This is a genomic window from Bacteroidota bacterium (assembly GCA_039111535.1).
Taxonomy (GTDB): Bacteria; Bacteroidota; Rhodothermia; order Rhodothermales; family JAHQVL01; genus JBCCIM01.
In genome coordinates, this window is the sequence record JBCCIM010000016.1 from 1 (window position 1) to 57,671 (window position 57,671).

Sequence of the window (57,671 nt, forward strand, 5' to 3'; positions counted from 1 at the left end):
CGGGGATGGACAAGTAGTGAAGTACTGAAGTCTTAACTTCTCAAGCATATTTTTATTGACCACCCACCTTGCGCAAAAATATGTGAAAAAATTAGGATTCATACAGGTGTCTGTGCATATTTTGTCTGAACATCGTATCCAGTCAAAGCCCCGGCCCCGGCAAATGGCTGGCCCCGGCCCGATCGGGAGAAATCAACACAGGAATACTGCTATTGAGCTGCTTTACCGCCAGTCGATCGAGTGATAGGGCGGGAGACGACAAAATGCTGCGAGATGGCTTTACCCATTCGATATTGGATAATTTGATCCGCCACTTGAACCGGCCTGACTGGATAAACAGCGTGTCAGCGGATACCGTGTATCTTGTATTGACATAGATGTCTATAATCAGCCATGCCACCCCTCCCATCAACAGGCTAAAGAGCGCCTTTAAGGAGATTGCAGTTTCAGGGTCCAGCCACAACGCGCCAATTGCAATTGCCATAAGACCCAGGCAAATCCAATGTATGGCAACGTACCACTTGTCAATTTTGGTTTTGAACTGCGTCATTGCTGCGTATAGAATCAGTGCTACAACAGCTGAACACACTAGAAAACGAACGTGGCGCCAAGCTGAGGTAATACAAGATCTGTACGCGACCTTGTAATGTCAAAGGAAAGCTCACCATTCTCCCGTCCTGTAGAGCCCCGCTCCAGGTATTCTGCACTCCCACCCAGCAAATAGCGCGCACCAAGGTTTACCATAATGCTGAAGGGCCTGCTGTTGTCGTTGACGCCTTGAAAAACCCGAATATCAAGACCGCCCCCAAAACCATAACTGGACGCAAAGTCGTCAAAGTTTACAGATGCAGCAATAGATTCGCTGGACTGCCGATTTTCTACGGACGTGCGCGTAAAGAGATATTTGAAACCAAAGAGGGCTTCTGCATACGGCTGGAAGGCGCCGGTCTGTGGTTGAAACCGGAGAAACAAGTGACCAAAAGCAATGCTGTTTGTTGTTTCTACGTCCACAGTCACATCGGGAATTGTGGTACTGAAAGGCTCGGACCTACGCTCGTACCCATAAATCAGATACCCGAGATCAACGCCAATCATTACGGGTGCCGGTGAAAGGCCAATACCGCCATTAAGCGCAATGCCAAAACCAAGATTATCGACGTTATCCGCAAACTCTCCAACAGGAACCCCCATCATCAGATTAACGCTTGCTCGCGGGGTCACCTGGGCAGCTGCCGGTAGCGCCATAACCATAATAAGCATCACAAGCGCCATACAGGCAATCCTGGTCGATATACTGTTTTGCATACAACGCATGGCAAAGAGAGGTACAGGTTATGTGAATTACAGCTTCGGCTAACATACAGGAGCGTCATCAGGTCAGCCGGTCAAATGTAAACAGGTTGTGGTTGGCCTGCTCCTCGGGGTCATCGTTAAGCGTGCCGGCAATCGTTTTACCAAACCTGAAGCCATATCCCATGCCATGCCCGTTAAACCCTGCAGCCCAGGATACCCCTGGGAAAGGATTGTCATGTGCAAACAAGGGTAAGCTATCCTGTGTAAAGCCCATGACACCGCTCCAGGAAAAGGCGGTACGCACAGCAGCAATATGTGGGAAATACTGCAACAAATACGATTGCAACGCGGCCTGAAGCTGTGGTGTGGTATAATCGTCATACCCCAGCTCTTCCTCTACAAAAAGATGTCGCCCCCCCCCGAGCAACACCTCACCAGAGGCAAGCTGACGGATATAATAATATCCTTCATGGGAGTATACAGGGTACGGAAGCCAGTCCGGGCAAGATGCAGTTGCCAGCATCTGCGCACGTACAGGTTTAATAAACGCGCTGATCTCAGGCATAAGCTGGGGCAGGTAAGCATTTGTACAGCATACAACGCGCGCTGCCTTAACTTCACGGTTTCGGCAGGCTACACCTATGTGATCCCCCTTGGGTGTAATCTCGTATACAGGATGATGCTCTAGCAAGATAGCACCACTGCGGCCGGCTATTTCTCGCACCAGTTTTTGAGAGTCGACACGTGCCCCGGATTCAATGAGGAGTCCACCGGCAAACCCTTTTCCCTGAATCTGTGCACTGATCTCTGCTTCTGACCAATAATGCACGCTTTCCCCTATTTCGTGAAGCAAGGCATACGATGCCACAAGCCGCTCTTTCTCCTCCAAACTACCAGCCAGTATCAAACTCCCGCTCGCTTCAAACCCTGTTTTTTCTGGATCCAGCTCCGTCGCCAACAAATCCCTGTTCTCTTTTGTAAAAGCCCAGAGCTGAGCCGCTTTTTCCGACCCATACTTTACGATATCCGTGGCGTAATCAACCGCTGCGCCTTGAAGCAGAAAGCCGGCATTGCGGCCGGTAGCTCCGGCCCCTACCGTCGCAGCGTCAATGAGCACAACACGCGAGGAGGGATTGTATTTTTTCAGCCAGTATGCGGTTGATGTACCAACAATCCCGGCTCCAACTACTGCAATATCACAATGCAGGGTAGCCCCCGACTCTCCGCGTTGCCAGTATGAAAGGGTCATGGTGGTTTATCGGTTCAAATCTACAACAATACGGCCCTTGATATTACTGTCCATCATTCTTTTGCTTATCGCAAGCACCTCGGCCAGAGAGACAACTTCTGCAATCGCTTCGACTTGTGCGGCAGGCACTTCACCCAGGCGGGCCCAGACCTCACACCGGCGCTCGTATGCACACGTAGAGGTATCGATGCCCAGCAGGTTTACACCGCGCAGAATAAACGGAAAAACCGTGGTATCTAGGGCATGGCTGTTCGCAAGTCCACATGCCGCAACACTTCCATGACGCTTCATTTGGCTGATGATGGCAGAAAGCGCCGGCCCGCCGACACTATCAATTGCGCCAGCCCATTTGCCTTTATCCAGCGGCCGCGATGGCCCATCCCCCAAAACAGACCGATCAATGATGCGTGAAGCACCAATAGACTTCAGGTAATCATGGGCATGCTTTTTCCCGGAAGAGGCAACCGCTTCAAAACCGAGTTGTGATAACAGCATCAGGCTGAAGCTCCCAACACCTCCTGTAGCACCCGTAACGACAACCTCGCCCCGTTCAGGAGTGAGGCCGTGCAACTCGAGGGAAATAACAGACAACATAGCAGTGAATCCTGCAGTCCCAAAGACCATTGCCTGCTTGCTCGTCATCCCTGCCGGCATAGGTACCAGCGATTTTGACTTTACGCGCATACGTTGTGCGTATCCTCCCCAGTGTGCCTCTCCAAGTCCCCAGCCATTACCGATAACCTTGTCGCCCTCTTTAAACGCGGGATCCCGGGACGCAACCACTTCGCCGGCCAAATCAATACCGGGCACAAAGGGGAAGTCTCCTCTCACTATTTTGCCGGTGCCCGTCACAGCCAGGGCATCTTTATAATTGATACTGGAGTAATCGACAGCCACCAGCACCTCATCATCCGGCAAATCTGTATCCGACAATTGCTGGATTTTCACGTCTGGTTCTTTATCAGTCTCGTGTAACACAAGGGCATTAAACATTGCAAATTTGACCGGCTGGTAATTTATTTAGTTATTGTTAAGACATCAGGGCAACCTGAGCACAAATCAACCGTCTTCTTAGAGACAAGCAGGCAAAGTATACAGGTTCTATGAATCAGAATCGAGACACCGAAAACTTTTGGGCACGCATCCATCGTCAGGGGTTACGCCCTGCTGATTCAGATCTACTTGGATCATCAGCAATTAGAACATCTCTTGGCTGGGTGCTCTCCCTGGCAATCCTGGTACTCGTTGCCAACCTCCCGATATATCCACGGCAACTCTCCATTGGTTGGTTACAAACCTGGCCAGAGCGTCAAATTGAATTGGTACCAGCTCCTTCAGATCGGGGTGACGATAATGCGTCGAGCTCTCCCGTCACAGCGTTTACGCAACCGGCCAAAATTGAATACCCGTTGCCTGATGTAAAAGAAAAAAAGAAGGCCGTTGAACTGCCTCCAGCAGAAGAAATCATCCGTCCACAAAAACTGGCAAAGATCGACCGAGGCCCTATCCTGGAATACGTCGATGAAAGTCCGGCCATTGTAGGTGGTTTGAGCACTCTGTATCTCAGCATCGACTATCCCAAAATAGCCCGCGATCAAGGTATTCAGGGGCTAACCGTGCTCATGTTTGTAGTTGAAAAAGATGGCTCAACGCGCGACGTTGAAGTATTCAAGCCCCTGCATCCTGCGCTTGATTCTGCTGCTGTAGCAGCTGTGAGAAAGACCCTGTTTAAGCCGGGCCGACAAGATGGGAAAATTGTACGCGTAAAAATGCGGCTACCTATTCGCTTCAAGTTGATCAAACAGGAAGATGCTGCAAAAATAGATACGCTCGAATTGCCTGTTCAAAACCCGTAAAAGTGGCTAGCGAGAACTCTCAGGTGGCCCTGATCCTTCTGGCCTGTAGTTCCTGTCTTTGGTCAGGATAATACGGTCGATATAAAAGCCATCTTCCCGCATCCAAACGTTGAGTTCCTTCATGCCGGCTGAAGGGACGTCGATTCGCGCGGCGTCATCGCTATCCTGCCGCTGCTGGGTCCATACCCACGTGCGGTATGTATCTGTACCAATGTAAGAGCTCGATCGATTTGCAGCCCCATTGATGCCCAGATGTACCGAGTTGCTGTTGTTATTGTCAGCCCATACCCGCATCCAGATATAATATCGGCCAGGGTCTTCGAAATAAACCGGATAGGTAACTTCAGGACTTCTTTTATTGTATCGAGATCTAATTCTGACACCCCTGTCTGGCGAGACAACAATAGCTCCTTGCCCGGTATATCCAGAGCGGTCGCGCTGCACCGTCCAGCGCTGGTTGTTATACGATCGCTCACCATCAAAATGCTCCGCTTCGATTACAACCCGGCCTTTTTGCGCGTCGAATGCGCCCCTTCCGGCCGGCAACGAGGCAACAGCGACTTCACCTTGCGGCATGAGGTCCATCACATCACCGTTAACCCGTGAATTCCAGCGTTGGCGGGCGCGCTTGTTGCCATCAACATATTGGAAGGTAGCTTCTTCTCCAGACTCGGAGACTTCAAGTATCCCTTTGATACTATATGTACTTCTGTTAAACAGTGCCCCTTTCCATTCAACTTCCATGTCAACCGTGTATGCCTTTTCGAAGGTATTGTAGGCCCACGAATCGATGTATACGGTATTCCTCTTGCGTCGTAGAAACGGACTGAGTCGATCGACCAGCTTATCAGCAGCTTGCTCAACGAAGAGCGCAATGTCCTGCTTATGCTCATCTTCGGTTTTTACAAGGATCTCTTTTGCCGTTGTGGCAACAGCGTCAGTAAATCCTTCGAGGTCTACGTATACATCAAAGATTACATTGGCCGACTTATCATCAAGTAATGCTGAATCAAGGTAGAATTTAAAATCTTTGTAATTCTGCTTGTATGCCAGGTTAAATCCACCTCTAGATTTGGAAAAGGGCAATTGAATAGCTGTCTCTTTTCTACCCTGCACGTAAGCTTCCAGATAACCATGGAGCGCTCCTGAAGGGTTAATTTTTTGCCAGGATGTATCTTGTCCCAGTCGTTCAACTATAAAAGGCAATTTATAGGCGCCTTCAAACACCTTTTTCCGGAGCGGGTAAGTAATATCGGGTTCGAGTGATACGCGTTTGGGGGAGGCCGCAACAATTGCTTGTTCGCAAACACGCAACAGTTTAACATCACCGCAGACTTCAACCAGCACCTGCTCTTCATTTCCCAGATCAATGTCGGGAATTCCAAAGACCGTCTCTTCGCCGGCGTAGAGGGTATCGTAGGAGGCATTGAATGCGACAATCCATTTGTTTGTCTCATCTACTGGCTGTATACCGCCTAGCACGGTTTGGCTTGCAAAGTCAACATTAACCACCAGCGTATCCCACCCACGGTGCATGAGTGTGAGATCAGAGACAACAATTTCTTCCCGCGCTGTGCAGCTAGCTAGCAACAGGAAACTGACAATGGCTAACGTTCTCATTGGGTGGTTTGTAGTTGTGGCAGCCATCCTTTTTGGCTGGCCCATAACAACGCAGTAAGGTGTATCCCGTGCACAAAATCTCCAGCATTTATCGTTTTGCCGAGCATTTCAGGGGAAAGCACCCGCACTGCAATATCTTCTTCTACGTCAAGTGCCTGTTTTTGTTGAACATACGCACCTTCAGCAAGATACAGGTAGGCATAGTTTGCATTATTACTTGGATCCGTAGCACACCGGCCGATTGCACGCCATCGGGGTGCTGCGTACCCGGTTTCTTCCAGCAATTCGCGCTTGGCGCCAAGGAGGGGGTCTTCTTCGGGTTCAATAACCCCTGCCGGCAGTTCCATACTAGAACGTCCGATACCGTGTCGGTATTGTTCGACGAGTACAAAGTTGCCGGCTGTATCAACGCAGACGGTAGCAGCCCAGTTGGGGTATTCAACCACATGGAATTCTTCCATCTCTGCCCCACCAGGTAGCACCACATGGTCCTCCCGAAGGCGTATCCATGGCCGCTCCAGTAAGTATCGACGTCGCTTTACCTGCCAGGGTTGCATATTCAGGTCAATTCAGTTGAAAAAAGCAGATACGCTGAGCGATGAGAACTGATTCCTGCGTTAATAGGCACAAGATATGAGCGTGGTTTTATAAAACGCAAAAAGGCCTCCTGCGTATGCAGGAGGCCTTTGCGTGTGTCTTCCGGAACGATGGTTACAGTTTCACAGAAGCTGTGATATACTGTACATCAGAGAAGAAGTCAGTCGTCTGGTAAGCGTAGTCAACCATGAGCTGAGTACCATTCAGGTCAAGCTTGAGGCCAGCACCAAAAGAAGGGCCAGTAAAGAAAGTCTGGTCCATGTCTTCTGTTGCAGAGTAGCCACCGCGTACATAAACGATGTCCATTACACCGAGCTCGAGGCCGCCGGCAAACTGGTCCTGCTCAAAAGAGTTTGAGCGGAAGTTACCGAGCACACGAACGAGTGCGTTGGCACCAACGTCTCTCGTGTAAGAGAGACCTACGTTAAGAAGCGTAGGCAGCTGAACACCTTCAGACTCGAGTACGAGCGTGTTGTTGTTGGCTGATGGCTCCTGTCCAGGAATACGTACCTGACGGGCAAAACCAACACCAGAGAAGGTCAGTTCGTTACCGATGTTCTTCAGTGCAACACCAAGACGCAGACCTGATCCAGTAATGTCATAGGTCATACCAGCGTCAAACGCTACTGCGTTGGCGCTCACGTCATCGATGCTCTCACTAACGAGCTTCAACGTAGCACCCGCTGCGATACGGTCTGTCAACTGACGAGAGTAAGACAGGCCTGCAGTCAGGTAGTTAATGTTAAAGGTTACTTCAGAGATTTCAGGAGCAATTTCAGTTTGCTCTGCGATATCTCCAAAGTCCCAGGATGTAATTGTGAACGCGATGTTGTTGTAGCCGAAGCTCTGCGCAACACCGAGGTAGTTGATACCAATGTCAGCTACGTATTCAACGCGGCTAAACATGGCAGCAGTACCATCATTCACAGACAGACCAGCTGGGTTAGCAAACAATGCTTCCAAACCGTTCATGTCTTCGATTCCACTGGTGGTAGCACCACCGAGGGCGACATACCGGGCAGTTAGTGGCACTAGCAGTTCCTGCGCACCGGCAGTACCTGCACGGCTTCCAGACTCTCCAGTTGATCCAGAATTGCCCTGTGCCCTAACCTCTACGGCCCCCATGCTCGTCATGCAAACCGCGAGCAAGAATAACCATAGCATGTTGGTTATGTTTGTTTTGGCTTTCATATCTATAAACTTGTATTTGTATGAGAAAAAGGTGAGTTCACATAAGTGAGGGTTCGCTATGCTAGAAAGTGTTCAGTCTGAACGTTCTCATAGCAGCAGCAAACTTAATCACCTTTGTACCCATGTCCGTTTCTACGTGAACCAGGTAAACACCACTGGCAATCGGCAGATCATTTTCTGTCGTCAGGTCCCAGACAAGTGTTCTATCCACGCTGTTTTTCTCGAAGGTCTTGATCAAAGAACCACTCAAGGTAAATACGCGGATGGTTGCCGTATTTGGCAGGTTCGTGAAACGAACTTCAGGGATCAACTGGCTACGCTCATACTCAGAAGCACCTTTGTAAGGGTTTGGTGTGATACCAATGCTTTCAAGTGCAGCTTCAGATTCAGCCAGGTTCATTGCGCGTGTACCCAGACCAGCTGTGCTGACTGAGATAACATCACCTGGCTGGTTTGGCTTCAGCGTAAAGACTCTGAAGTTTGTACCAGCTTCAGGAAGTTCAGCGTCGTAGCGACCGCTTCCAACTTCTAGCATTGTAGAGTCAGGAGGCGTTGCACCACCGTTCCAGTTTACAATTACGGTACGAGCAAAAATCTCACTACCTGTGCCTGCAGCGCCAAAGAAGAAGTTGTTGTAACCATCTTCCCCAGGAGTAGCACCTTCGTCTTCTGGATTGTACCAGTAGACCCAGTCTGTATATGGATCATTTTCGCCACCAGATACAGCGTGGTCAGTCAGACCAAGGTCGTAAGAAGCATCGTTGGTACCACCACCACAGAGGCCCTCACACATGATTGGAATCATGCGGAAGTCGTCACTCTCGTCAGGCGATGTGCCACGGTTCCATAGCTCAAAAGGTACTTCAAATACGAACTCTGCTCCATTAAGGAACGCGTGGAAGCCAAGGCAATCACCAGGCTGAATGTCGCCATCGATAGCGTCGGCGCATTCTTGCGAGAATACCATGTCATAATCGTCAGAACCTACGATATCCAATCCATTACGGAGAGAACGGGCAACGAAGCTATTGGAAGAGCCATCGTCCCACTCAGAGCGGCCGCCACCACCGGTGTGCATACCCCATGCTGAGTTGTTCGTAGACTGCTGATAACCACGCTGCGGGCGGTCAGGAAATGACGTTCCCGGGATGGGTACATCATCGACGACGCCGTTAGCTAGCAGCTGTGGGAATCCGTTGGAGTTGAACGCAAAGGCACCCATATCGAATGGATCGAGCGGACCAGAAGCGTTGGCGGTTACACCAAAGCCTTTGATACCTGGAGGAGGACCTTCAACACTCCACTGGAGACCGTCAATTACAACTACATTTGAACGCTGTGGCGCAGGAGCACCAGCTGCCGTTCCATCAAATACAACGGTACCACCGCGCTTGATGTCATAGGTAATACCAGTTGCTGCTGAGGCAGACTTATCGCTGATTTCACCGTTACGGGCAACCAGGACTTCGTCAACTTCTTTTTCGCCATCATCTTCAAGAGAGATAGGCTCGAAAGAAGCTTTCTCAGCAAACTCTGCTTCATAGAACTCAACGGTATATACTTCGCCGGTTACACGAGCAGGGTTAACAATGTCTACAGCTACAAAACCTTCACCTACACCAGCGTTCTCGACAACGATGTCGGGTACGCTGCTTACCTGTGCAGCTTCGATAGCCTCATCAGAAAGCACGTCTTCACTACGCGTTGGGATAACTTCAACACGTGTGATTGGGCTTGGGAATACTTTCGGGAAAGAAGGCTCATTGTAAGCATAAGCCTGTACACCGAAGTAGTATGTTCTGTAGTTGGTCAGGTTATTGATGGCATGGAAAGTCTGAACGCCAGCATCCGTACCGGAAGCAACAACTTCAGTAGGCTCACCAGGGACACCATCGATAATGCGGGTTACGCCGTTAGGAACGTCGTAAGTCGCTACAACCTGTCCTACCTGGTCAGAAGCGTCAGCATACTGGATAACACGATATCCTTCGAAATCGTAGTTTTTGTTATCGTCAGGTGCAAACGGATCTGATTCTGAGTAAGTCTCAAGGAAGTTGTTAGAACGTGGAGAGTTCTGCCATTCGAGAATGATCTGGCCATCCAGCTCTGTGACAGAAACTTCAGGAGACACTGGCGGAGAAGGCAGTTCGAAGTTTACATCGAACGCAGCCTGCGCAAGTGCATCAGCCTGACGCAGTCTCGTAATTGAATCGAGGTTGTCAGTACCACGTGCCCAAACGAGACCAAACACGATTTCCTGCACGTCACCAGGGTTAATGGTAAACGGACCTGTAGCCATAACGAAACGACGGTCAGCAGGGTCAATAGGACCAAGCGTACCACCAACCGGGTCAGGGTTAACTTCTGACCAACCGTTTCCAGTTACAGGGTCACCAGGGAAGATAAACCGGGTAGGCTCTGTAGAGAAGTCACGACCGGTACCACCTACACTAAATGCCTGACCGTCTTTCCAGTTACCACGCATGTAGTTGTAGTAGTCAGTACCCGTAACAGGGTCACCGGTAACACCACCACCGTTGTTATAGAACGCAAACGTGGTCATTTTCAGGTTTCTGAAGTCTGGAATCCATTCGCCATCTACCAAGGCGGAGTCGCCTGCGGAAGGTACAATTGGTCCCTGGAAGAAGTCATAACCTGCTGCTGGAGGTGACTGACCGTACCCTTCACCACCTTCATCATCGTTGTCTGCGTTGTAGACATAACCCATACCGAGGCTTGTGTCAGCACCAACGTAGTCATCGTCAAAGTTACCAAGGTCAGGATCAGAGAAAATACCCAAGAATGCATTCTCAAGTGGCACGTCTCCTTTGTAGAAGAGGTTGTACTTGTAGAATGTCGTATTTCCAATGTCGCCAGCGGTGTTGAACGCAAACGCAGTACCGTGTACTTCGAGGCCGATAGGCGCCGCATCGGTAGCTTCGTGGATGTTACCACGGTCGTTCATTACCCACCACAGGGTCATGTCACCAAGAATTGCTGGACGCTCGCCACCGGCAAGGTCAACAACACGGTTTACGCGGTCTGCAAGAGGAACAGTAACATCAAACTCAATCATGTCACCGTTTGCATCCAGCGTAGGCGCGCCAAGGCCAGTTGGCCAGTCGCGAAGGTCTGGAGTAGCAGTCCCCGAAACGTCATAAGTTTCAACGTCGGCTTTGCTTACTTTGAATACTTTATCAAAGATAGAGCAATCAGCCGGCGCGTTGCCGTTTTCGTCAAGAGGACCAGCCCAGAATTCCCACGGGCCGTAACGTGAAGCCGCTGCACGAAGCTGTCCACCAACCTCACCAGCAAGCCAGATACCTGAAGCAAAGATCGCGTTTGAACCGCCACCTTTAGGTACTTCATAAACGTGGGGTGAACCGCGCCAAAAGAGACCGCCATTATTGAGGATCCTTGCGCGCACATTGTTCACATCCAGAAATGCCTCACCGAGGGCACCCTGACAGTTACTTGTCGCCTGCGCATTTGCATCAACAAGTCCCAAGCCGAGCACTAGAGGCAGCAAAAGTAATATTCTGCTCAAAAGTCGCATGGTAGTAATTTATAAAAGTTGAGAGAATCGCTTCTCTAAATCAGATCAAAAGGTCTTCATCCCCCACCCCGCCGGAGCGGGGGATGAAGCAATACTGGAGATCTGCTATCTAGAAGTCCACACGGAGACCGATACGCGTCAAACGCGGAATACCGACCCAGTTTAGGACTCTGTTGTCATGTTCGTATGCAGCATTTGCAAACGGTACAGAGTCACCAAGGAAACGCTGTCCGGCAGCTGTTGACAGGAAGCCATCGTTATCAGGCAGGCCTGTGAAGCGCCATACATCGTTGGTGTTGTTGTTTCCGAACAGGTTCTGTACCCAGAGGAATGCTGTTACACTTGCACGGTTCGTTACGTCGAAGCGACGGTCAACACGGATGTCAACACGGTTGCTCCAAGGCATACGAGCGCTGTTGATACCACCAGACGGAGACGCGGCGCGTGCACCACCTGCTGCGTTGAATGGCTCAACAACCGGCGTGTAAGGGAATCCACTTCCAGCTTTGGCAAGCACGTTAACACCGAAGTTTTCGAAGATGTTAATGCCACCAATTTCAGGACCTTCACCTTTGCCCAGACGATAGTCGAGAGACAGGTTCAGGTTATGACGCTGGTCGAAATCGAGCGGGCTGATGAAGTTCGGAGGCGTCTCATCAATCCAAACGATTGTAGAAGTCGTACGGTCACCAGAACCAGTACCGTCAGCAAATGACAGCGTGTAGTTCAGGTTTGCAAGGAAACCGTTTGTACGGCGAAGGTCGAAAGCAAACTCAAGACCTTTAACTGTACCGAAGTCTACGTTTTCGTAGCTGCTGTATGCGTTTGGTGTAGCACCACGGATATCGCGCAGCTGGATCAAGTTTTCGATCTGGTTAAAGAAACCAGAGATCGTGAGCGCAGAGCGGTCACCAAGACGCTGGCGGAAGCCGAGCTCATACTTGGTTGTTTTCTCTGGCTGCAGGTTGGTGTTGTTGATTGTACCAGTTCCTTCGATGGCACCCAGCGTAGCAAAGGTGCGAGAAGAAGGACGCTGTGCAACAATACCGTAGCTCGCGAAGAATACCGCCTGGTCAGTAACAGGGAAGCTGATACCGATACGAGGCATGATATTCAACACAGGATCGTAGTCGCCAAACTGATCTTCAGTGATCAGGTTGCTGGTCTGACGAGCCTGGCCATTTAGACGGATATCACCAGCAGTAGACTCGTCACCTGTAGAGCTGAAGAAGTTACCTTCGGTGTCACGGTATCCAACGATATCGCTACCGCTATAGAATACTGTGTGATCGTCTTCGATACCTGCAGGAACGCTACCAGAGCCACAATCAACACCGTTAACTGTAGAGCCAACATCTCCAGCGCGACATACAGGACGACGCGCGAAGCGGTCGTTGAATACGCGGGTGTTGTTGTCAAATACGTCAGCACGGATACCAACGTTCAGTACGATGTCATTGAACTCGATTTTGTCCTGAACATAACCGCCGTAGTAAATTGGCTCGTATGGTTTCAGGTTGTATGCATCGAGTGGCTTGCTTGTATCCTGGTTCAGGAACGCGCCGAAGTCTTCTGAATCAACTTCGTTCTGGCCACGCAGATCGTATCCGTAGTAGCTAACAGCCGTATCAAGCAGCTGCAGCGGGATAGAATCGTAGGTAGAGTAACCAGCAGGATTCAGGTTCGGGTTGTTAGGATCGATCTGCTCAGGGTTGCCATCCGCTACGAAGCGAGACAAGTTAGCAGCACCGATGCTCCAGAAACGGTTCGTGTCTTTTTCGAACTCACCACCAAACTCAATCTGATGGATGCCATACTGTCCAGTGAATGAACCAGAAACACGGAACTGCTCGCTTTTGAACTTGCTGTATCCGTTGAAACGGCCACCAGGAATCTGCACGAGGCTAGCTACAACTTCATCAGAGGTAGCTGGGCCAGCGCCGTCAGCATAGGTGTTTGAGAACGTAGGAATACGAACGGTGAACTCGGTATCGTCAGATGGATCATCTGGCGTGCCATGCTCATCAATCCGAATTTCGTTTGTAAAGCCGAGGTCTTTGTATCCGCGAAGCGTGGCAAATGCTGCGTTGTCAATGTTGCCATACTCGAGGAAATCGTCAAATCCAGTACCAAAACGAGGGTCATAAGTCTCGTTAAAGTTGTTTGAGTAATCAGCCTGGATCTGGAAGAAAGACGTATTAGACAGACGGTGTGTATAGGTACCAAAAACCTGGTAGTTTTCGTTGTCCGTAACCGTTGTCATTTCCGGCGCAAACACTACCCGGCGGGAAGATACGTTTGAGTCGAAAGAACGATCTCTGTAACGACCACCAACACGCAGACGTCCGTTGTCGAACAGTTCAAACGTAAGGTTACCAATCAAAGAAAGGTTGTCGTCGTTACGCTTACGCTTGCCTTTCTCTACAGAGTACTGGTCCTGAGACAGGTACTCAGCGCGGATAACCGGCGTAAGGTTGATGTTTGAAGCATCTACACCATCAGGAACGGCAACAGAGGTGCCATCGCTAAATGTGAGTGCACCACCATTAACGATAACGGTACCGTTATCATCAACTGGCAGCGTAGCACCGTCAGTCAGGCCGGCAGGAATTGGCATAAACAATTCGTTGCCCGCTGCATCTGTGCCGCGGAATGCTGTTGGGAAAGCGCGCAGGTTGTCCAGTACAGCGTCATCAATCTGAAGCTGACCGAAAGCGCGCGGAGATCCGTCGTCTTCGAAAGTGTACTCACCAGCGAGGAAGAAACTTACTTTGTCTTTGATGATCGGACCGCCAAACGTACCTGATACGAGGTTATATCCGTATGCATCAATTTCTTGAGAAGTAATGCCTTCCAATGAGCCAAAGAATTCTGGCGCACCTGACTTGGTGGTAATGTTGATTACACCTGACATCACGTCACCGTAACGGGCGCTGATGTTACCAAGCTGCATTTCCTGCTGTTCAATGGCAGACTGTGGCAGTGAAACACCACCAGAGCCAAATTTGATACCATCTACATAGTATGCAACCTCTCCAGAACGGCCACCACGAATGTTAAGTGCGTCACTTCCCTCCTGGGAAACAACACCGGCCTGGATTTTAGCAACGTCTGCAGCACCACGAACCGGCAGGTTCACGATATCTTCAGATGTAACAATTTTCGGAACACCAATAGCATCCTTCTGGATGAGTGGTTGTTCGTACTCTACAACAACTTCGTCGAGCTCAACACCAGGAAGCAGATCAAAGTTGAGTTCACGCGTGTAACCAGCGTTAATCTCAACACCTTGAACTAGTTCAGAAGCGTACCCAACAAAAGAAGACTGAACGGCGTAAGTACCTACAGGCACACCGATGATAACGTAGTTACCATCAAGGTCTGTGGTAGCACCGATGTTTGTGCCTTGTAAGATTACGTTGGCACCAGGCAATCCGTCGCCTGTTGACCCATCGGTTACTCGTCCTGACAATTTCCCACTGCTCTGTGCAAAGAGCATTGTGGGCATCGACAGCAACAAGAGCAAAAGAATACCCCAATTGCGTAGCATGTTTACCTCCAGTATAAGTTGATAATCAGGAAGGAAGGTTAAAAAACTCCTCGGATGAACCAACGCTTGATCAGCCAAGAAGTAGTGAGTGCAAGGATTGAGACCTGTGCGAATACAGAAGTGCTGTGCTCTGACCAGAAGGGGGTTCTGACAAAAGCCTAAACTTTCCTTTTATCAACTCAGTGGGATTTTCCATCCACGCAGGGCAATAAATATATAAGGTCCTGCGTTCTACCATTGATAACGTGTTTAGCACAAACTTCCGATTTGCGGTCTCTGGACCATTTTGAAAGCTTTACACTTCCATAACGTGTAGTGTAAATTTGGTCTTTTCTTATCAATAAAACGACTGAACATCTCGTCAGTCGTCTTATTTCCGTGGTTAACGGTTACAAAACGGTGGTTAATTGTAATCCGCCAAAGATAGCCGGGGCACTTTTCATTGTCAAGGAATTGTTACCCCCCTCCTTCTACAATTCATTCTACATTAGCATTCGCTTTGCATCTTACCGTTCGCTAAATCGTTCATGAACTGTCTTTTTGGCGCCTCCTGGCATCTTCCTCACCAAAAAAGGGCTTTTTTATATGTATTTAAGGCTATCGTTTCTTAGCGTAGTTTTTACACTGTCTTTCTTTCTCAGTCAGACCTCAAAGGCCCAGGTGGCCTTCAATCCGCAAGTCGGACTCAGCGCGTCCATGCTCTCCACCGACCCCGAGGGTTCTGAGGCAAGCGCCCGGTTTGGCTACCAGGTTGGGGCAACCCTCCGCATCGGCAACCAACTGTACCTGCAACCCGGCCTTTTCTGGCAGCGATCCGGCACAGAACTCCGCACAACAGATGAAATCAACTTCGAAACATTGAAAGACGAAGTTGACCTGGATGCCATTTTTGTCCCGATTTCGCTGGGCTACAACCTCCTTGATACCCAAACGCTCGTCTTGCGTATTAACGGCGGTGTCGCCGGCACCCTCATCTTAAATGTGCAAGACAACCTGCTCGGGCTCGAACTCGACAATTTCAACGGCATCCTTGCCGGCGCTCCCGTTGGTGTTGGTGTTGACCTGTTTGGCCTGCTCACTGTAGATGTCAGCTACGAATTTGGCCTTACCAACGTGTTTGATGAGATTTTTGGCCTTACCGTTGATGCCACCAACAATGTTTTCCGCTTCAATGTCGGACTCATTTTTTAACGCTCCCCTCCCCCAGGCATCATGCGCAAAACCGTCCGGGCAATTCTCCCCTTGATTTTCGGCCTTTTGTTGTTCAGCGGCTGCAAAGGCAAAGTTTACCCCGCGCTATACGGTACATGGGTAGCGCCCCCTGTCCAACTCGACACCTTTACCTTGCTTACCGACAGCGGCCCAGTCAACAGCACCGGCTTCGAAGGGCAACTTGTGGTACTCGCTTTTGGGTACACCCATTGCCCCGATGCCTGCCCAACAACCATGGCGCGGCTCGCCAAAGCCATGCAATTGCTCGGTGATGAGGCGAAAAACGTACAGGTTGTCCTTATTTCGGTGGATACAGCCCGCGACACCCCTGCCCTCCTTGGGCGATATGTGCATGCGTTCAATCCGGACTTCATCGGAGCAACCATCGAAGAACCTGGCCAAGAGCCGTTGTACAAGGCACTCGGTATTTTTGTGGAAAAAGCGTCTTCTGATGGCACAACACCCAGTGATGCAGAGGCGCCGGCTACCTCCGGATACCTCGTTGACCACACAACCAGCACAGCTGTCCTCGACCGATCCGGCAATTGGCAACTGGTCTGGAACTTCGAAGTAACGGCGGAAGAAATGGCTGATGACTTACGCACGTTGATCAACCGGTAGCCTATGCCGTACCGCCTCCACCTCCTGACAATTTTATTCGTTGTATCGTGGCTTATAGGGTGCACGCAACCCAAACCGGCAACGTTGGAAGTGACCAATGCCTGGATTCGCCCCGTTGACGCGTCGCTCGGGATCGCCGGCGCGTTGTATCTCACAATCAGCAACAATACATTAGCGCCAATCACCCTGCTAGGCGCTAAAACTGCAATTGCAAATCCGGTAGAACTCCACCAGAGTACCATGACAAACAACATCATGCGCATGCGGCCAGTTGATGCATTCCACATTGCATCTGGTGCGCAGCTATCCTTTGCTCCTGGCGGAAATCATCTTATGCTCAAAAACCTCTCGTCAAGCCTGTTGCCTGGTGACTCGCTGGCCTTTACGCTCCAATTTGACCAACACGCGCCAGTGAAGGCTTATGCACTCGTCCAGTGGGAAAAGCCCTAAAACGTACCTATCTCATCTAACAATGCCTGTTCAGCAGCTGTACGGGCTTCACCTTTAAGCAACAGCTCGCCTAAATATCGCGTGGCATAAAGCCCCAACACGGAATCACTGCGTTTGGTATGCTCATCAAGCGTTTCTACAAGCACAGCGTCGTATGGCGTCGTAGGTAGATCAATCCCCCGTGGTCCGTGCGGCCCTGGAGATGCCGGTTCTGGATAACTACGCGCTGGCTCAAACTGTTTGTCACCAAAATGGCACCCGACACACCGCGTGGGTACGGCCAGCGGACGAGGCTCTGTTGCCGTTGCCGTCATAAGCATACCGGCTGCATCGTATACAAAGTAATCCCACATGCCGTCAGCTCGCTTTTTCATTACCGTCGTTTCCACCACCCTTTCATCGGCAACATGGTCACCCACAATGACGGTCCCTTCCGGATAGATGATGCGCCGGTTCTGCGCGGCATACTGTGCCAGCGCCGCAGCAACCTTCTCTCGTTCTATATAGATTTGCCGGCGGGCTGTTGTCATCACACCATCTACAGGCAACATCATCCATGCGCCCTCTCCTGATCGAAATAAATCCGGCGAAATCAGAGCTTCCAGTGTAGCAGGCGCTGATCGCGCACTGTAATAGGTTTGCTGAAGAAATGGCTCAAGTTCATCCCAATTCAATACGCCATCGGCAGCAGCGTCATCCAATTGTCCGCGGTATCCCTCATCCAGTAATGCCGGATTCAGGAAATATCCGTCCGTTTGCGCGACTATGAGGCCCGTTGCCATCGGATCGGCGGCATCCGGCGCTGCATATCCGCCAAAATAGAACTTGAGCAAGCGTTCCGGGCTTGACTTGCCCAGGTCTATGCGCACCAGATCTGTTTTATTGCCACAGCCCGCCAGTAACACGAGCCCTGCCAGCAAGAGCATGCGTTTCATATACTCATTCATTTATGCGCACTCATGGGCGATTCTTCTTGATTCGGATGGTCTGCCTACAGCGCCTCGAGCTCCCGAAGCAAAGCAAGTGCATTACGGTCTCCGGGCTGGACAGTAAGGAGCCGGCGCAGGGTGTCTTTTGCTTCTTCGATTCGCCCTTGCTGTCGGTACACCAGGCTCAAGTTACCCAAGGCCGGTACATAAGCAGGATCAGCACGCAACGCCTGTTCAAATTTCCCAGCTGCCTCATCAAACGCGTTGATCATCAGATGCACCGTGCCGGCGTTTGCCCAGGCTGTCGCCAGATCTGGATCCAACGCTGTAGCACGCTCAAACATCTCACTTGCTTCGTCCAGGCGCTGTGTTTGCAGATACACAAATCCAAGATTATTCCAGGCATCAGGCAGATGGATGGGATTGTCTGCGATCACCTCGCGCAAGGTCTGCTCAGCCGCATCCAATTGCTGCGCGTTTGAATAAGCGGAACCAAGCTTCATCTTGGCCTGCAAGAAGGCCGGGGCCAAAGACGCTGCATTGCTGAAAGCAGCAATTGCACCGGTATAGTCTTGCTGCATTTGCTTTACTTCCCCAAGCCAGAAAAAGAGCCTGGCATGATCAGGGTACACCTGAAGCGCAGCATCCAGCACTTGCTGCGCAGCGCGTAGAGAATCTTGTTCAATGAGGGCCCGCGCCATAACCAGTCGGGCTTCAACATGGTCGGCTCCTGTAGCCAACCCCGAACGTACACGCTGCGTTATAATCGGTAGATACCCCGGGTGACGGTGTTCAGTATCATAAAAGTTGAAATAGGCAATGGCTTGTTCAAGTTGGGCGTCTCCTGTGTTAGAAGCATCGTCCGATTCAAGCCGGACCAATTCAAAAGGAGTCTCCTGCACGAGGCTTCTGTTGATGCTCTCAGGTGCCCGCGCTGGCGGCAGTGTACGACGGATCCAGTGATCCGTGAAAGTAACATGCGGTATATCGCTAGTGCCGCTTTTCTGCAGATGACAGCTGACACAGTTGCCCGTCATAGCCTCTGCTTCGTCCGCCAGGTCATCGCGGCTGCAAACCGCAACCTGTTCATCTTCTGCCGGCGTATGGCAACTGATACAGGCTGCATTGAAATAGTCTTCATCAAGCGTTGCGACGGGTTCGTGTGGGTTATGACAGGTGACACATGTCATTTCACTCTGCTCAAAACACGCGCTCCGTGCCAGGCGTTGTGCGTGTGAGGCAATGCCAAACGATTCAGGGTCCGCCAACTGCTCTTCAATCACGAATACGCTACGGTGCGCTGCGAGCAATTCTCCAGGCTGAAAGCTCCCCATCGCTTCGCCGGCATTCAGCACAGTTGTGCCGGTCAGATGGCACTGCTGACAAACCGACAATTGCAGGTCTCTTGTAAGATGGGCGGGATTTACGATAGATTCGTCAACAGCTCCGTCATCAGGACCCAGGCCAGCCAGGCGCAATTCAACGTGTTCACTCCCCGGCCCGTGGCAACGCTCGCACGAAATGCCCAGCGGCACGTCTGTATAGTGGTTTTGCGAGAACGGACTGAATTCAGGCAATCCATTGTGGCAGGTCATACACTCTTCGCCAATCGGCCGTTCAAAGCGAAAATTCTGTTGTTCGTACGCCGGACTCATGTCCCATTGCGCTTTGTCCACGTACCAGGTCAGCGGCATCTGGGTGACGTGGCCCTGCACGTTCATCAGGTAGGAACGGGTGGCGTTGCCCGAACCAATTACCCATTCAGCAGCATGGATACGTTCGTGGGTAATATTGCCGGCGGCATCTTTACGAAACTCTCGCTGGTACAGCGTATCGCCGCGCAACAGGGGTGCATAGTAGTAGTCAAAGCGGGCATTGTACACTTCAGGCTGCCCGGAAAACGACTCGGGGGCAGTTGCAGGATCGAAGCGCGTGACAGACCGCCCCATGCCCGTCTCTATATAAGAGGTATAAATATCTTCATGACAACCGCCACATGCAGCGTTGCCAACATAGGTAGCCGGGGCTTCAGCTACGGTTGGAGCATCTGATTGCGACTTTGCACAACCAGCACCCATCACCAGTAAAACACAACAGAAAAGGGAAGCAATTTGTTTGAACATCGCATTTGATGTATGACGGGAATCGAATAACGAATATCGAACAAGGAATATTGAATGTCGAAGGGTTTCTCCATTATTCATTATTCCTTGCCGATATTCGCGATTCAATGGTCAATCAGCAACGCCTGAATAGCGTCGTTGGTCATTCGTCTTCGCGTTTCTCAAAATTGAGGGCAGCTGAATTGATGCAGTAGCGCATCCCTGTTGGTTTTGGCCCATCGGGAAAAACGTGTCCAAGGTGCGCACCACACGATGAACAAACCACTTCAGTTCTACGCATAAGCAGACTATAATCAGCCTCTTCACCTACATGCGCTGGATCAACAGGTTTGTAAAAACTTGGCCAGCCTGACCCTGAATCGTACTTGGTTTCAGAATCAAACAGGGCTTCGCCACACGCGACACATTTGTACATGCCGTCGTCTTTCTTGTCCCAGTAACGCCCTGTAAATGCACGCTCAGTTCCTTTTTCCTGCGTGATCCGATACTCTTCCGGACTCAACTCAGCTCTCAACTGTGCGTCGCTTTTCTGAACTTTGCGCTGTGTCATATGCTTTTACCCTAAATCTATGTAACCATGTGATCTTGCACGTCTGATGCGCCGGCTTTGTTCATCAATAAAACAACATGTTGATGGCGCCGTACATCACCTTGTTAGATGTATGTTAGCCCTCCTTGTTACACATGAAGACCACGTATCAGCCATCAGAAATCCCACAGCTTAAACAGCGTTTTCCGGGCGAGGTTTTGCTTCGCTTTCGCCGCAATCCCCTAACAGTGTTGGAGGAAATGGCCGGCATGGGAGACGTAAGTACTTTGCGCCTGCTGAACTTCCGTTTTTTCATGATCAACGACCCGGTGTTGATCAAAGAAATACTGGTCACGCAACAAGATGCATTTATAAAAGGCCGGCCCGTCCAATTTCTTGGTTACCTGCTCGGCAAGGGGCTCCTCAACAGCGAAGGCGCTTTCCATCGCCAGCAGAGAAAACTTGTGCTCCCGGCTTTTCACCATCACAAAATCAAAGCGTACGCTGAGGCCATGGCAACATGCGCTGAGCGGATGAATCAAAACTGGCAATCCGGCACTGTCCTCAACATGGGCGAGGAAATGATGGCGCTCACGCTGGAAGTCGTAGGCCGCACCCTTTTTGGATCTGACGTATCCGGCGAGGCTGAAGAAATAGGCGAAGTTTTGTCTGAAGCCCAGGAAATGTTCAAAAACATCGCCAATCCGCTGGCAGAAATCATACTCAAATTCCCTTTTCCAGCAACAAAACGTATCGAGCGCATTGTTGCCCGCATGGATGCCACCATTTACAGACTGATTGAAGAACACAGAAGCGCGCCAGAGCGGTATACAGACTTACTCTCTATGCTGCTAGCTGCACAGGATGAAGAGACGGGCGAAGGCATGTCCGACGAACAGGTGCGGGACGAAGCCATGACGCTTTTTACCGCCGGCCACGAAACCACCGCCATTGCAATGATGTGGACCTGGTTTCTGCTATCACAAAATCCAAAGGCTGAGCAGAAACTGCACGCTGAACTGGATCGCGTCCTCAACGGCCGCATACCCACCTTCGACGACTTGCCGGCGCTTCCTTATACAAGACAGGTATTTAGCGAATCGCTTCGCCTCTATCCCCCTGCCTGGGCCGTCACCCGCGAAGCTAAACGCGACCTCCACCTCGGCTCCTACTTCATCCCACAGGGTGCGGCGCTCGACTTTTGCCCTTTTATTCTCCACCGCGACGCCCGCTTCTGGCCCGACCCGCTCCGCTTTGATCCCGACAGGTTTGCTCCAGACAAGAAAAAATCCATAGACAAGTTCACCTATTTGCCTTTCAGCCTCGGGGTTCGCGGGTGTGTTGGCGAGCAATTTGCATGGACAGAGGGCATTATCCTGCTGGCTACCATCGCCCAAAAGTGGCGTTTTGAGCTGTGCAGCGACCCTAACCCAGAACTCCGACCCATAGTGACGTTACATCCCGCCAAGCCTGTAAAAATGCGGGTGCTCAAGCGCTAACCAACAGGAAGGAAGTACGCCAGCGGTACATGGGCTGCCAGCAGGCGAAACAGTTTCACAGGTAGATGGTAGGCTTTTTCCGCCATTAACCAGGGCCGACTTATTGTTGCTGCTGCTACAGCTTGCGCAATTGCCCAGATGGCATAGCGACCCGCAACTTTCTCAATCAGTACACGATCGTTTTTCGATGGTAGATATTCCGGCATTTCTGAGCAAAGAGCTCTCAATTCAACCCTGGCAAGTAAAAAACACACTTGATCTGTTCAACGAAGGTGGCACCATTCCCTTCGTGGCGCGCTACCGAAAGGAGCGTACCGGTGAACTCGATGAAATTGTGCTTCGCCGGCTGCACGATCGCTACAAGTATCTTACAGAGCTTACTGAACGCAAGACGGCAATCCTGAAGTCCATCGAAGAGCAGGGCAAGCTCACCGATGAACTCAAGGCTACCATCGAAGCCACAACGCAAAAGGCTGAGCTCGAAGACCTCTATCTGCCCTACAAACCCAAGCGCCGCACGCGTGCTACAACAGCACGGGAAAAAGGGCTCGAGCCGCTGGCAGAATGGATCAAAGGCGAAAACAAACCCGGACATCTCAGCCAATCCCTTGAAACGGCCGCTGCGCCGTATGTAGACGCAGAAAAAGGCATTGAATCAGCTGACGACGCGCTACAGGGTGCTGCAGACATTATTGCTGAAGAAATTGCAGAAAAAGCAGAGCACCGCACGTATATCCGCGACTACTTCTTTGCCCAGGGCAAGTTTGCTTCTCAAATTAAGAAAGAGCACGCGGAAGGCTCCACGCAATACGAGCTTTACCGTGACTACAGCGTGCCCGTAAACAAAATTGCAGCGCACAACATGCTGGCGTTGCGCCGCGCTGAATCAGAGGGCATTCTGTTTTTTGATCTCGAATTCGACGAAAGCTATGTTGCCAACTATTTGCGCGGCAAAGAAATCCGCACCGATGACGAAACCCTCCGTGCATTCTACGAAACGCTGATTGAAGATGGATTTCGCCGACTCATGCGCAACACGCTCATTGGCGAAATCAGGCTCCAGAAAAAAGAAGAAGCCGACCTCGAGTCAATCAAAACCTTTGCCGCCAACCTGCGAGAGTTGCTGCTCGCCAGCCCCGCCGGCCTCCGCCCCACGTTAGGCATTGACCCCGGCTTTCGCACAGGCTGCAAGGTGGCTGTGCTCGATAAAACGGGTAAGTATATCGATTATACGCCCATATTTCCTCATACAGGCGCAGGCAAGCGCGCAGCTGCTGAGAAGACCCTGCTTGAGCTTATCACCAAACACGATGTCGAATTGGTGGCTGTGGGCAATGGTACCGCCGGCAGAGAAACCGACAAGTTTGTATCCGACTGCCTCGCCAAGTTGGACAAAAAACCAATCAAAGTGCTTGTTAACGAGTCCGGGGCTTCCGTGTACTCAGCAAGCGAAGTAGCTATCGAAGAGTTTCCCAAGCTCGATATCACGGTCCGCGGCGCCATCAGTATTGGCCGGCGGTTGCAAGATCCCTTGGCCGAGCTCGTAAAAATTGACCCCAAGTCTATTGGCGTTGGGCAATACCAGCACGACGTAGACCAGACCCTGCTCCGCGAGAAGCTTGAGGAAACGGTAGAAAGCTGTGTAAACTTTGTTGGCGTGAACCTGAACACGGCATCCAAAGAGCTGCTCCGGTTTGCTTCTGGCATTTCGCCTACCCTCGCGAAAAACATAGTGGATTTCCGAAATGAAAACGGGCCCTACAAACAGCGCGCAGAATTGCTAAACGTCCCCCGATTCGGCCCCAAAGCTTACGAACAGGCTGCCGGCTTCCTTCGGATTACAGATGGTGCCAACCCGCTAGACAATACAGCGGTACACCCGGAACGCTACGCGGTAGTGGAGCGCATGGCCGGCGACATCGGCCTGCCGGCCGGCGACATCACAGGGTCAGCCGAAAAACTCAAGGAGGTCAAGCTTTCAAACTATGTCACAGACGACATCGGGCTACCAACTTTGAAAGACATCATGGAAGAACTCAAAAAACCGGGCCGCGACCCCCGCTCTACTTTTGAGTATGCTTCCTTCCGGGAGGATGTGATGGAGATGAAAGACCTGAAAACAGGGATGATTCTCGAAGGCGTGGTGACCAACGTGACCAAATTTGGGGCCTTTGTTGATATTGGCGTGCACCGCGATGGACTGGTCCACATCTCTCAGTTGGCCGATAAGTTTGTGAGCGATCCGACTGAAGTGGTTAAGGTTGGCCAGGTAGTGAAAGTGCGGGTAACTGAGATCAATGAGAAACTAAAACGTATTGGGTTGTCGATGCGGCTGGAAGACAAGCCGGCTGGCGGTAAACCCAAAAGCAAGCGTCCGAAAGGCGGCCCCAACAAGGGCAACCAGAACAAAGGCAATCAGTCAAAAGGCAATCAGTCAAAAGGCAATCGGTCAAAAGGCAATCAGCGAAGAGAGCGTCCCAAAAAGAAAGAAGCAACAATCGAAGACCTGATGCGGAAATTCAACACCCGCTAACGCGGGTGGGTTTAAGGTTGCAGGTTAAAGGTTCTTGCTATTCGGCGGGTATGGGGCGCTTGAGGTAGTTGTCGAAGTCGGGTAATTTGCGCTCGTAGGAGCGCCCCATTAGCGGAGAGGTGATTAGAAAATCTGCTGATGAGCGGTTGCAGGCAATGGGAATATTCCAAACGGCAGCAATCCTTAGTAGTGCCTTCACGTCAGGATCGTGCGGCATCGGTTGCAGGGGGTCCCAGAAGAAGATCATCACGTCAATCTCCCCTTCTGCAATTTTTGCACCCAGCTGCTGATCTCCTCCAAGCGGTCCACTTTTCAGTTTGATAACGGGTTTTCGCAGGCGCTCCTCCACCAACTTACCTGTTGTGCCCGTTGCGTAGAGCACATGTGGATTCAGCGCATCACTGTTGTAGTCTACCCAATCGAGGAGTTGCTGCTTCATGTGGTCATGGGCAACAAGTGCAATGCGTTTCTGGCTTGAAAATACGGACATGGATGATTCTCCGGGTTTGAAAGCTGTGCAAGGCGCGTACTTGTGATATCGGTATACGTTTCAACAAGATCTGTTGAACGGCTTCCTGGCAAAATAAAGCCAGACAACACCGTCAGATGACCAGTTTTTTTATGCAATAATTTGGAATGCGGTGATTTTCATCTTACATTCTACTGCACATACCGTACTACACATACAATACGCTACATAAAGTAGCACTGACACATCAGCTTTTTTATGAGAAAAAAGCCTTCATTGGCTCCGCTGGGAGAATCAGAACTCGAACTGCTGCAACTGGTCTGGGAAACAGGGCCGGCAACCGTCTCGGAAATACACGATCGTATTTTGCCCACGCGCAAAATCGCGTATACAACCGTTATGAGCGCGCTGCGCAAGCTGGCAGACAAAGGATATTTGCAATTCAAGCAGGAGGGCAACGCGTACGTGTACAGTACAGCACGGCCGCCGCAGGAAGTCAAACACAATTTGCTTTCGAGCATTTTGAAGAAAGTGTTTCTGGGCTCCCCAGTCGAACTCGTCGAATCCCTGGTCAAACACGAAAGCCTCTCCCCGGCCGAGCTTGACGCAATCAAACAGCTTATCGAAAAACTGGACAACAAATGAGGATTGTCGATTTGCCAATGCCGATTGATGTTCTTAATCCCAGGTATCTAAACGACGATAGCGGCAACGGAGAAACGAAATCCCGAAGAACCTAAACAGATTTATGGATTGGCATACATTTCTATCCGTGATCGGCGAAGTAAGTATTACGTACATCTGGATCCCGATCGGACTGTGGACCCTCGCAGCGCTCCCTCTTTTCGTATTTACTCGCTGCCTGGGTAAAGCGGCCCCTCACATACACTACCTGGGATGCCTTGCGTTACTTATTGCGCTACCAGTGGGATTTCTGGCCATGCCCTGGACCACAACGGTACTGCAACCGTTTGTCCAACCTGTCCAGCAGTTTGTGTCCTTCCCTACAAATAACAGCACAGCAGGCTTTACATCGACAAACACACGCGCATCAGCCACAGGCAACAGCGCTACTGCTGGTACGACAATCAATCCGTCTGGTGCCGCATCAACTGCCCCCGTGCAGGCTGCCGAACATGGGCCAGTGTTTGCCGGCACTTTTACCCTTTTTGCGTTACTGGCAAGTGTTTTTGGGTTGCTGAATATGGGGTTTCAATGGGTCAGACTCAACCCGTTGATGACCAGATTTGCGCACATCAACCACCCTGATGCTGTTGCCCAACTCGAACGCACAGCACAGCAACTACGGATATCCAGGTCGCTCAGATTTAAAAGTGCACCTGAGCATATTGCCCCTTTTACGTATGGAGTGGTCCGCCCGTCGATTGTTGTGCCGGCAAATATCCTCGAAGAAAAGGACGCACTGCACACCGCGTTGTATCATGAACTGATTCACGTGAAGCGCAATGACTACGGTGCCGGCCTTGTCGCACATTTCCTAGCCGCCTGTTTCATTTTCCACCCGATGGTGTGGCTGCTGAGCCGGCACATCGCAACCTACCGCGAATTGTCGTGTGATAAAGCGCTGCTACAACAGACCAACACTTCCCCAGCTGACTACGCGAGACTCCTGCTTAGATTCAATCAGCATAACCGCCTCCGGTATGTGGTCAGTATGCGTCATTCCACATCTAATTTAAAGCAGCGCGTGCAATACATGGCCGATTACCCGGATTCACCGCTTGTCTACGAGCGCAAATGGGTGAAGATTGCGCTGGTCTGCCTGGGCACCGCACTGCCTGTCGGTCTCATGTCTTGCAGTGAACAGCCCGTAACCACGGGTTTGACTTTATCTCACCCTAGCACAGGTGCATTGGAAGAGCTGGGTTTGACGATGGAGGTTGCCAATGGTTGGAGGTTAGTAGACACAACTCGCTTTGTAGCAGGAATCAGTTGGGAACGGAGATTAAATGAATGGCCAGAAAATATCCGCGATGTTTATTTGCGTCAGGTACCCAAACCAAAAATCGCGGATGAACTCACATTTGGCATAAACTATTATCAATTTACAGATATCCTGACAGCAGATGACATCTACGATATTTCGTACGGAAGAAAAACGGAGTTCTACAAATACGAGCTCTTCATAGAACTACGCGGAAAAAGAAAACCCACTGCGCTGGCATTATGGAAGGAAGGCAAGTGTATGTATTCAGATTTGCCAGTTCCGCAACCATGCACCAGAAACTTTGACTCCTATCGCTTGATAAAGCGCTTAACCGAAGCAGAACTTCCTTTTGGTGCAGATTCAGGTTATCTCTATGAATCCGAATTTCACTATAGCTATGATAGCCATGGAGAACAATTGACAACTCCCAGGCTCAGCTACCACTTCTACATCGTTCGCGAAAACCGCGCCTACTTAATCCGCTTTTTTGCCTATGCAACCGATCCTGATAAGGCGCATCTGATTACGAAGAAGAGCGTGCTTAAAGAACCAGCGATTGCGGAGATGCTGGCAAGTATTCAATTTGAATAAACCCAGTTATTCTTTGTTAGCCTTGTTTAACACAAGGGGGCAACTCCTATCAGGATTCAAGCATCTTTATAAGGCTCATTTCGCCCAACCGTTCTCTGGATACCAGATCAAGTCCGGCATGACGTGGAGGGTGATGGACGCGCAAGTGCCCCATTTCTGCAGAACGTCTCCCTGAACCTGATTCAGGACTCAGACAAATTGAAAGGGGTCTCATTTCACCCTATCGTTCTCTATATACCAGATCTAGCCCAGTATGACGTGGAAGATGAAGGGCGTGCAAGGTGCCCCATCCCTGGGGCGGTCGTGTTTTTTATGTGGCAGTAGCTGTATACTGTAACGCAAATTCAAAACTATAGCTACACCATGAGACGCAGACTCCTCCTCCGCATCGCTGCCGGCCTTGCACTTCTTACTTGCCTTGCCCATTTGGCCGGTACGTTTATGGAAATCCCGCCTGAGCAAACGGCTGTACTGGAGGCGGTTGAGGTGATGGAGGAAACCATGGTGCCCATGCCTGTTGGCAGTGCCAAGAGCTACAAGCAGATTCTGGATGGCAACAACCTGAGTACAGCGTTACTCCTGCTCTTATGCAGCCTGCTGCTTTTTGCGGCTTCAGGCAGTCCCAAAGACGCTGCTACAGACCGGACCATCTTGTTGGCTGCGCTTGGTCTTATTGGATTTGCGGTATTGAGTATCATGTACTTCTTCCCCGTGCCGGCTGTGTCCACGGGTGTGGCAGCTGTGTTGGCATTGATAGCGCGTTCCAATAGCGATAGGTAGGATGCCGCATCTCAACGCGAACTGCTTGCGCAAAATGTGGCGGCTGCATGACCGCACTTTACAGGCCTCCCTGAACTGATGCAGCAATACACGACACACAGCCTCCCCTCACTCGTCACCTAACTCACGCTTTAGCCAAGCCCGGGCCATACGCCAGTCGTTTGACACCGTGCCATGCGAGATATCGAGAAATTCGGCGGTTTCTTCGATGTTCAATCCGGAAAAGTAGCGGCACTCGACCACCCGTACCCAGCGTGGTCGAATTTCTTCGAGTCGTTTGAGCGCGTCGTCTATCTCAAGCAGTTCATCGACTGAAACAGAGGCGCTGGCGCCCGCCATCGTTAAGCTTACCACTTCACCACTGCGTTTGTTGGCCGATTTGCTCCGCGCGTGATCCACAAGGATACGCCGCATGGTCTGGGCTGCTGCGCCATAGAAATGGGTGCGCCCCTTCCATTTTACATCCTGGTACCGGACAAGCTTGAGGTAGGCCTCATGTACCAGATCGGTCGATTGCAGTGTGATGTTTGCCGGCTGATCCCTCAATCGCGCCCGTGCGATATCACGCAATGCAGGATACACCACGTTCAACAATCGCTCAAAAGCATCTTTCTGCTTGGCTTCAACATCTTGCAGGAGTTTGGTGATATCTGCTTCTTCCATGGGATTACAGGTGCGCTTGGTCGGGCTATACGATGCTCTAAAATAGAAAAAACATCGCTGCATCACAGCCTTTCTAATACGCCGGCCCCATGCAGATGGTACGCAGGGAGTAAAAGCACAACTTTATCAATTTACCTTTGGGAGATGCACTGCCTTTCGCGTCTTGGGTTTTCAGAGCAGCTTGATGCAAAAACGCAAAACACTGCTCGACTATATCAAACAAAAACAAAGACTTAGAAGGTATAAAAATGAAAACCCAATCTTTCTCTTCTTTACTCGCCCTGGTATTTGTATTTGCTGCATTGATCACAACAGGCTGTGATTCTGTTAACCTGGATGACAGCGCGCCAGAGCTTGAAGCACCTGCAGAGCGCAACAACCCACGGCTCTCAACAGCTGCCATGTACAAGTTTGGTGACTCCCTGGAGATTGGTACCTCTGCCCTGCGTCGCGGCGCAGAAGCAGTGGTACTCGATATCGAGACAAGTGAACTCAAGCCTGGCTATGCGTACACGGTATGGTGGGTAGTATTTGACGAGCCAACAGCATGTACCGACTACGACTGCAGTTCTGACGATGTCGCAGCAGCAATGGCCGGCGGCCCAAACCTTGCCGACCTGTCTATCATCGGCGCAGCTGACGGCAGCGTTGTGGGAGCTGACGGCAACGCACGCTACCGCGGTATGCTGGAGCAAAATGATGTCACTGGCGCTGTATTTGGCAATGGTCTGGACAACCCGGCAACTGCAGAAATCCACTATGTCATCCGCAGCCACGGTCCGGCAATCCCTGGCCTAATCAAAGAACAGACCACTACATTCAACGGCGGTTGCCTTGAAGGCCAGGGCAACGAAGGAGAATGTGTAAACGTGCAGTTTGCCATCCACGAAGCAACAGGCCGTTAAACATGCAACGACACCTTTGTCTCATCCAATGGTCTGCCGGCTTCCGCTGGCAGGCCATTTTTTATAGCACAGACTTTATACCGACCCATTTTTCACCCGCTTTGATCTGCCTGCACTTGTAACTCCCCCAAACATTTCTAAATTCTAGGAATCCTTTCAACCCGGCCCGCGGATAACGCCATGGACAATACGTCTCCGAACCCCGAACCACCTGAGGAAGCGCCGAACTTCACCCACAAAAAGCCTCCCGGGGGTGCCGCTGGTCTTACGGCAATCAAATCAACACTCAAACACGCGAAAGACGAACTGGGTGTGTTTCGCGGACTGAAAATTCTACAGCAGGCCAACCAGACCACGGGCTTTGATTGCCCGGGATGCGCCTGGCCTGACCCGGCCGCTGCAGAGCGATCTGCGCTGGGTGAGTACTGCGAAAATGGCGCTAAAGCCGTCGCTGAAGAAGCCACGCTTAAACGGGTGACTCCAGATTTCTTTGCAAAACACAGCCTGCAGGAGCTGTCCGAACAGTCTGATATGTGGCTGGGCAAACAGGGCCGGCTCACGCATCCCATGATCCGACAGCCCGGTGCATCACATTACAGCCCCATTCAATGGGACGAAGCACTTGCCCTGATTGGCAATACCCTGAACGAGCTGGCAACACCCGACGAAGCCATTTTTTACACCTCTGGCCGGACGAGCAACGAAGCCGCTTTTCTGTTCCAGCTATTTGGCCGGCTATTCGGCACCAACAACTTCCCCGACTGCTCCAACATGTGCCATGAGTCCAGCGGCACAGGCCTTTCGGAAGTCATAGGCATCGGCAAAGGCACCGTAAAACTCGAAGATTTCTACATTGCTGACACTGTTGTCGTGATCGGCCAGAACCCGGGCACCAACCATCCGCGCATGCTGTCTGCACTCCAAAAGGCCAAACGCAACGGATGCAAAATCCTGCACATCAATCCGTTGCCAGAAACCGGACTCAAACGGTTCAAACATCCGCAAGAAGTACTCAACTGGGTGGGACGCGGCACTACGCTCGCCGATATGTTTTTGCAAGTGCGCATCAATGGCGATGTGGCTTTACTGAAAGGGATGATGAAAGCCCTGGTTGAAGCAGAAGACGGGCAGCCAGGCAGTGCACTTGCAGCAGATTTCATCGCAGCAAAAACGGCCGGCAGCGTACCTTTTCTCGACGACTTGCGCGCGGCTGATTGGGGCGCCCTTGTTACCAACAGTGGCATTTCCAAAGCGGCGATGGAAGAAGCTGCTCAATTGCTGATGGCGTCTGACAAAATTATTGTCTGCTGGGCGATGGGATTAACGCAACACAAAAATGCAGTTGCCAATGTGCAGTCTTGCGTCAACCTGCTACTGATGCGCGGCAGCATAGGCAAACCCGGTGCCGGGGCTTGTCCGGTTCGCGGGCACAGCAATGTACAAGGAGACAGAACGGTGGGCATCACGGCCAGGCCCAAGCCGGCGTTCTTAAAATCGCTGGGCGCCAATTTTGAATTTGACCCACCCAGAAATCACGGATACGATACGGTTGAAGCAATTCATGCCATGCACAGCGGTAAAGCCCGTGTATTCTTTGCACTGGGTGGCAACTTCCTTTCAGCCACCCCGGACACCCACTATACTGCAGCGGCATTGTCACGCTGCAAGCTCACTGTCCAGGTATCCACCAAACTTAATCGATCTCACCTGATTACCGGCGAAACAGCGCTTATTCTCCCCTGTCTCGGCCGAACAGAACGCGATGTACAAACGGGTAAAACGCAGTTTGTGACTGTTGAGAATTCCATGGGGTTTGTGCACAAATCTGAAGGACAGCTTGCGCCGGCTTCGCAACAGCTTAGAAGCGAGCCGGCCATTGTGTGTGACCTCGCCATGGCAACGTTGGGCGATCAATCCAGTCTCGACTGGGGTGCCATGAAAAACAATTACGATGCCATCCGCACGGCCATAGCTGCCACCATTCCGGGCTTCTCTAATTACAATACACGCGTGCGTGAAGATGGATTTTACCTGCCCAATGGCCCCCGTGAAGGCAATTTCACCACACCGGACGGCAAAGCCCACTTTACCGTACATCCGTTACCCGAACACAACATGGCGGCTGATGAATACATGATGATGACCATACGCAGCCACGATCAATTTAACACAACCATTTACGGGCTTGACGATCGCTACCGCGGTATACGCGGCGGTCGGCGGGTGGTGTTGATGCATCCCAAAGATATGCAGGCCGCCAGATTCAAAAGTAAAGATGCCGTAGATCTGATCAGTACGTACGCCGGCAAAACGCGGCGCGCCAAACGATTTTTTGTTGTGCCTTTTTCAATACCCAGACGGTGTGTTGCCACGTATTTCCCCGAAGCCAATGTATTGGTGCCTGCTGAACTGACCGCAGCCAGAAGCAATACACCAGCATCCAAGTCGGTTGTCATCACGATCGTAGCTGCTACTTCCTAAAAACACATGGGCATCAACGCTGCGCAAGCAAGCGCTTTGATTCTAGCCGGCGGGCAGAGCCGGCGATTCGGGAGCAACAAAGCCCACGCACGGGTACATGGCAAACCCATGGTAAATCGCGTGTTTGATGTGCTCGATGCGTGCTTTAAGGACGTTGCAATCAGCACTGCTGATCCGTCAATTTCTTTTGATGTGCCGGCACCCCACATCCCTGACGTTTATCCGAATACAGGCCCTCTCAGCGGCTTGTATTCCGGATTCATCCGCACAACCGCACCCTGGCTATTCGTAGCTGCAGTTGATTTACCTTTTATCACGACCCAGGCTGTTCATCTGATGCTGGAGGCCTGTGAAAATACCGTGGATGGTGTAATTGCAACAGATGGCAAGAAAGCACAACCGCTATTCGGCTGTTACCATTCCCGAATCACCCCGGCTTTAGAAGCATTCCTCAAACAGGGTGAGCGTGCCGTTTTTAGTTTTATCAAGACACAAAACATCAACACCGTACAACTGCCGGCTGCTGTATTGCAGAATATCAACCGCCCAGCTGATCTACCCAAACATCAGGCAAATTTCAAGCAAACGGGTGATGGCACCTCTACACGTTGACCTGTAGACGCTAGCAGTCCGGTTTCAGCATTTCGCTTGAAGACAAAAATGGTGTTGCTGTTCTGGTTGGCCACCAAAAGAAAATTACCGGTAGGATCAAGCGTGAAGTTTCTCGGTGTTTTGCCTTTTGTCGATTCGTGCCCAACAACTTCCAGATTCCCCGCTACTGCGTCGAAGCTGGCAATGGCAATGCTGTCGTGCCCCCGGTTGGAGCCGTATACAAAACGGCCATCGGGTGAAACATGGATATCTGCGCAGTAACTGGTGCCGGCGAAGGTATCAGGCAGCGTAGAAATTGTATCTAGCAGCTCAAATCCGCCTGTGTCCGGCATATACTGCAACGCCAACATCGTCGAATCCAGTTCGTTGATTACAAACGCATGTTTTCCATCCGGGTGAAAAGCCACATGGCGAGGGCCGGCGCCGGCATTAATAAAAAAGGGCATCTTTGTTGGCGTTAAGGCACCTGTGTTGGCGTCCAGGTTGTAAGTAACCAGCTGATCAATGCCAAGATCAGCAACTACGGCGCGCTGATTTCCAGGGTCGAGCACCACGGCGTGCGCATGGGGTCCCTCCTGGCGCTTTTCATTCACACTAGACCCCGAATGTGACGCCAGGGCCGCCATGTTACCCAACATCCCGCCTTCTTCCACGGGGTATACCGCAACATTGCCTCCCATGTAATTGGCAACGAGTACCCATTGTCCGGTTGCATCTACGCTGACATAACAGGGCGCGCCGCCTTGCGAAGAAAGCTGGTTGAGTTGCAGCAACTCACCGGAGTCTGGCGCAATGGCATAAGCAGTAACGGACCCACTCACTTCTCCTTCGTATTCCATCAACTCATTAACAGCATAAAGCCATTGACCTGATGGATGCAAAGCGAGGAACGAAGGATTTTCGGCTACAGCCACAAGTTGCGGCTCATCGAGCAACCCGGTGTCAGGATCCATGCGCAATCTGTAGATGCCCCTGCTGTCGCCGGCCGTATAGGTACCAACATATAGTGTGATCAAACCAGTCATCGCGGATGGATTGGTGCAACCCGCAGTCAGGCTGCTGCCCATTACACCCAGGGTACCCGCAGCAACTTGCTGTATAAATTGCCGGCGAGACGGATTGCTTTTGATTTTAGAGGGCATCTGAAGCTGAATTAAAATTGGATATCTTTTTCAACACGCTTGTCGCCCCGCTTCACTACAACCGTAGTTTTCTGGCCTTTTTCAAGCTTGCCCAATGCCATCATATAATCGTTGATGTTATTGATCTCGAACTCATCCAGTTTAACGACAATGTCTCCCCGTTCGAGGCCCGCTTTTGCTGCAGGACGATCGTCCATTACGGCATCGATACGTAGGCCCACACCGTCCGCTACATAATCCGGCATAATGCCCATGCTTACCTTGAAGGTACTGCGCATGGTCTGCTCGTCTTTCGTTTTGGTAAACGCGATCGCTTCAGGGCTATCAAGCGCTTCGATGACGTCAACAACATAAGAAGCAATCTGCTCAATACCGGCAAAATTGACCAACGGGCTATCATCTGATGCCTTGTGGTAGTCGGGATGCTGTCCTGTAAAGAAGTGTAGCGCAGGAATGTCTTCAAGGTAGAATGAGGTATGATCAGATGCGCCTACACCTGATTCATGTTTTTTGAGATCAAAGCCGGCCGGCTTCGTACGTTCAAGCACCTCATCCCATACTGGTGACGTACCGGTTCCGTTGATGGCCAGCACGTTGTTTTCATTGAGTCGGCCCACCATATCGAGGTTGATCATATAGTTGACCTTGTCGAGATCCGGGATATCCTGTTTTACAAAAGCTTTTGAGCCATACAAACCAAGTTCTTCACCAGAAAAGCCAACAAAGAGGTAGTTGTTGCCTGTTGCATTTGCAGCTTTGAGTTGGCGTGCAATTTCGATAACACCGGCAACTCCGCTTGCGTTATCATCTGCCCCGTTATGAATGGCAGGCTCATTGGGCTGACGCGAACCAAAAGCGCCATGCCCAAGGTGGTCGTAATGCGCACCAACAATGACGGTATGGTCCGCATTGTTGTCGATATAGCCGGCGACATTTACTCCTACACGCGCTTCGCCTGAACCGGGTGCTGCATGCGGATTGCTGCTGTAGGTAAAATCAAATTTGTGATACCAGGATCCGTTATAAGGCTCCAGGCCGAGTGTTTCAAACCGATTTGCGATATAGGCAGCGGCACGCGCTTCTCCATCTGTGCCTGTTTCACGGCCTTCGAGATAATCAGAAGCGAGATATACCACATCCACTTCGATGGATAACCGTGTTTCTTGCGCAAGCGCTGGCAGGGATAGCATAGTGCCCAGCACAACACAGACAGCAATTCGGGAAAAGCTTCTATATAGAGTCATAAGATGTATACAATCCAAAAGGTTAATGCTCTTTTTTAAAAGACGCTTTGACGTACGAGTTTCCGTAAACACGCACGCCTATTTTTTTGCAGCTGTTTATTATAACGCTATTTACTTTCTGCGCAGTTTTATTTCCTCAATGAAGCTACCTGCTCTCCGACAAGCGCCGGCATAAGGGCAGCAACATCACCGATCGCTTTCCCGTGTGTTGTGGCTTGCACCTGACAAACAGCAACGGCCGGCGCGAGGGCTTCACGGGCAAGTTCTGCACGAGCCGGCCCTAAAATTCGATCACCAAGCACAACAGCCAGCGTCCCCAACACAATGGCCTGCGGATTGAGTAAGTCTACTAACAGGGCAAGGCCGCGTCCCATCCACTTGCCGGCTTCTGTTGCAACCTGCAACGCTTCCGGATCGTCGGCCAACATCGCATCAACCAGTTCGCGAATTGTGGTATTTGCCTGCCATCGCGTTGGATTGTGGAGATGGGCAAGCGCTACCAGTCCGGCGCCGGAAGCAAAACCTTCCCAGGAGCCTGTTTTACCAAACCCGGTTGGGCCACGTTCTGCCAATCGCCAATGCCCTATTTCGCCGGCCGTCTCACTCCGGCCATACAACACCTGTCCGTTGATGATCACGCCGGCGCCAATCCCGGTGCCAAATGTCAAAAACACCAGGTCTCTAATTTCAGGCTGTTGACGCCCAATCCCAAAGTGGTACGCAGCAAGTGCGCCGGCATTGCCATCGTGCTCGATGTACACGGGCAAGAGCGGAAAGGCATCCATTAGGTGCTGTTTGAGGGATACACCATGCCACCCGGGCAAATGCGGGGGGTTCACCAGTTCGCCGGCTTCAACGCGCAACGGTCCTCCAATCGACACCCCAATGGCCTGCATCTTGCGGCCGGCAGACCGCGCATGCGACCGTATTTCTCTGGCTATATCCAACATGGTCGGAAAAGTATTGCCGAACGGCGTCTCTGCGTTGGTGGGCATTTCAACGCGTTGTAGAATTTCACCTTCCACTGTGCCTTCTACAATGGCAGTTTTGGTACCGCCTATATCAAATCCGAGAATCGTCTGGGTTAATGCCCGCAGCACAGCCAGCTTCAGGTTAGTTATATGATTTTGAGGTGATCCGCAACTTTAAAATGAAGACTTTGGGGTAGTTCGCAGATCCCTAGTAGCTCACGTAAAGTGTGGGATGCGGCGCCTAGTTGGACAAGGCGAGGTTTTTCGAGAATGACGCAGTGCCGCCATCCAGAAAATCCCGAAACTCATCAACAGAAGCAGTGCCACTCATGCGCGCCAGCAAGATCTGCGTTGCAGGATGCACAACGGCATAGGTGGGGAGCGCAACTGTGCCTGTAAGGTTCAATTGATAGCGCTGAAGCGTTGGGCCTTCATCGATATCATCGGTGTAGAGCCGCAGCAACACAAAGTCGTTTTCAAAGCGCTCGGTGATCGACTGGTGCAAAAACACAGTGGACTCCATTTGCCGGCAATTGGTGCAGGTATAACCGGTAAAATCGATAAACACAGGCTTGCCGGCTGTTGCAGCAGCAGCAAAAGCAGCGTCAATGTCTTCATACCAGTTTTCGTCACCTATACTTTCGCCTGCGGTGCGCGGCAAGGCAGCCAGCAAACTAATGTCGGTACCCTGTCGAGGTGGCAAAAAGGCATCCAGGTTATTTAGGGGTGCACCGAGCAATCCGGGTAGCATGTACAATGAAAGACCAAAAAATCCGATAGCCGTGATCAGCCGGAGCGTCCCAATTTCCTGGTCTGCAGGTTCGTGCTTGAGCCGTAGTTTGCCGATTAAATAAATCCCTGTGAGGAAGAAGATGACTACAATCACGGCAATGGCAAGCGGACGAGAAATCAAATTCCATCCCCATACCAGGTCGGCGTTTGACAGAAACTTGATGGCAGCAGCCAGCTCAATAAAGCCGAAGACAACTTTCAGGGTATTCATCCAGTTGCCCGAAGCCGGCAGCCGGGAGAGCCCAGAAGGAAACATGGCAAATAGCACAAAAGGCAGCGCGAATGTGGCGCTAAAAATCAACATCCCAATAACAGGATATATCCACTCTCCGCCGGCTGTTGCGGCCAGCAATGTGCCGACAAAAGGTGCCGTACACGAGAAAGAAACGAGCGTAAGCGTTGCCCCCATGAACAACACGCCAGCATACCCTTTTTGCTCGTTGCTCTGCCGGTTAAAGTAGTTCAATAAGCCGTTAGGCAAGCGTAGCTCAAACAATCCAAGTAAGGACAGTGCAAATACAATAAACACCAACCCGATCAGCAGATTCACCCAGGGATTTGCAGCAATGACTTGTGCACCCGAGGCGCCAATCAGGAAAGACATCAAAACGCCAAGGCCCGTAAAAATCACAATAATCGATAGGCCATACACGCTGGCCATCCGAAAGGCTTCACCACGATCGCTGCTGTGCTTGGTAAAGTAGGAGACCGTGAGCGGAATCATCGGGAAGGTGCACGGCATCAGCAACGCACCAAGGCCGGCGCCAATGGCAAGCAACAAAAAGCCCCAGAAGCCGCCGGCGCGGGACCCCAGAGAGCCTACCGATGCGACACTGTTTTCGGGCGCGGTCGCCGTTGGTGCAGATTCGGTTGGCGCTATGCCCCCAGGCGCAATTTCGATGGGTGCTACTTCGGGTGAAGCTATTTCCGCTAGGGCGCCAGAAACGGGAGCACCAACGCCGTTTCGGACTTCGTATCCTACGCTAAACTCGCCTTTAGCGGGCGGTAAACAGATACCCAGTTCATCGCTACAGATCTGAAACCCTACAAAGCCGGCCAGTGCATTTTTGCCATTAACTACGTCTTCGTTTATATCGTAGCGCACATCAAGCAAGACGTTGTCAAGGAAGTACTCAACATCCATTTTGAAGTTTTTGTCGAATGCTTGCCTGGGTGTCGACTGAATCACTTCACCTTGCTGCACAAATCCGGCGGGCAGGGCCTCGAGGTTGAACGTCATGCCACGGATGGGCTTCGGAGAATCCATGGCGTACATTTTCCAGCCTTCTGCAATCGTTGCCTCAACTTTGAGGTCAATTTCATCACCGGGCTGCAAAACATCCTCCGACAAGCTGGCACGCCAATTCACATAATCAGCGGGTGGGCCAATTTGCTGGGCTCCAGCAGTGCCGGCGAGCCAACTGGAAACGAGGAGGAAAAGTAGGGTACGCAGATACATTAACCGTGAGCGTTTGAATACCAAGAATCCACCAACACCCGCAACAGTGTTTAACGTGGACAACCGTACATACAGAATACAAAAAAAGGTGCTCGAAACCGTATCGGTAACGAACACCTTTTCTGAATGTTGCAAGCCTGAAGGCGCGTACTTACGCCTCTTCTGCCGGCTCCTGAATGGGCTCAACACGCACTTTAACGCTTGTTGCGATATCAGAAGTGAGCTTGATACTGGCAGTGTATACACCAAGTACCTTGATCTCTTCGTCCATGTCGATGCGCCGGCGGTCGATTTCGTATCCCTGCTTGGCAAGCTGCACGGCAACCTGCGTTGGGGTTACGGTGCCAAAGATGCGATTTTCTTCACCAACTTTGACTTCTACTACAACTTCGACTTTTTCCAGTGCTGCTGCGAGCTTTTCATTCTCTTCCCTACGCTGGGTAATCCGGCGGGAAGCCTGGCGCATCATCTCTTCGTGCTCTCTGATTGCGCCTTCTGTAGCAAGCTTGGCAAGTCCCTGGGGGATCAGGTAATTACGTCCAAATCCGTTTTTTACGGTGACGATTTGTCCCTCATCACCCAGCTTGGGGATGTCTTTTTTAAGTATGACTTTCATATTATCGTACCGTATCAGAAACGAAAGGAATAAGCGCAAGGTGGCGCGCTCGTTTGATTGCACGGGTCAGCTGCCGTTGCTGTTTGGCGGTAACGCCTGTAATACGGCGAGGCAGAATTTTGCCCTGCTCGTTTACAAAACGGAGCAGCAAGTCCGTGTCCTTATAATCGATGTACTCCATGTCGCTGAGCGCTGCTCCTTTGTCAGCAGACTCGTTATCAGGCTTTTTTGTTGGTTTTTTGTCACTCATCGCTTTTATCAAGTTTTGGTCTTATACCCGGTGGTTATTCTGCTGCTGCGACTGCTGCAGGAGTGCTTTTGCGCTGTTCGTAGCTACGCACCATTTTGGCGTCCATACGAAGCGTCATGTAGCGCAAGATGTCGTCGTCGATTTCGAGCGCGCGCTCAATTTTAACGATGACTTCGCCCGGCAAATCCAAATAGATATTGACGTAATAGCCGTTGCGCTTCTTGTTGATGGGATAAGCAAGTCGGCGTGAACCCCACTCGTCAGTCTCCTTAATCTCTCCGCCGTTTTCCTTGATCAGTTTATTAACGCGTTCTACGACTGCCTTGATCTGGTCTTCGCTTAGAACCGCATTAATGATATAAGTGAACTCGTAGGCATTTTTTTGTGCTGCCATATGATCCCTCCGGAATGAGTTATATCATGCCCCTGACGTTCAGGAGCAGGGATGAGCGGCATGATAGTCACTAACGAGGGAGAAGATCCGAATGAGGGGGATTTTCACAGTATTTGAATATCGAACACCGAACCAGGGGTGTTCGATATTCTCTAGAGATTCGCCATGCGATCTGCGTGCTCTGCTGTCCGCAGGGCATTGATCACATCTTCCAGGTCGCCATTCACAATTTTCTGGAGCGGATAGTTTTTGCTATCGCCCTGCAACCGGTGATCGGTGACGCGATCCTGGGGCCAGTTGTACGTTCGGATTTTACCGGAGCGGTCTCCCGAGCCTACCATGGAGCGGCGCGCTTCACTTCGCTCCGCGTTTCGTTTCGCAATTTCCATTTCATACAACCGCGAACGCAACACACGCAACGCTTTGTCTTTGTTTTTGTGCTGGCTCTTTTCATCCTGACACGTCACAACCAAACCTGTTGGGATGTGCGTAATGCGTACCGCAGAGTCGGTTGTGTTTACCGACTGCCCGCCAGGGCCGCTCGAGCGGTATACATCAATTTTGAGGTCGTTTGCGTGAATGTCTACATCCACCTCATCTGCTTCCGGCAGCACGGCCACCGTAGCTGCTGAGGTATGAATGCGGCCACTGGACTCGGTAGCCGGCACGCGTTGTACGCGGTGCACCCCGCTCTCAAACTTCATCATTCCAAACGCATTGGCGCCTTTGAGCTCAAAAATCACTTCCTTGAATCCGCCCTGGGTACCGTGCGACGTTTCCAGCAGCTCAACTTTCCATTTATGCTTTTCAGCAAAGCGGTTGTACAGGCGGAAGAGGTCACCGGCAAAGAGCGCTGCTTCATCTCCGCCCGTGCCTGCGCGAATCTCCACGATGGCATTTTTAGAGTCTTCAGGATCTTTCGGAATCAACAGCAAGTGCAGCGCATCTTCCATCGCCGGAATTTTGGTCTCAAGCGCTTCCGATTCTTCTTTGGCCATTGCAACAAGATCAGGATCGTCCTCCCCATCAAGCATGTCTTTCAAATCGCTAAGCTCTTTTAGCGCATCCTCGTAATCTTTAATCGCTGCAACGACTACTCTAAGGTCAGTATGCTCTTTACCAAGCGCGGCCATCTGCTTCACATCTGTTGCAACCTCGGGCTGCGACATCAAGTTGGTGACATCCGCAAATCGCTTTTTGATTTCCTGTAGAGACTCAATATTGATCATAGATCGTTCCAGCTGCTTTTTTCATCCGGTTCTGACCGGCATGATTTCAATAAACCAACCCGTTAACGCACAATACCCGGACTTGTTGGTCTTCTCAACATGTTTTTCCTGATTTCACGCGATCTGCCGACAATCAACCGGGTCCGATACGTGCCGCCAAGGCCCAACAAAACCTACCCGCATGAAAAAGTCTCAGCCTATCTGGATGTTTATTGTCATCGCTTCCTTGAGCGCAATAACCGCCATTGCTGTTGAGCGAAGCATTTTTGGCGGGTCAACCGACCGGCTCGATCAGAATATTCTCGCACTGGAAAAGCAGTTGGCCTGGTCGCAAGCACAACGAGACTCGCTCAATTCCTTGCTTGCGCAACACCAGGATACCTTGCGGGCGCTTGTTTCCCAGGAGGGCAGCCTGCTCAACAATCTCGATGCATTGCGCTTTCAATTGGCCAAACAAGACTCCCTTATTGATCACCTCCGCACAGATGCACCTAACCATGACATCACAACTGATTCGTTACTGCACGACCTTAACAATATTGTTCGCGACATGCACTCCCACAATGGCCCAGGAGATAACTCCGATTGACGCGCGAACAGTTGAGCCTGCCGGCGTAGCAGAACGCGAACTTGTAGGCCATGTGCCGGCAGACAGCGTTCGCATGGTGGTCTTGCCAGAGACGGGCGAAGTGGGCTTCATTGTACCAAAATCTGTTGCCCTACACTACCGCAACCTCGTCCTGGATTTGTTGCCGGCGCTTGAGCAAAAGATCCAGTTGCTGGAGGACGCCTCCGCACAACAGCTTTCTTTATCTGCAAACCGGCTCGAACAAATTGAACATCTGGCAACACAGCGCGATATGCTGCAAGAACAGGTAACCCTCTATGCCGCGGACGCTACAGCATTGAAAAATCAGTTGGACGAGGTCAATAAAGCACGCAAACGCGAAATCGTAAAAAAGAAGTTCTGGCGCAGCAGCAATTACCTGTTTATGGGGACAACAGCCATTCTTTCAGTTGTTCTAATTGCCCGCTAATATGCATCGAACGATGCTTGATTTACTGTTTTTTCAGTAAATAGATGTCTTGTCGGAGGTGGTCTTCATCACGGCCCGGAATAAAGCCAAGCAAATCAAATCCGGTACACAGCTTTTCTTCGACATACGCCTTGCCGGCATAGGTGGTGCAAAGGTTTTCGCCCGCACGAGACGAATACAACACCACCAGTTCTCCGCGCTGCATTGCAGTACGCTGGTTTTCTGTCAGTCCCCCGGCAACGCGGTCCCCATGCATGGTCAGATAAAGCACACCACCCGGCCGCATCACCCGGCGTAACTCAGCAATCCATGCCTCTTGTGTTTCTGCCGGAAGGTGGGTGAATACGGAGCGGGCATAGACAAAGTCGAAGGAAGCCGGCGCAAACGTAAAAGGCGGCAATAGCTGGTTCACAGAGAAACTGGCAAATGAAAGATGGGTCTGGCACCACGCAATGAGCGACGCGTTGTAGTCAGACCCTGTCAGGATCGCGTCCGTGTGCTTCTGCACATGCCTGATAAGCCGGCCGCATCCGCAACCAAAATCCAGAATGGATGAGAAGTCCTGCAGAGGATGTCCAAATTGCGCCAATTGCGCGGCCATGTCATCAACAACCTTCTGCCCAGAATCCAGGAATACAGCCTGCCAACGCGATGCAATCACATCATACATGAGATTGGGTGGCGGCAAGGGATAGCCGTCGGCCCCCCGATTATCTTTGACTTGCAATTGGCGCCACAATACAGACGGGCTGGCAGACTTCAGGTTGAAGTATACGCGTTCGCCAAAATTGAGCAGGCCTACCTTGTGTAATCCCGCCTTGATGGCTCTTTTCATGGTACGCTATCCTTTCCGGGAGAATCAACTGGTAAATACTAAACCTGTGTATTGAAATCCAATCCACTTTTCAATTTACCACGGTACCACATTTACACACTGCTACATCACTTAGCAAACTTAGCCGCTAACCTTGCGTTTTATCGCATGCCGATCAAGCAAGTCGTCCGTTGCTACAGCATCATCCATCGTCATCACATCACCAAGTTGCCCGTCAACTAACTGCGGTTCTTCCACAGACAAGGACGCCGACATCCCAAGGGTTGCATGCACCTTATCTACCAGGACATTGAGCTTCTCTTTTTGCTTTTGTACCCAGAGCCCAAGCCCAAAGCGAAACGTAGCCATGCCCCCCACTACGCCAGCGATCACCAATAACAGGCTCATGATATCAGAAACGCCGCTCCCATCCAGAAAAATGCCGGCTACCACGCCACCAATCATCACACTGAACATGTAGCCAATAAAGGCAAGCCCTGTATAGCCACGCCGGCCTTCAAGAATGGTTGACTGGTCTTTCTCCCGAATGGATACCAGAATTTGATCAAGCGTCGAACCCATGTCTTTGATTTCCCGCGACCATATGCGCGCGCGACCATCGTGCCGGCTGCGGCCTCTACTCCCAGTAGTACGGCGGATCGCCTCCACAGCTTCTTCCCATTCTTCGTCGGAAAAATGGCCATCGAGTACACGGACCATGTTAATGGAAAACGGACCACCCAAAATACCTTTCTCCGTCGCTGGTTTATCCAATTCAAGTGCCGCTGCACGCAAACTTGCTTCGTCGATGCCAAATTCAGCAGCTATTTCGCCAACTTCTTCAATTGACAGGCCGTTGGTATCATTCGCAGGGACACCCTTCTGGATTTCAGTTGCGCGTTGTATTAGCGCACCAATTTCTTTTTCGCTGTAGCGTCGTTTGTCTCCCGTTGCCATTTTCTTCAGTTGCCGTAGTGTGTTTTCCGATATCCAACTGTTTACGAGCAATGCAACAATCGGTTACGAGGGATTCTACTTGACACCGGGTGTAATAACTTTTAGTAAAGCCGGCAACCCGGTGTACCGTTTCATAGTAAACGACTCGCAATTCACATTACCAAGTCGAAAAAATAGTTATATGCCCAATATCCCGCTTAAAAGTGGCCTTTTTTGTAACCGCACAACTAACCTCAGAAGCATAGCAGCAGTAGGCTATGACATGGATTATACACTGATCCATTACGACGTAGCCGCATGGGAAGAGCGCGCGTACACGTATCTCAGAGAAGGACTCAAGGCCCTGGGCTGGCCGGTTGACCATCTGCGATTTGATTACGACATGGCTATGCAGGGCCTCATTATCGACCTGCAAGAAGGCAACGTGTTAAAAGCCAACAGGTTTGGCTACGTTCGCCGTGCCTACCACGGCACCAAACCGCTAGACTTCAAAGCACAGCGTGAACTGTACCGCGGCACGCTTATCAACCTGAGTGAAGCGCGCTGGAAATTTATGAATACGCAGTTTTCGATTTCTGAAATCTGCATGTACATGCAGCTCGTTGAGTTGCTCGATGAAGGCAAACTCCCTCCTTCTGTAGGCTATGAACACCTGTATCGCTGGACGCGGCGCGTACTTGATGAAGCACATCTTGAAGGCCTGTTGAAGCAGGAGATCATTTCTGATCCTGATCGTTTTGTTGAGCTCGACCCGGAAATGCCGCTTGCGCTACTGGACCAACGCGAATCAGGCAAAAAGGTAATTTTGATCACCAACTCCGAGTGGAGTTATGCCAGCCCAATGCTCACCTACGCATTTGATCAATTTTTGCCAGGCGACATGACGTGGAAAGACTTGTTCGAGTTTTCCATTTTCGGATCGCGCAAACCCAGTTTCTTTGAAAGCAAATCGCCAGCTTTTGAAATCGTGGATGAGTCTGGCTTGCTGCGCGAACACAAAGGCCCGCTCAAAAAGGGGGGGATGTATGTCGGCGCCAATGCCTCGCTTGTAGAAGAATCGCTCAATTTACCGGGAGAGCGCATTCTGTATGTAGGCGACCATATTTATTCTGATGTCCGGGTGAGCAAGAATCTGCACCGCTGGCGTACCGCATTAATCATGCGTGAGCTGGAGGACGAAATAGATGCGCTCAGAAGTTTTGAGCAAGCGCAGGAAGAATTGTCCAGCAAAATGGTGCAGAAAGAGGAAATGGAAGCCTCCTATTCCGCACTCCGGCTTGATCTGCAGCGCCAGCGAAAAGGATATGGCCCGCGCTCCGATCGTGCGATGGATGAAACCGAGCGGATGATGGTGAACTTGAAACAGGAAATCGTGGCACTCGACGAAACGATTGCGCCGCTGGCTTCATCAGCCACTACGCTATTGAATCCCAACTGGGGTTTGCTGATGCAAGCCGGCAACGAGAAAAGCCATTTTGCCCGTCAGGTTGAACGGTCAGCAGACCTGTATACTTCGCGTGTATCAAATTTTTTGCATTACACCCCGTTTGTCTACCTCCGTTCATTCCGCGGGAGCCTGCCCCACAATCCAATAGACAGCTCTGACTATCAGGAAATCAGCCGAAGAACAACCGAAATCACCTGAGCTTAATCGAGCGACGCGAGGTATTCCCAGGCGAGGGCACCTGTACCCAACACGCCGGCATGGTCCTGCAGTTTTGAAATCACGATGGGCACCGGCTCATCCGTTGGGTAACGGAAAATGTGGCTGTTCACATGCTGCTTGAGCGGCTCCAGGAAATGACGGGCTGCATTGCTTGCGCCACCACTCAAAATGATTTTCTCCGGTGCATATACGTGAATGGTACTCACCAGTAACCAGCCTAGCTGTTCAGTCCATACATTCAGTTCGTCCGTACACAGACGATCTCCCTGCTCAACAGCCACTATGATGGCCTTAAAATCCACGGTTCGAGGGTCGGTGAAATAAGCATCACTCAGCACAGACTCAATGCCCCGCGCCAGACCATCGCGTACGTTCATCGCCAATGCGGTAGCAGAACAAAACATTTCAGCTGTTCCTCGTGCGTTGGTGATACAGAGTCGGCCGCCGGCTTGTTGTACGATATGCCCCATCTGGGTGCCAAACTGGAGGTGCGGATCCCGGAGGATCTTCCCATCCAACATCACCCCGGAGCCTACCCCGGTACCGAGGGTGATGGTCACGGCCCACTTGCAGTCTTGTGCCTGTCCAAAAGCAGCCTCTGCGTAAATGGAAATACGCCCGTCATTATCCGCAATAACCGGCACACCAAGCCGCTGCTCAAGCTCCTCAACGATAGGATAACCTTCAAGTCCTTTCACTTTGCCGGGCAGGTACACCACCCCTTTGCGGGGATCAACAGCGCCGGAAAAGGCAAGGCCCACAGCCTGCGGACCCTTGCCATTTTCCTCGCTAATGCGCTCAACTTCTTCCACATACGTTTTGATCAGGGTAGCCGGCACCATGTGGTACCCGGAAGGCTGAATGCCGGCAGCACCCACTTCACCAGTACGGCTCACCGCGCCACTCTTCAGCCGCGTCCCCCCAAGATCAAACCCGATTACATACTCTTTCATTTTGGTTGAAAGTTAAAGGTTAAAGGTTGTCTCACGACGTAATGTCGTGCGACAAGGTTGAAGGTTTTTGAGCTTGTAGGTTCGCAATATGCTGAAGGACAAAACACGTTAAACTTTTTTAACTAACGATACAGATGGGCGAGGCTCTTCCGGTAGGCTTCGTAGAAGCGGTCGAGCTGTTCGTCGGCGCTGGTGTTGCCTACAAACTGATGGCTGGGGAGCAGTTCGGGTTTTACGCCGCGGGCGAGCAGTTTTTCAGCTACATCAACGCGAAGCATGTTCATCAGCATCCCCCCCAATACCGTTGAGGTCGGACCGGTGCGCCATTCGAGGCCTTCCAGTTCGAGCAGGCAATCTCCTGGCGGGCAATGGTTGTTCAATACTACATCTGCGATATCGATGAGTTTTTTGCCTGAAGAATGCGCCGGCTTCGAATTTTCGCAGTGTGGCCGAGATACAACACCAATCACGGGCATGCCGCGTTTTTTTGCACCTAGCGCCATTTCCACAATCAGTGGCCGGATACCGCTCGTAGAAATAAGAATAAACGCATCATGCGGCCCAAATTTAAAGCTTTGCAAAATCTCTTCCGCATAGCCCTCATACTTCTCAAGATACAGCGGGCCCCGCAACCCGTTCATGCCTACGATAGAAGCGTGATTTGAAACCGCCTGCTCTACGAGCGCATAGAAACCAACGAAGCCTCCCTGTCGCGGTGTAATTTCCTCGACCATCATCCGAGAGTGTCCTGCACCAAACAGGAAAACGAGCCCTCCGTTTGCAATACTCTCCGCACAAACTGATGCAGCAGCATCAATGTTGTCCATTTCAGATTCCCTGAGGTCATTCAGCAGGGCCATCGTTTTTTCAAAATACTCTTGTCCCGCGCGCATGTTGTTTTAGGTTGGATGATTGATGCAGCCAGCTGCTGCGAATCAGCGAATTGGGTACCAGCTATACATTCTGTTCTACAGTGATGCCGGCGCCCGAAGTTAACCTTCTTCCCCCGGCAACGTCAAGCACTCAATAAACTCTTTACGTTGCAGCGCATTACAATAACACGTACCCTGTTTACTGCTGTTATCTTTTTGGGCTGTCTTGCGTATATCTCTTCTCCCAAAGCACTACAAATTTCGGCATGACCCTCCTTCTTCTTTTGTTGTTGCTCACATGCAGCACTACCGTATTTGCCCAGGAGTCTGACTCGACAGACCAGTATGCCGCCGCAATGCTACAACCATTGGAATACCGCATGGTTGGTCCGTTCAGGGGCGGCCGTGTCACTGCTGTCGCCGGCACCGGCGGTCATACGCCAACCCTGTTTATGGGATCTACAGGGGGCGGCATCTGGCGGTCTACCAATAATGGACTCAGTTACGCCAACGTAAGCGATGGATACTTTGAAGTAGGTTCTATCGGCGCCATTGCCATTGCGCCGGCAGATTCCAACGTGGTGTATGTCGGCACAGGGTCTGCCGGTATCCGTAGCAATGTTTCTACGGGAAAAGGGGTTTACAAGTCGCTGGACCAGGGGGCTTCATGGATCTACATGGGGTTGCCAGAAGCCGGCCAGATGGGCGAAGTTGCTGTACATCCACAAGAACCAGATATCGTCTTTGTTGCTGCACTCGGGCATGTATTTGGCCCAAACCCCGAACGCGGTGTTTTCCGCTCCATTGATGGCGGCAATTCATGGGAGCACGTGCTCTATGTTTCCGATAGCACGGGCGCTGCATCCGTGGTTATAAACCCGGAAAACCCGGATGAAATTTTCGCCTCGATGTGGCGCGCAGAACGAAAGCCATGGACCATCATCAGTGGCGGTGTAGAAAGCGGGGTGTACAAATCTGTAGATGGCGGTGATACCTGGACACAACTCACAGAAGGCTTACCATCTGGTGTCGTTGGAAAAATTGACCTGGCCATTTCACCTGTAGACCCCTCTCGGATTTATGCCCTACTAGAAGCACCTGATGGCAAAGGCGGCCTCTACAGATCTGACGACGGTGGTGCTTCGTTTGCCTTTATCAACGACCAGAAAAGCCTTGTTTATCGCCCGTTTTACTACACCCATGTACACGCAGACCCGGTAGACGCTTCGGTCGTTTATGTAAGCAATGAGTCGTTTTTCAAGTCAACCAATGGCGGCAAGTCCTTTGCAAGCATCCGGACACCACATGGCGACCATCATGCGCTTTGGATCAATCCGGACAACAACAGCTACTTATTCCAGGGCAATGACGGTGGCGCCACTGTCACCCTCGATGGGGGCAACACATGGTCTTCCATCAATAACCAGGCAACGGGTGAGTTTTACCATGTCGTAGTCGACAACCAGTTTCCGTACAACCTCTACGGGGAGCAGCAGGACAATACGACCATCATGATTCCCAACCTGCCCCCAACAGCCAGCCGGCCGCTTGACCCCAAACAAAACTGGCGAGAGATAGCCGGCTGCGAAACGGGCCCAATCGCTGTGCATCCCAACAAGCCCAACATCATTTATGGCGGCTGCAAAGGACGATTCAGCAGATATAACCTGCAAACCGGACAGGAAAAGCAGTACTGGGTTTACCCGCACTTTAACTATGGCCACGCAGCACGTGAAATGCCGTATCGCTTCCAGCGGACAGCCCCCATCGAACTTTCCCCACATAACCCGGATGTGATTTACCATGCTTCTCAGTACGTACACAAAACCACAAACGAAGGGGTAAACTGGACCACCATCAGTCCGGACCTGACCGCTTTTGAGCCAGACAAACAGGGCTTTTCGGGTGAGCCCATTACACGCGATATCACCGGCGAAGAAGTGTACAGTGCTATCTACCAGATTCGCGAGTCAATACAAGAAGAAGGCGTGATCTGGACCGGTTCAAATGACGGGCTGCTTTTTGTGACGCAAGATGGCGGGACCTCATGGAATGACGTTACACCAGATTCATTACCGCCTGGCGGCCGCGTGCAAACCATCGATCCGTCGCCACACCGCGCCGGCAGTGCATACGCGGCCATTTACCGGTACATGCTGGACGACTGGCAACCGTACATCTATCATACGGATGATTATGGCGAAACCTGGCAGTTGCTCACCGACAGCAGCAGCGGCATGCCCATGGATCATCCGACACGTGTTGTGCGCGAAGATCCGGTTCGCCCGGGCTTGCTGTATGCCGGCACCGAGTTTGGGCTGTTCATATCGTTCAACAACGGTACAAGCTGGCAACCCTTCCAACAAAACTTGCCGGCAACGCCTGTAACCGACATCAGATTCCAGCGGGGCGACATGATCCTCTCGACGATGGGTCGTGCGTTCTGGATTATGGATGATCTGTCTGCTTTGCGCTCACTAACACCAGAAATTGCGGCAGCTGAAACACACTTATTCAAACCAGAAGACATTCACCGCTTGCGATGGACTGCTGCCCGCGTGCGCTTCGATGGCGCAGCGCCTGAATATCCGGACTATGGTATCGCATTCCACTATGCACTGGATGGAAAAAGCGATACGCCTTTGCGCTTGACCCTGGTTGGCCCAGATGGTGAGACGGTCCGAACCTTCACAAGTGACACCCTGGCATCGCCGGATACAGACCGTGAGCCAGGTATGGTACACCAATATTTTGATGAACCGAAAACAGAATCTACACTGCCGAATCATGCCGGCCTGAATCGGTTTGTCTGGGACCTCCGACACTATGGCCCCGCCAGCCTCGACGCAGACGGACGCGGCGAACGCGGTCCGCTTGTTGCACCCGGAAAATACCGGGTGGAATTACAACGGGGAGAAGACCGGTTCACACAATCGTTTGACGTTTTGCTCGACCCTCGTGTAGCTGCTGATGAAGTAACGCCGGCTGACATTTCAGCACAGACCTTCCTCTCCCTCAAAATACGAGATCAACTAACCGCGCTGCGCAAAGCAGTAGCACAAATCCGGCAAGAACGGCAAGCCATTAAGGGCAGCGATAACGCCGAGACCCAGCAAGCTCGTCTGACTGCTTTAAACACGCTAGAAGAAGCCCTTATTCAGACACGCGAAGGGAAAGTAGGCGCCCAGCTCAAACCTAAGCTAATGCGCCAGTTCACGTACCTTTACGGCATGCTCAACGTGGCTGACCAGCGCCCCGGTGAAGACGCCTACCTGCGACTGGCTGACCTGGAATCCCAGTTGGATGAACACCTGATTTCCCTCAATGACCTGCTAAATACCCCAAACGCCGGTACGAGCGACTGATTAGCTGTTAACAGGTTTACGTGTTATCGGCTGGGCAAAAACAGCGCGGTAAACCATTGACGGGATACAGATATCCGTCAGCGCAACAAGGGTTGCCATGGCTGTTAGCGTACCGCCCCGAATATATCCCATAAGCAAGGCACCCTGTTGAAAACACAGCGCTGTCACACCTAGCCACACAACACCAGTACCACAAGTAACCCTGCTGGGCGTCCCTCTTTTGGGGATGGGTCCGGTTTGTCGGATATACCGAATGAAGTGGTTGTAAATCAGGTCGAACGGATGTACGGGAAAAATGGCTGCGAGTGCTGCAATCGGCATGAGTGCATACAAAAATACAGGAGAGGCCAAGCTGGTACCGAGCCCGGCCAATAGCGCACATCCAGCAAAGGCCATTCTATTCCACGGCGCAATGGCTGACAGATTGGTAACCGGAACGGTATCAAATCCCTGGACATCCAGTCGGTGCAGCGTTTGATCAGAAATCTTCTTTTTCATGTTTATATCATTGAATTTAAATCGTGATATAAACAGAGACGAAAAAAACGCTGTTTTCCCCAAAAACAGCTCAAATATGTAAAATCCCCAATCTTCAATCAAAAATTGATTGCGGATTGGGGATTTTCAAATTCCGACTGGAGCGTTTAGCGCGTTCCTATTCTATATCTAGCTGGGTTGCTTCACATTCTGGCGCCCAGGCCCCTTCTGCATCACAATCATTCAGGTAGCGGACCGGCGCATTGAGGTTGTAAAATGCAAACGCCATTTTATCAGCCTGCTCCTGGATAATTTTGTAGGTCGGCTTGCCAGCACCGTGACCCGCATTGGTTTCGATACGGATGAGCGTAGGCTGCTCACAAGTCGCCTGGGCTTGCTGAAGGGCTGCGCCAAACTTGAACGAATGCGCCGGCACTACGCGGTCGTCGTGGTCACCGGTTGTAACCATCGTTGCAGGATAACACGTTCCTGCTTTCAGGTTATGGTACGGAGAATATCCTTTCAGGTAGGCGAACATTTCAGGACTCTCTTCAGCTGTGCCATAATCGTATGCCCAGCCGGCGCCGGCGGTGAACTTGTCGTACCGCAGCATATCCAGCACGCCAACCGCAGGTAACGCCACCTTGGCCAGATCGGGCCGCTGCGTCATCGTAGCGCCTACGAGCAGGCCTCCATTTGATCCGCCGGAAATGGCAAGCTTTTCAGACGAGGTATACCCTTCGTCAATCAGAAATTCAGCAGCAGCAATAAAATCGTCGAACACATTCTGCTTTTGCATTTTGGTGCCGGAGACGTGCCATGCTTTACCGTACTCCCCACCGCCGCGCAAATTGGGTACGGCATAAACACCGCCGTTTTCCAACCAGATGATATTGGTTGTGCTAAATCCGGGGGTGAGGCTGACGTTGAATCCACCGTATCCATAAAGCATCGCAGGGTTGTTGCCGTCGAGCTTGAGGCCTTTACGGTGCGTGATCATCATTGGCACGCGGGTGCCGTCTTTGGATTCGTAGAAGACTTGTTTTGATGTGTAGTTCTCCGGGTTAAACGAAACACCGTTGCGTTTGTAAACGGCTGAAGCGCCGGCTTCTACGTCGTACGAAAAAATGGTGCTCGGCGTGATGTAATCGACATAGGTATAGTACAACAGGTTTTCAGCCCACTTGCCGCCGAAGCCATAAACCGATCCTTTGCCGGGAAGCGCAACTTCGCGTACCACGGTGCCTTCCAGGTCAACCTGTTGCACAACCGAAATTGCATCGCGCAGGTATTCTGCAAAGAAATAGCCACCCCCCGTGCTAATACTCAACGGCTCATTGGCCTCGGGAATCACATCTTCCCAGTTCACAGGCGCAGGATTGGCTGCATATACCTTGACAAGCCGCTGGTTTGGCGCGTCCATGTTCGTCACAATGTACAGGGTCTCCCCTTCTGCATGGGCAACGTAGCTGTCGCTGTCAAAATTCTCAACAACAGGTACGATGGGAGCATTGGCGACCGACAAATCCTGGACATAAAGTTCGTTACCTGAAGTAGACGTAGCAGCAGAGATCACGAGCCATCGGTTGTCTTCCGTCACGCTGGCAAAGATGTAGCGGCGCGGTGTGGCTTCTCCACCAAAAACGAGCGCATCAGCATCCTGAGGGGTCCCGAGTTGGTGGTAATATAGCTTATGAAATTCGGTTTTACCGGAGAGATCGCTACCTTCATCGGGTTTGTCGTACGAGCTATAGTACAGGCCTTCGTTGCCTTTCCAGGAAATCCCCGAGAACTTGATGTCTACCAGCGTATCTTCGATAACCGACATATCCTCTGTATCGATCACAATGACCTTACGCCAATCTGATCCGCCTTCAGAGATAGAGTAGGCTGCCATGCTGCCATCTTCAGTAAAGGAGATGCCTGACAGCGAGGTTGTCCCATCTTCAGAAAAACTATTGGGATCCAGAAATACTGTTGGGTCCTCGTTTCCTTTCTGCCGGTACAAGACGTATTGGTTCTGCAGGCCATCGTTTTTATAGAAGTAGGTATAATCTCCTTCTTTGAAGGGTGCGCTGTACTTCTCAAAATTCCACAGTTTCTCCAGCCGGCTCCGGATGGCTTCTCTAAATGGAATTTGTTCAAGGTATCCGAAGGTGGCTTCGTTTTGACGGCCTACCCAATCAGTTGTCTCATCAGCCATGTCATCTTCGAGCCATCTGTAGGCATCTTCTACCGTTTCGTCATGGTAGGTATCAGAGACAGGAATTTTTTCCGTTTCTGGATAAGAAACCGGAATAGGATCATAGTCGGCCATTGGTGCTTCGTTTTTCGCCGTACACCCTACAAGGGCAACGCATAACATACAGGATACAAGGGATTTGTAGTGCATGGAACAACACAATTTGAGTGGGTGAAGACAAGAGCCAACAAGAAGCCTGCCGGCTCTCAATTACACAGCAACGCTACCCGCACAGGTGAATTGCAGGTAGCTCGCGTGTATTCAAAAAATGGATAGAGGGTTAAGTTCGCCTGTTCAGGCCCGTTTCTGTACGAGCCTATCGACAGGAAGTTGGCAATCAGGCTAAACAGTGATTTCGATTCTGTTGCCCTCCGGATCGAGCACAACGCTTTCGTAATAGCCATCCCCTGTACGGCGTGGCCCATCGATAACACGAAAGCCATCTTTTTTCAGTCGTGCGGTCAGGTCATCAACACGCTGCATCGAGCCAGTTGCAAAGGCAAGGTGAATGATACCTGTATACTGGGCTTCAATATCGTTTTTGTTTTCCGGGATGGTGGGCATATACATCAACTCAAGGTTTGCGCCGGAAGCAAACGTGAGGAAATAAGACTCAAAATTCTTTTTCGTATTGGTGTACTTGGCGCCGGCCATACCGTCGAAATAGGTTTCATAGAACTGCCGGAGTTGTTCAAGGTGTTGCGTCCAGATGGCAACATGATCAATTCGCATGGGCTAGAGCTGAGTGGAATGGTAAAAAACTATCAAGAATGTACAACACGGGTACCGGCTGCCAGATCGTGCAACCCTCGTCGCTGACGATGTACAACTACACTCACCATTAATCCTCCCATGAGTATGCCACAGGCAACAAAACCCCACCGAAAATCGGGGGCTTCAGCATACATCAAGGGCACAGGCAAGTTGTTCGCCAGATGTGCCAGCTCCCAGGGCAACAGCTTTACTGCATTGCGCAATACGGCCTGTTTGGTGCTGATCCGTTTGAGTCCTGCTACTGTCCGTACCCGCAAGCCTAACAATTTCTTGCCGGGCGTAGTGCCAGACGCCGCCTTTTCAAACAGTATAAAGTACAACCAGACAGGAAGGGAAACGGTGACGAGCGTATACATTTCTGTGTGCACGCCATCGTGAAACCAGGTTGCAGGGATGCCAATGAATTCACGCAGGGGCACCAATATAAGCAGTTGCGTAAGTACAAAGAAAGCAAAAGCGATAAAACAATCTGCGCCGTAGGCCAATCCTCTTTTTAAAAATCGTGCAGAAGTGGCTTCATCATGGGCGGTATCGCGTTGTTTTTTTGCTCCTGTCATACGTGTAGATCTCAAGTTACACCTTCTCATTGCACGTTTACAAAGACCCAGAATACCCCCTGAAAAACTGGTTTCAATTTTTTAATACTGGCGTAACAAAATGATAACCGCCAGGGGCTTTTCGGATGACTATGTAGCCATGTTTTTTCCTTATCTAAAAGACAGTTAAGCGTAGGCCATCTGCCTGTACGGGTCAGGCCCGAATACCTCTCTTGAATGACCAGATCAAGCACTTGTGAATCTGCGCGACACCAACCAGCCAAAAGAAACAGGCTGGCAGTCCTCTCTCAATGATAATCATACAATAGTACCCAACACAATCCCATGACAATAACCTGTTACAGAATAAGCCGGCACCTGCTTGCTGCCTTGACCCTGCTGTTTTTCTTCAGCGTACCTGCTACAGCCCAAATCTCACTGGAGAAAATTGGCGGCTATGAAACGGGCATCTTCGACGAAGGCGCTGCCGAAATTAGCACGTACGACGCGGCAACCTACCGGTTGTATGTGACCAATGCAGACGAAAAAACAATCGACGTACTTGATCTGTCGGTACCTACGCATCCCCAGTTCCTGTTTTCCATTGACATCGAAGCGTACGGCGGGAACGTCAACAGCATAGATTTCTACGGAGATCGACTTGCAGCAGCTATTGAGGCAGACAATGCCCAGGCGCCGGGCGCCGTTGTATTCTTCGATGGAGAAGGCAATTACCTCAGCCAGGTCACAGTTGGCGCACTACCCGACATGCTGACCTTTACACCCAATGGCCGTTACGTCCTTGTTGCAAACGAAGGCGAACCTGACGATGACTATGTTGTGGATCCTGAGGGATCGGTAAGCATTATCCGCGTGCCGCACAAAGCCGGCAACGAGGAAGTAAGAACACTTGGCTTTAGTGCCTATAACTACGCCAAACTCGATAACAGCATTCGCATCTTTGGCCCCGGTGCTACGGTGGCACAAGACCTCGAACCAGAGTATATCGCTGTATCTGACGACTCGCGTTACGCCTATGTTGCGCTCCAGGAGAACAATGCACTGGCCATCATCGACATCAAAAGCGCTAAGATCGTTGCGCTGAAAGGCCTCGGCTTTAAAGACCACAGCCTCTACGGCAACGGCATCGATGCGAGCAACAGAGATGATGCCATCAACATCGCCAACTGGCCCGTGTATGGCATCTACCATCCCGATGCAATTGATTACTACACAACCGGCGGTAACGGGTTTATCATCTCTGCAAACGAAGGGGACTCGCGCGATTACGATGGATATTCTGAAGAAGAACGTATCGGCGATCTGATGCTGGATCCTGCTGCATTTCCAAATGCGGCCTACCTGCAGGAAGACGAAAACCTTGGCCGGCTGAAAATCACCCTCGCAAACGGCGACAAAAACGGAGATGGCTACTATGAAAAGCTGTTTGCTTACGGCGCCCGTTCTTTCTCTATCTGGGATACAAGGGGTAACCAGGTGTATGACAGCGGCGACGAATTTGAGCAGATCACGGCTGACCTGATCCCCGACGATTTCAACTCAACCAACGACGAAAACGACTCTTTCGATAACCGGAGCGACGACAAAGGTCCGGAGCCAGAAGGCATTGTGGTTGGTAAAGTGGATGGCACACCTTACGCATTCATCGGCCTGGAGCGCGTTGGGGGCATCATGGTTTACAACGTTGCCCGTGCCAGAAACCCGCACTTTGTACAGTACGTCAACTCACGCGATTTCAGCGGTGACGCAGAAGCCGGCACAGCGGGCGACCTCGCCCCCGAAGGGCTTGTATTTATTCCTGCCCATGACAGTCCAAACGGCTATCCGCTGCTGGTTGTCTCTTACGAAGTAAGTGGTTCTGTGGCAATTTTTCAGGTCAACAACGCCCACGCTGGTGTTGCTGGCGATCAGGGACGCGACATACTCGAACTGCAGACGGATACTACAACGCCCGAAGCATTTGAACTTGCGCCGGCATACCCGAACCCGTTCAACCCTTCAGCGCAGATTGCATTCAGTGTACCTGAAGCAAGCAATGTACGCGTGGCGGTATACAATACACTTGGCCAGGAAGTAAGCTTGCTCTTGCAGGGCGAAGTTGCCGCCGGCCGGCACGAAGTGACCTTCAATGCCGGCAACCTACCAAGCGGTGCCTACCTCGTGCGCATGCAGACCGCGGCCGGTGTATTTACCCAGCGGGTTACGCTCCTGAAGTAATATCTTTTATTTGATGCTGCACAGTTAACAGCAGAAAGCCTGGCCGGTACGCGGTCAGGCTTTCTGTTTTTTACAGACCAGATTCAATAACAATGGCAGGTGGATAAACCCCGGGTATTGGATGCCAACAGCCCATCCCTTTTCCGCATCACATACCAGACGTACTGAACAATCTTTTGAGGAAATAAATTCTACCTGCTGAAGCAAATCATCGCCCCCGCTTGCCCGGCATCCCAAAGCGCACCTCCCCCCAAGAGCACATCAAGGACGCGCTTGACTCCACAGCGACTCGATCGCGTCGACCCACACGTATCCTGGCCCATACGTGACTGAGTATTCTCTGGCAACACATACACGATGTCCCTTTGCCCTTGCCATATTACTGC

General features: G+C 51.3%; 48 protein-coding genes. 17 read left to right on the forward strand and 31 right to left on the reverse strand.

Annotated features, from left to right (window positions below; all coding sequences use genetic code 11):
• Window positions 1–142: 142 nt before the first annotated feature.
• The 4 genes from AAF564_04390 to AAF564_04405 form a co-directional block, all read right to left on the reverse strand.
• Window positions 143–550, reverse strand: a complete 408-nt coding sequence (locus AAF564_04390) for a PH domain-containing protein (protein MEM8484760.1) — start codon at window positions 548–550, stop codon at window positions 143–145.
• Window positions 551–588: 38 nt separating this feature from the next.
• Complete coding sequence (locus tag AAF564_04395) at window positions 589–1,305, reverse strand: outer membrane beta-barrel protein (GenBank protein ID MEM8484761.1); 717 nt, start codon at window positions 1,303–1,305, stop codon at window positions 589–591.
• Window positions 1,306–1,372: 67 nt separating this feature from the next.
• Window positions 1,373–2,542 carry an FAD-binding oxidoreductase gene (locus AAF564_04400; GenBank protein ID MEM8484762.1) on the reverse strand — a complete coding sequence of 390 codons (1,170 nt, stop codon included), beginning with the start codon at window positions 2,540–2,542 and terminating at the stop codon, window positions 1,373–1,375.
• 6 nt (window positions 2,543–2,548) lie between these two features.
• On the reverse strand, window positions 2,549–3,535 hold the full coding sequence (locus tag AAF564_04405; protein MEM8484763.1) for an MDR family oxidoreductase: 987 nt from the start codon (window positions 3,533–3,535) through the stop codon (window positions 2,549–2,551).
• Between the two features lie 110 nt (window positions 3,536–3,645).
• On the opposite strand from AAF564_04405, the gene AAF564_04410 reads away from it, so the two are divergent.
• Complete coding sequence (locus tag AAF564_04410) at window positions 3,646–4,398, forward strand: energy transducer TonB (protein MEM8484764.1); 753 nt, start codon at window positions 3,646–3,648, stop codon at window positions 4,396–4,398.
• A 6-nt stretch (window positions 4,399–4,404) separates the two neighbouring features.
• On the opposite strand, the gene AAF564_04415 is transcribed toward AAF564_04410, so the two are convergent.
• From AAF564_04415 to AAF564_04435, 5 genes are all read right to left on the reverse strand, one after another.
• Window positions 4,405–6,018, reverse strand: coding sequence for a hypothetical protein (locus AAF564_04415; protein MEM8484765.1), 1,614 nt, complete (start codon window positions 6,016–6,018; stop codon window positions 4,405–4,407).
• Window positions 6,015–6,575, reverse strand: a complete 561-nt coding sequence (locus tag AAF564_04420; GenBank protein ID MEM8484766.1) for an NUDIX hydrolase — start codon at window positions 6,573–6,575, stop codon at window positions 6,015–6,017. Before AAF564_04420 ends, AAF564_04415 begins: the two co-directional genes overlap by 4 nt.
• Before the next feature lie 154 nt (window positions 6,576–6,729).
• Complete coding sequence (locus AAF564_04425; protein ID MEM8484767.1) at window positions 6,730–7,779, reverse strand: PorV/PorQ family protein; 1,050 nt, start codon at window positions 7,777–7,779, stop codon at window positions 6,730–6,732.
• Window positions 7,780–7,867: 88 nt separating this feature from the next.
• Entirely contained in the window at window positions 7,868–11,353 is a 3,486-nt protein-coding gene (locus AAF564_04430; GenBank protein MEM8484768.1) for a T9SS type A sorting domain-containing protein, read from the reverse strand.
• Window positions 11,354–11,471: 118 nt separating this feature from the next.
• Entirely contained in the window at window positions 11,472–14,912 is a 3,441-nt protein-coding gene (locus AAF564_04435) for a TonB-dependent receptor (GenBank protein ID MEM8484769.1), read from the reverse strand.
• A gap of 585 nt (window positions 14,913–15,497) precedes the next feature.
• Between AAF564_04435 and AAF564_04440 the strand changes: the two genes are divergently transcribed.
• From AAF564_04440 to AAF564_04450, 3 genes are read left to right on the forward strand one after another with little or no spacing between them, the layout of a single operon-like run.
• Entirely contained in the window at window positions 15,498–16,103 is a 606-nt protein-coding gene (locus AAF564_04440; GenBank protein MEM8484770.1) for a porin family protein, read from the forward strand.
• Between the two features lie 21 nt (window positions 16,104–16,124).
• Window positions 16,125–16,745 (forward strand): SCO family protein, encoded by a 621-nt coding sequence (locus tag AAF564_04445; protein MEM8484771.1) that lies wholly within the window; start codon window positions 16,125–16,127, stop codon window positions 16,743–16,745.
• Between the two features lie 3 nt (window positions 16,746–16,748).
• A complete protein-coding gene (locus AAF564_04450) occupies window positions 16,749–17,195 on the forward strand; it encodes a copper chaperone PCu(A)C (GenBank protein MEM8484772.1) in 447 nt (148 codons plus the stop codon).
• Here AAF564_04450 and AAF564_04455 read toward each other — a convergent pair.
• The 3 genes from AAF564_04455 to msrB form a co-directional block, all read right to left on the reverse strand.
• The gene (locus AAF564_04455) at window positions 17,192–18,130 is read right to left on the reverse strand and encodes a lipoprotein (protein MEM8484773.1); all 939 of its coding nucleotides are present in this window, start codon (window positions 18,128–18,130) and stop codon (window positions 17,192–17,194) included. The genes AAF564_04450 and AAF564_04455 overlap by 4 nt on opposite strands.
• A gap of 56 nt (window positions 18,131–18,186) precedes the next feature.
• Window positions 18,187–20,247, reverse strand: a complete 2,061-nt coding sequence (locus AAF564_04460) for a tetratricopeptide repeat protein (protein ID MEM8484774.1) — start codon at window positions 20,245–20,247, stop codon at window positions 18,187–18,189.
• 142 nt (window positions 20,248–20,389) lie between these two features.
• Window positions 20,390–20,797: a peptide-methionine (R)-S-oxide reductase MsrB gene (gene msrB / locus AAF564_04465; protein ID MEM8484775.1), complete on the reverse strand. Its 408-nt coding sequence runs from the start codon at window positions 20,795–20,797 to the stop codon at window positions 20,390–20,392.
• Window positions 20,798–20,931: 134 nt separating this feature from the next.
• Here msrB and AAF564_04470 point away from each other — a divergent pair, with 134 nt between their 5' ends.
• Window positions 20,932–22,275 (forward strand): cytochrome P450, encoded by a 1,344-nt coding sequence (locus AAF564_04470; GenBank protein ID MEM8484776.1) that lies wholly within the window; start codon window positions 20,932–20,934, stop codon window positions 22,273–22,275.
• On the opposite strand, the gene AAF564_04475 is transcribed toward AAF564_04470, so the two are convergent.
• On the reverse strand, window positions 22,272–22,481 hold the full coding sequence (locus AAF564_04475) for a hypothetical protein (GenBank protein MEM8484777.1): 210 nt from the start codon (window positions 22,479–22,481) through the stop codon (window positions 22,272–22,274). The genes AAF564_04470 and AAF564_04475 overlap by 4 nt on opposite strands.
• Between AAF564_04475 and AAF564_04480 the strand changes: the two genes are divergently transcribed.
• On the forward strand, window positions 22,463–24,808 hold the full coding sequence (locus tag AAF564_04480; GenBank protein MEM8484778.1) for a Tex family protein: 2,346 nt from the start codon (window positions 22,463–22,465) through the stop codon (window positions 24,806–24,808). The two genes, AAF564_04475 and AAF564_04480, sit on opposite strands and share 19 nt — an antisense overlap.
• A 37-nt stretch (window positions 24,809–24,845) precedes the next feature.
• On the opposite strand, the gene AAF564_04485 is transcribed toward AAF564_04480, so the two are convergent.
• A complete protein-coding gene (locus tag AAF564_04485) occupies window positions 24,846–25,298 on the reverse strand; it encodes a methylglyoxal synthase (GenBank protein MEM8484779.1) in 453 nt (150 codons plus the stop codon).
• A 237-nt stretch (window positions 25,299–25,535) separates the two neighbouring features.
• Here AAF564_04485 and AAF564_04490 point away from each other — a divergent pair, with 237 nt between their 5' ends.
• From AAF564_04490 to AAF564_04500, 3 genes are all read left to right on the forward strand, one after another.
• A complete protein-coding gene (locus tag AAF564_04490; GenBank protein ID MEM8484780.1) occupies window positions 25,536–25,922 on the forward strand; it encodes a BlaI/MecI/CopY family transcriptional regulator in 387 nt (128 codons plus the stop codon).
• A gap of 103 nt (window positions 25,923–26,025) precedes the next feature.
• A complete protein-coding gene (locus AAF564_04495; GenBank protein MEM8484781.1) occupies window positions 26,026–27,816 on the forward strand; it encodes a M56 family metallopeptidase in 1,791 nt (596 codons plus the stop codon).
• Between the two features lie 363 nt (window positions 27,817–28,179).
• Window positions 28,180–28,596 carry a hypothetical protein gene (locus AAF564_04500; protein ID MEM8484782.1) on the forward strand — a complete coding sequence of 139 codons (417 nt, stop codon included), beginning with the start codon at window positions 28,180–28,182 and terminating at the stop codon, window positions 28,594–28,596.
• Between the two features lie 108 nt (window positions 28,597–28,704).
• Here the strand turns inward: AAF564_04500 and AAF564_04505 are convergent, their stop codons facing one another.
• Complete coding sequence (locus AAF564_04505; protein ID MEM8484783.1) at window positions 28,705–29,259, reverse strand: ECF-type sigma factor; 555 nt, start codon at window positions 29,257–29,259, stop codon at window positions 28,705–28,707.
• 248 nt (window positions 29,260–29,507) lie between these two features.
• Between AAF564_04505 and AAF564_04510 the strand changes: the two genes are divergently transcribed.
• The 3 genes from AAF564_04510 to AAF564_04520 all read left to right on the forward strand — a co-directional run bounded on the left by AAF564_04510 (window position 29,508) and on the right by AAF564_04520 (window position 33,257).
• Window positions 29,508–30,164 (forward strand): hypothetical protein, encoded by a 657-nt coding sequence (locus AAF564_04510; GenBank protein MEM8484784.1) that lies wholly within the window; start codon window positions 29,508–29,510, stop codon window positions 30,162–30,164.
• A gap of 180 nt (window positions 30,165–30,344) precedes the next feature.
• Window positions 30,345–32,645 (forward strand): FdhF/YdeP family oxidoreductase, encoded by a 2,301-nt coding sequence (locus tag AAF564_04515; GenBank protein MEM8484785.1) that lies wholly within the window; start codon window positions 30,345–30,347, stop codon window positions 32,643–32,645.
• A gap of 6 nt (window positions 32,646–32,651) precedes the next feature.
• Window positions 32,652–33,257 (forward strand): molybdenum cofactor guanylyltransferase, encoded by a 606-nt coding sequence (locus tag AAF564_04520; protein MEM8484786.1) that lies wholly within the window; start codon window positions 32,652–32,654, stop codon window positions 33,255–33,257.
• Here the strand turns inward: AAF564_04520 and AAF564_04525 are convergent.
• The 8 genes from AAF564_04525 to prfA form a co-directional block, all read right to left on the reverse strand.
• Entirely contained in the window at window positions 33,212–34,399 is a 1,188-nt protein-coding gene (locus AAF564_04525; GenBank protein MEM8484787.1) for a lactonase family protein, read from the reverse strand. The genes AAF564_04520 and AAF564_04525 overlap by 46 nt on opposite strands.
• An 11-nt stretch (window positions 34,400–34,410) precedes the next feature.
• Window positions 34,411–35,643 carry a M20/M25/M40 family metallo-hydrolase gene (locus AAF564_04530; protein MEM8484788.1) on the reverse strand — a complete coding sequence of 411 codons (1,233 nt, stop codon included), beginning with the start codon at window positions 35,641–35,643 and terminating at the stop codon, window positions 34,411–34,413.
• A gap of 128 nt (window positions 35,644–35,771) precedes the next feature.
• Complete coding sequence (locus AAF564_04535; protein MEM8484789.1) at window positions 35,772–36,743, reverse strand: ROK family protein; 972 nt, start codon at window positions 36,741–36,743, stop codon at window positions 35,772–35,774.
• Between the two features lie 112 nt (window positions 36,744–36,855).
• Window positions 36,856–38,865, reverse strand: a complete 2,010-nt coding sequence (locus AAF564_04540; protein ID MEM8484790.1) for a cytochrome c biogenesis protein CcdA — start codon at window positions 38,863–38,865, stop codon at window positions 36,856–36,858.
• Window positions 38,866–39,016: 151 nt separating this feature from the next.
• Window positions 39,017–39,481, reverse strand: coding sequence for a 50S ribosomal protein L9 (gene rplI / locus AAF564_04545; protein MEM8484791.1), 465 nt, complete (start codon window positions 39,479–39,481; stop codon window positions 39,017–39,019).
• Between the two features lies 1 nt (window position 39,482).
• On the reverse strand, window positions 39,483–39,662 hold the full coding sequence (gene rpsR, locus AAF564_04550) for a 30S ribosomal protein S18 (GenBank protein ID MEM8484792.1): 180 nt from the start codon (window positions 39,660–39,662) through the stop codon (window positions 39,483–39,485).
• 103 nt (window positions 39,663–39,765) lie between these two features.
• Window positions 39,766–40,125 carry a 30S ribosomal protein S6 gene (gene rpsF / locus AAF564_04555; GenBank protein MEM8484793.1) on the reverse strand — a complete coding sequence of 120 codons (360 nt, stop codon included), beginning with the start codon at window positions 40,123–40,125 and terminating at the stop codon, window positions 39,766–39,768.
• A gap of 152 nt (window positions 40,126–40,277) precedes the next feature.
• Complete coding sequence (gene prfA / locus AAF564_04560) at window positions 40,278–41,354, reverse strand: peptide chain release factor 1 (protein MEM8484794.1); 1,077 nt, start codon at window positions 41,352–41,354, stop codon at window positions 40,278–40,280.
• 181 nt (window positions 41,355–41,535) lie between these two features.
• Here prfA and AAF564_04565 point away from each other — a divergent pair, with 181 nt between their 5' ends.
• Both AAF564_04565 and AAF564_04570 read left to right on the forward strand, forming a co-directional pair.
• Window positions 41,536–41,943: a hypothetical protein gene (locus tag AAF564_04565; GenBank protein ID MEM8484795.1), complete on the forward strand. Its 408-nt coding sequence runs from the start codon at window positions 41,536–41,538 to the stop codon at window positions 41,941–41,943.
• Complete coding sequence (locus AAF564_04570) at window positions 41,918–42,391, forward strand: hypothetical protein (GenBank protein ID MEM8484796.1); 474 nt, start codon at window positions 41,918–41,920, stop codon at window positions 42,389–42,391. The genes AAF564_04565 and AAF564_04570 overlap by 26 nt, the downstream gene beginning before the upstream one ends.
• A 22-nt stretch (window positions 42,392–42,413) precedes the next feature.
• Here the strand turns inward: AAF564_04570 and AAF564_04575 are convergent, their stop codons facing one another.
• A complete protein-coding gene (locus tag AAF564_04575) occupies window positions 42,414–43,226 on the reverse strand; it encodes a class I SAM-dependent methyltransferase (protein ID MEM8484797.1) in 813 nt (270 codons plus the stop codon).
• 120 nt (window positions 43,227–43,346) lie between these two features.
• Window positions 43,347–44,162: a hypothetical protein gene (locus tag AAF564_04580; protein ID MEM8484798.1), complete on the reverse strand. Its 816-nt coding sequence runs from the start codon at window positions 44,160–44,162 to the stop codon at window positions 43,347–43,349.
• Between the two features lie 181 nt (window positions 44,163–44,343).
• Between AAF564_04580 and AAF564_04585 the strand changes: the two genes are divergently transcribed.
• Window positions 44,344–45,807 carry an HAD-IG family 5'-nucleotidase gene (locus AAF564_04585; GenBank protein ID MEM8484799.1) on the forward strand — a complete coding sequence of 488 codons (1,464 nt, stop codon included), beginning with the start codon at window positions 44,344–44,346 and terminating at the stop codon, window positions 45,805–45,807.
• A 2-nt stretch (window positions 45,808–45,809) separates the two neighbouring features.
• On the opposite strand, the gene AAF564_04590 is transcribed toward AAF564_04585, so the two are convergent.
• On the reverse strand, window positions 45,810–46,781 hold the full coding sequence (locus tag AAF564_04590) for an ROK family protein (protein ID MEM8484800.1): 972 nt from the start codon (window positions 46,779–46,781) through the stop codon (window positions 45,810–45,812).
• A gap of 122 nt (window positions 46,782–46,903) precedes the next feature.
• The gene (locus AAF564_04595; protein MEM8484801.1) at window positions 46,904–47,674 is read right to left on the reverse strand and encodes an SIS domain-containing protein; all 771 of its coding nucleotides are present in this window, start codon (window positions 47,672–47,674) and stop codon (window positions 46,904–46,906) included.
• 245 nt (window positions 47,675–47,919) lie between these two features.
• On the opposite strand from AAF564_04595, the gene AAF564_04600 reads away from it, so the two are divergent.
• The gene (locus AAF564_04600; GenBank protein ID MEM8484802.1) at window positions 47,920–51,018 is read left to right on the forward strand and encodes a hypothetical protein; all 3,099 of its coding nucleotides are present in this window, start codon (window positions 47,920–47,922) and stop codon (window positions 51,016–51,018) included.
• Here the strand turns inward: AAF564_04600 and AAF564_04605 are convergent, their stop codons facing one another.
• The 4 genes from AAF564_04605 to AAF564_04620 all read right to left on the reverse strand — a co-directional run bounded on the left by AAF564_04605 (window position 51,019) and on the right by AAF564_04620 (window position 55,068).
• The gene (locus tag AAF564_04605) at window positions 51,019–51,516 is read right to left on the reverse strand and encodes a DUF4395 family protein (protein MEM8484803.1); all 498 of its coding nucleotides are present in this window, start codon (window positions 51,514–51,516) and stop codon (window positions 51,019–51,021) included. It abuts the gene before it with no gap.
• 157 nt (window positions 51,517–51,673) lie between these two features.
• Window positions 51,674–53,812 (reverse strand): prolyl oligopeptidase family serine peptidase, encoded by a 2,139-nt coding sequence (locus AAF564_04610; protein MEM8484804.1) that lies wholly within the window; start codon window positions 53,810–53,812, stop codon window positions 51,674–51,676.
• Between the two features lie 267 nt (window positions 53,813–54,079).
• Complete coding sequence (locus AAF564_04615; GenBank protein ID MEM8484805.1) at window positions 54,080–54,469, reverse strand: VOC family protein; 390 nt, start codon at window positions 54,467–54,469, stop codon at window positions 54,080–54,082.
• 32 nt (window positions 54,470–54,501) lie between these two features.
• Window positions 54,502–55,068 carry an RDD family protein gene (locus AAF564_04620; protein ID MEM8484806.1) on the reverse strand — a complete coding sequence of 189 codons (567 nt, stop codon included), beginning with the start codon at window positions 55,066–55,068 and terminating at the stop codon, window positions 54,502–54,504.
• A gap of 324 nt (window positions 55,069–55,392) precedes the next feature.
• Between AAF564_04620 and AAF564_04625 the strand changes: the two genes are divergently transcribed.
• Window positions 55,393–57,285 carry a choice-of-anchor I family protein gene (locus AAF564_04625; protein ID MEM8484807.1) on the forward strand — a complete coding sequence of 631 codons (1,893 nt, stop codon included), beginning with the start codon at window positions 55,393–55,395 and terminating at the stop codon, window positions 57,283–57,285.
• Window positions 57,286–57,671 lie beyond the last annotated feature (386 nt).

Excerpts from the sequence above, each read along its gene's own strand:
- AAF564_04475 (MEM8484777.1), bottom strand. The coding sequence starts at position 22,481 with ATGCCGGAATATCTACCATCGAAAAACGATCGTGTACTGATTGAGAAA.
- rplI (MEM8484791.1), bottom strand. The coding sequence starts at position 39,481 with ATGAAAGTCATACTTAAAAAAGACATCCCCAAGCTGGGTGATGAGGGA.
- AAF564_04495 (MEM8484781.1), top strand. The coding sequence starts at position 26,026 with ATGGATTGGCATACATTTCTATCCGTGATCGGCGAAGTAAGTATTACG.
- AAF564_04425 (MEM8484767.1), bottom strand. The coding sequence starts at position 7,779 with ATGCTATGGTTATTCTTGCTCGCGGTTTGCATGACGAGCATGGGGGCC.
- prfA (MEM8484794.1), bottom strand. The coding sequence starts at position 41,354 with ATGATCAATATTGAGTCTCTACAGGAAATCAAAAAGCGATTTGCGGAT.
- AAF564_04460 (MEM8484774.1), bottom strand. The coding sequence starts at position 20,247 with ATGTTCAAACAAATTGCTTCCCTTTTCTGTTGTGTTTTACTGGTGATG.
- AAF564_04540 (MEM8484790.1), bottom strand. The coding sequence starts at position 38,865 with ATGTATCTGCGTACCCTACTTTTCCTCCTCGTTTCCAGTTGGCTCGCC.
- AAF564_04450 (MEM8484772.1), top strand. The coding sequence starts at position 16,749 with ATGCCGTACCGCCTCCACCTCCTGACAATTTTATTCGTTGTATCGTGG.
- AAF564_04500 (MEM8484782.1), top strand. The coding sequence starts at position 28,180 with ATGAGACGCAGACTCCTCCTCCGCATCGCTGCCGGCCTTGCACTTCTT.
- AAF564_04455 (MEM8484773.1), bottom strand. The coding sequence starts at position 18,130 with ATGAAACGCATGCTCTTGCTGGCAGGGCTCGTGTTACTGGCGGGCTGT.
- AAF564_04575 (MEM8484797.1), bottom strand. The coding sequence starts at position 43,226 with ATGAAAAGAGCCATCAAGGCGGGATTACACAAGGTAGGCCTGCTCAAT.
- AAF564_04400 (MEM8484762.1), bottom strand. The coding sequence starts at position 2,542 with ATGACCCTTTCATACTGGCAACGCGGAGAGTCGGGGGCTACCCTGCAT.
- AAF564_04470 (MEM8484776.1), top strand. The coding sequence starts at position 20,932 with ATGAAGACCACGTATCAGCCATCAGAAATCCCACAGCTTAAACAGCGT.
- AAF564_04440 (MEM8484770.1), top strand. The coding sequence starts at position 15,498 with ATGTATTTAAGGCTATCGTTTCTTAGCGTAGTTTTTACACTGTCTTTC.
- AAF564_04435 (MEM8484769.1), bottom strand. The coding sequence starts at position 14,912 with ATGCTACGCAATTGGGGTATTCTTTTGCTCTTGTTGCTGTCGATGCCC.
- AAF564_04510 (MEM8484784.1), top strand. The coding sequence starts at position 29,508 with ATGAAAACCCAATCTTTCTCTTCTTTACTCGCCCTGGTATTTGTATTT.
- AAF564_04485 (MEM8484779.1), bottom strand. The coding sequence starts at position 25,298 with ATGTCCGTATTTTCAAGCCAGAAACGCATTGCACTTGTTGCCCATGAC.
- AAF564_04615 (MEM8484805.1), bottom strand. The coding sequence starts at position 54,469 with ATGCGAATTGATCATGTTGCCATCTGGACGCAACACCTTGAACAACTC.
- AAF564_04390 (MEM8484760.1), bottom strand. The coding sequence starts at position 550 with ATGACGCAGTTCAAAACCAAAATTGACAAGTGGTACGTTGCCATACAT.
- AAF564_04420 (MEM8484766.1), bottom strand. The coding sequence starts at position 6,575 with ATGCAACCCTGGCAGGTAAAGCGACGTCGATACTTACTGGAGCGGCCA.
- AAF564_04480 (MEM8484778.1), top strand. The coding sequence starts at position 22,463 with ATGGTAGATATTCCGGCATTTCTGAGCAAAGAGCTCTCAATTCAACCC.
- AAF564_04625 (MEM8484807.1), top strand. The coding sequence starts at position 55,393 with ATGACAATAACCTGTTACAGAATAAGCCGGCACCTGCTTGCTGCCTTG.
- AAF564_04580 (MEM8484798.1), bottom strand. The coding sequence starts at position 44,162 with ATGGCAACGGGAGACAAACGACGCTACAGCGAAAAAGAAATTGGTGCG.
- rpsR (MEM8484792.1), bottom strand. The coding sequence starts at position 39,662 with ATGGAGTACATCGATTATAAGGACACGGACTTGCTGCTCCGTTTTGTA.
- AAF564_04585 (MEM8484799.1), top strand. The coding sequence starts at position 44,344 with ATGCCCAATATCCCGCTTAAAAGTGGCCTTTTTTGTAACCGCACAACT.
- AAF564_04605 (MEM8484803.1), bottom strand. The coding sequence starts at position 51,516 with ATGAAAAAGAAGATTTCTGATCAAACGCTGCACCGACTGGATGTCCAG.
- AAF564_04490 (MEM8484780.1), top strand. The coding sequence starts at position 25,536 with ATGAGAAAAAAGCCTTCATTGGCTCCGCTGGGAGAATCAGAACTCGAA.
- AAF564_04395 (MEM8484761.1), bottom strand. The coding sequence starts at position 1,305 with ATGCAAAACAGTATATCGACCAGGATTGCCTGTATGGCGCTTGTGATG.
- AAF564_04525 (MEM8484787.1), bottom strand. The coding sequence starts at position 34,399 with ATGCCCTCTAAAATCAAAAGCAATCCGTCTCGCCGGCAATTTATACAG.
- AAF564_04565 (MEM8484795.1), top strand. The coding sequence starts at position 41,536 with ATGAAAAAGTCTCAGCCTATCTGGATGTTTATTGTCATCGCTTCCTTG.
- AAF564_04505 (MEM8484783.1), bottom strand. The coding sequence starts at position 29,259 with ATGGAAGAAGCAGATATCACCAAACTCCTGCAAGATGTTGAAGCCAAG.
- AAF564_04405 (MEM8484763.1), bottom strand. The coding sequence starts at position 3,535 with ATGTTTAATGCCCTTGTGTTACACGAGACTGATAAAGAACCAGACGTG.
- AAF564_04590 (MEM8484800.1), bottom strand. The coding sequence starts at position 46,781 with ATGAAAGAGTATGTAATCGGGTTTGATCTTGGGGGGACGCGGCTGAAG.
- AAF564_04445 (MEM8484771.1), top strand. The coding sequence starts at position 16,125 with ATGCGCAAAACCGTCCGGGCAATTCTCCCCTTGATTTTCGGCCTTTTG.
- AAF564_04415 (MEM8484765.1), bottom strand. The coding sequence starts at position 6,018 with ATGAGAACGTTAGCCATTGTCAGTTTCCTGTTGCTAGCTAGCTGCACA.
- AAF564_04570 (MEM8484796.1), top strand. The coding sequence starts at position 41,918 with ATGGCCCAGGAGATAACTCCGATTGACGCGCGAACAGTTGAGCCTGCC.
- AAF564_04530 (MEM8484788.1), bottom strand. The coding sequence starts at position 35,643 with ATGACTCTATATAGAAGCTTTTCCCGAATTGCTGTCTGTGTTGTGCTG.
- rpsF (MEM8484793.1), bottom strand. The coding sequence starts at position 40,125 with ATGGCAGCACAAAAAAATGCCTACGAGTTCACTTATATCATTAATGCG.
- AAF564_04620 (MEM8484806.1), bottom strand. The coding sequence starts at position 55,068 with ATGACAGGAGCAAAAAAACAACGCGATACCGCCCATGATGAAGCCACT.
- AAF564_04610 (MEM8484804.1), bottom strand. The coding sequence starts at position 53,812 with ATGGCCGACTATGATCCTATTCCGGTTTCTTATCCAGAAACGGAAAAA.
- AAF564_04410 (MEM8484764.1), top strand. The coding sequence starts at position 3,646 with ATGAATCAGAATCGAGACACCGAAAACTTTTGGGCACGCATCCATCGT.
- msrB (MEM8484775.1), bottom strand. The coding sequence starts at position 20,797 with ATGACACAGCGCAAAGTTCAGAAAAGCGACGCACAGTTGAGAGCTGAG.
- AAF564_04600 (MEM8484802.1), top strand. The coding sequence starts at position 47,920 with ATGACCCTCCTTCTTCTTTTGTTGTTGCTCACATGCAGCACTACCGTA.
- AAF564_04515 (MEM8484785.1), top strand. The coding sequence starts at position 30,345 with ATGGACAATACGTCTCCGAACCCCGAACCACCTGAGGAAGCGCCGAAC.
- AAF564_04595 (MEM8484801.1), bottom strand. The coding sequence starts at position 47,674 with ATGCGCGCGGGACAAGAGTATTTTGAAAAAACGATGGCCCTGCTGAAT.
- AAF564_04520 (MEM8484786.1), top strand. The coding sequence starts at position 32,652 with ATGGGCATCAACGCTGCGCAAGCAAGCGCTTTGATTCTAGCCGGCGGG.